The organism is Devosia sp. WQ 349K1, from assembly GCF_016595685.1.
Taxonomy (GTDB): domain Bacteria; phylum Pseudomonadota; class Alphaproteobacteria; order Rhizobiales; family Devosiaceae; genus Devosia.
In genome coordinates this window covers 57,672-114,957 of the sequence record NZ_JAENGO010000009.1, presented here as the reverse complement: position 1 = coordinate 114,957, position 57,286 = coordinate 57,672, and the positions used below count along the sequence as shown (strand labels likewise).

Here is a 57,286-nt window from a genome sequence, read left to right as displayed (position 1 = left end):
ATCGTTGTGCCAGCTCTTGCCATCAGCGGCGAGAGTTTCAAAGGCGATGATTTTAATACCATCGGCTGGTGTGATGCGAATGGCTGCGCGCTTGGTCACGCGGCTCAACGCGTCGGTATGCAGGGTCTCCTCACCGGCATCCCAGCGGAATTCACCAATTGCACCAAATGTGCCAATGCTCCACGTGTTGCGCGGATCAAGCAAGGCCTGTCGGACGACTTCTTTCACGTGTTCCCCCCAGTGGTCTTCGTGTCATTCGTGATGGATCGGTAAAAGACGCGCTCGTGATCACCCGCCAGATCAGGGTGAAGGATCGAGATCAGGTCTTTGATGACGAGGTCTGGGCGCAATGTGCCCATCTCATAAATCTGGACGCCCCCGTTGGGGCCTTTGAGTGCGTCTGGCATCCACACCTGACCCGCTTGTGCGGCGGGAAGGGCTGCAAGGCGTGGGTCATCAGCGGCGATGTCTGCAAGGCTCAGATAGTCGTTCGACGCATGGATCCAGAATTGTGCATCCAGAGCGGACACGATAAGCCGTTCAAAATCGTGGATTTGAAAGCTGCCCGCGTTGGTGTCAGTTTCGAAGACGTAACGCCCGCCTGCATCGACGATGGACGCGGCAACAAAGCTGGCGCCGCCTGCGGCAAAGAACGTGCCTTCAAAAGCGCTGCCACTGAGAACCCACGGCTTCTGCTCGTCGGTTAGATGGGCAACGCTGGCGACGGCAGTCGCGTACCCAGCGGTGATTTCGTCGTAAACCGCGTTGGCTTTGGCTTCTTCGTTATAAAGCGCGGCAACGAACTTGATCCATTCGGCCCGACCCAGTGGCGTTGTTTCTTGCCAATCAGAGTGATTGACCACCGAGATGCCGAGATTGCGCACTTGCGCCATTTCAGCCGAGCCGCTACCGGCGGCCAGCACCAGGTCTGGCTGAGCCGATGCAATACGCTCGACATCAACGGCTCCGCTTGACTCGAACTCGGTCACATCAGGCTTTGAGATCTGTGCGAGCACTTCGGGCAGGGAGACAAAGTCCTTGCGCGCTATGCCTGTGATCGTCTCCACCTGCCCAAGCGCCAGAAGGGAAGGATTTTGTGTGGTGCTGCCTGCGAAAACACTGCGGATTGGCACTTGGATGACAGCGTCGATCTGCTGCTCAAGCTTTGGAAGCGGAGCTCCGCAAAGATTGAGTAGATAGGTCTCAGGTTGTCCGCCCGGGAAAGGTTTTTTGACGGTGAGAAGCTTATAGCTATCGTGGTAACTGAGCGAAAAGTTCTTGGCGTTTGTGATCTTAGCCTTATGGGCGAAATAGTCCTCACCGGCGCTGTAAGACGTTAGGCAGCCATCACCATCGAACGGCGCGGCTAATGCGCTCGTGCACGCACAGACGGAAACAGCGGTAAGGATCGAGACGCGAGAGATCATGAGCCGGTGCGCTCCAAAATCTGAGCGACGCGTGCAGGCTGTTCAGTGAGGTTGAGGCCGCGAGCGCAGCATGCGAGCTCGCCAAAGCTTTGACCCAAATGGGCTTCGTCGTCGTAGCGCAGCGACCAACCGTGCGCGGTCACATTCACAATAATGAGGTTGGATGCATCGACGGGGGCAGGCGGGGGCAATAGGCCTTCCCGCTCCAGTACGGCTGCCGCCAACCCCACATTGTCTCCATCACCCGTCACGGTCGCATAGCCACGCAGGGTAGGGCGCACTGTGAAGCTGCGCTCTGCGGCGCAAAAGCTCATCGTTGGACCAGAAAAACAGCTCTCAAGATGGCCCGAGGCGATCAGATCTTCTGGCGCGCCATTGTGCAGCTGACCGTCCTTCTCAACGAGCCAAACGGTATCAGCGGTGCGAAGAGCAAGTTCGAGATCATGGCTGGAAAGGATAATCGCCACATTGGATGCGCGAGCGAGCGCACGGAGCATGCCGACCAGTTCAATGCGAGCCGTTACGTCAAGGAATGCTGTGGGCTCGTCGAGCAGCAGAAGGTCCGGTTGCTGCGCCAAAGCGCGCGCAATCATCACGCGCTGGCGCTCGCCGTCTGACATCTCCGAAACATCTCGGTCAGCGAGATGGCTGCCACCGACCGAAGCTAAGGCTTTGCGGGCTATAGCGCGGTCGTTGGCGCTCAACAGGCCTGCCCAGCCAGTGTATGGATACCGGCCAAGTTCGACGAGTTTTTCGGCGGTGATTGAACCAATGGACAAGCGATCGGTCAGTACCAAACCCAAATGTTTCGCCAAATCCATTTGCGACAGATGAGCGATATCGCGTCCGGCAATGTCTACTGAACCACCCGTGGGTTTCTGAGCCCGGGCCAACGTGCGCAGCAGTGTGGACTTGCCAGCCCCGTTCGTTCCCAGAAGGAAAACCAGTTCGCCGGGCATAATGGTGAGATTCAGATTGGCGAGAACGGTACGGGCACGTTTGCCAGTGACATAGCCAACGCTCAGGTCATGGGTCTGTAATGTCGGACGCATTAGCTCAGTACTCCACGGCGTGATTTCAGGATGACGAACAGAACGACTGGCGCCCCCACGAGGGCGGTCACAGCGTTGAGGGGGAGCGAGCCGAACTGTCCGGGGAAGAGCGAAACGATTTGTGCAAAAAGAGCGATCTGGGCGCCCAGGAGCACTGAAACGGGAACGAGAACCGCATGGTCAGACGTGCCGGTCAGGGCTCGCGCGAGATGCGGGACAGCGACCCCCAGAAATCCAATCGGGCCGCAGAATGCCGTCACTGCTCCGGCGAGCATTGAGGCTGATCCCATGGTGATGAGACGGGTGAAGCGGGTGTTGACGCCCATCGATCGCGCATAATTGTCGCCCAAGAGCATGGCGTTGAGCTGCTTGATCGAGGTTAGCGCAACAGCGATGCCCAAAAGGATGACAGGTGCGAATACTGGCAAGTCAGACCAGGTGACAGCGCTGAACGAGCCAAACCCCCATGCGGTCCAGCGCTGCAGTTGTTCGGGCGATGCACCAGCAACAAGCACGGTGACGAAAGCAGAGACGCCATAGCCGGTCATCAGACCAAAAATGAGAACGGTCGAAGGATTGGAAAGGCGAGCAGCAATGATAAGCGTTGGAATGAGTATCGCGAGCGCCCCGAGCGTTGCCGCAGTCACCAAGACCAGACCGCCACCGATGCCAAATCCGCCAGTCAGCAGACCCGCCATAGCGCTGCCGGAAGCCAAAACCACGAGGGCAACACCCAAGCTTGCGCCTGAGGTGATCCCCAAGACGAAAGGGTCGGCCAGTGGGTTGCGCAGTAGGGTCTGCATCTGAAGACCGGCTACGCCCAAAGCCGCTCCAGCGAGCAACGCAGTTAGGGCGCGGGGCAGGCGGATGGAGGTGATAACGCCAGCCGTGCTTGGCTTCTCTGTTGGCAAACCAAGAAGCGCTGCGGCGACGTCGGACAAGGCGATCGCAGTCGAGCCAATCGCAACCGCCACGCACAGCATGACGAGTAAGCTTAGGCTCAATGCGGCCAAGATCAGGCTATGACGATGGCGCGCAACAAATGCGCCCCAGGCGTTGCCTGATGGCCATCTGCTATCCGCAGATGTCTGGAACATTCCCTCTCCCTCCTGACACCATGTTCAGGATCTCCAGCGCTCGCGTCGGGCTTTGCCTCTTAAGCGTGTGGCGCTTGGTGATGGGATTACCGTGCACTGTCTGGCGCGTTCCGTGCCTGCACGTTTTGGATTTAAACTTGCCGATTTTTGCAGGTTTGTTTTGTGTAAATTCAACGCGCTAGGGGATACGAGTTTTTGCGGTGCGCTTGGGCATTAGAAAAGGAGGCGCAGGAGCCAACCCGCGCCTCCTAATTATGCTTTCAACTGGATTATGGTTTGAGCGCTTCGCCGAGAACCGCAAGGCGGGCCGCAAACGGATCTGCAACCGACCCAGTACTAGCCCCAAAGATCATGCCGTTCTTGCCGTCATTCCAGGTCTTCCACTCGGGAACCCCTTCGCCGTTTGGATTGCCGGTACGTGCAAAATTAGCCCAAGCAGTGCTCATCACAGTAGCAAGCGCGCGATCATCGGCATCTGGTTCACCTACGGTCGCCTTGGCTAGGTCAAGGTTGTCGAAAACATAAGCGATCTCTGCAGTGTGTGGCACGTTGAGTTCGCCATCACGGCCGCCTTGGCGCTGAGTGAAGTGGTAGACGTAGGTTTCGGCGTCTTGCCCGGAGCGAAGGTCTGCTACACGTGACACCAGCTGAGTCATCCATATGTCGGAAGCAATGATCTGGAACACTTCATGGTCCGGCGTGCCAGGCAGAAGGGCGCGGTAGCCATCCATTAGAGCGTCGATACGCTCGGCTGGAATGCGACCGGTGAAGTTGCCCTTAGCAAATGCTTCCTTCAAGCCATCAGCATCAACAGGCTTTGTTGGTGTGTTGTTGAAGAATGTCGACTCGGTAAAATTCGACCCGATAATGAGTGGTATCGACTTGCCTGCTGGATCGGCATCCGGCGCAAATGGACCGCGGGGGAGAGTCGAACCCTGTACTGGTCCCCAGTTTCCGCCTGCGACCAGCTTGGTCACATCCGCCGACTGCAATGATGCCAAATCAGTTACGCCGGCGGCTTCCAGAACGGTCGCTGTCGATGCTTGCGCAGCCTCAACTGTAATTGGTGCGGTAGCGATACCGCTTTGGGCGATAACCTTGGAGAAGAGGCCTTGGGCTGAAGGCATCGACATCAGCGTCGTTACCTTGCTGCCACCACCGGATTCGCCAAAGACTGTCACGTTGGACGGGTCGCCGCCGAGTTCTTCAATGTTGTCGCGCACCCATCTGAGCGCTTGTACGATATCGAGCATACCGGCGTTGCCGGAGTCTTTGTATGCGTCGCCAGCTACAGCAGATACGTCCATAAAACCGAGTGATGCCAGACGGTGGTTGAGCGTTACGACAACCACGTCTTGGTTGTCGACGAAGCGTGATGCCTCGTAGCGAATAGTGCCGCCCGAACCGCCGGTGAAACCGCCACCGTGCATCCACACCATGACGGGGCGCTTGCCGGAGTCGACACCTGGAGTCCAAACGTTCAAGAAGAGACAATCTTCGCTAGGTGCGTTGGGGTCGAGGTCAACGCCTTCCTCAGGCATCAAAATTGGTGCATACGGCAGCCCGTAGCACGTCGCGCCATAGTTTGAGGTGTCATAAATGCCGTCGATTGCTGGAACTGGCTGTGGTGGTAGAAAGCGGTTTGCGCCCCCGGCATCAGCCGCGTAGCGAATGCCCTTAAACACGGAGACGCCGTCAACATAGGTGCTGGCCTGACCGGCGATCTTGCCATTGCTGGTCTCTACGACGATTTGTTGAGCCAGTGTAGGAACGGCCAGCATTGCCAGCATGCTGCCGCCAAGCAGCAGCGAATTCAGTAAACGCATATTCTCCTCCAATGCGCATCGGTTCCATGAGGAACTTCCCGGCAAGCTTGTCCGGACTGCATCGATTTCACCTGCACGAAATTCGCAAAATGTCGGGATGTTTGTGTCTTGTTGGGGATCGCTAAAAATCCCAGCATGACCCTGGCGATCTATAAAAGAACCTACAAAAGTTGATCGTCACACATGAGAAGCAAACTTTGAGGAGAGCTTGCGTGAAGGTGCTGCCTATTCTTGTGGCGACTACATCTTTAGTCGTGGCTTCAATAAATTTTACTGTTTACGCGCAGGAGTTTGTTGAATTCCTGCCGTCGGCGGGTGAATCTGCAAATTGGACTGAAAGCAAAGCTAAGCTGCAGGCGTTTGGCGAGGAGTTTGATACTTCCGAGACGCTGTTTGCATTCCTGAAGGCCAAAGCCAACGGCGGCGTGCAGCTGACATGGGAAGATATGAAGAAGCCAGAATACGACTGGTCAGGTATCTTTACTCGCACCAAGGGCGGGTTGTCGTTCGATCCTGAGCTCCCTGCCAATGAAATTAGTGCCACACTTACGGACGAAGGTGCCGCAGCTCGTCAGGCTAAAATCGACCTGATGAACACCATTCACGGCGAATATGATCCAATCTCCGATTGTCGTGCGCCAGGGTTCCCGCGGTGGATCACCGAACCATTTCTGCACGAGTTCATCGTGACACCAGACACAACTTGGCTGGTCAACGAGATGGTCAACGACACTCGCCGCGTCTACACAGACGGTCGTGATCATACGGCTGAAGAAGACGCATACCCAACTTGGAACGGCGATACGATCGGCTTCTGGGATGACGATACGCTCGTGACCCACACGAAGTATCTGATGGAGGGTCAGTACCAGCGCGGTACGCAGCCAAACTATTCGGATCAAGTGCAGGTTGTAGAGCGCTGGCGGAAGGTCGATGGTGTCACCTTGCAGTCCGACGTCTGGGTGTTTGATCCGGTGAACCTTGCAGAGCCATGGTACACCCGTCAAAGCTGGACGGAACTCGCCAATGACGACCATCTGCTGCGTATTCGTTATTGGGACTGTCGCGAAAATCCAAACAACGTCGTCATCGAAACTGAAGACGGCAATAGCGACTTCCTCGCCTTCGACTTCATGAAGAGCGAATAGTTCCTAGCCTTTCGCTTATCGATTAACGTACGGAAATTCAAAATGAAAAAGCTTATTTTCGCGGGCGCTGCCTTGGCAGTGGCCTCTCTCATTGCGCCTGCTTACGCGCACCACTCTGCTGCCATGTTCGACCACGAGCAACTAGTCGAGCTCAAAGGCGTAGTGAAGGAATTTCAATACACCAACCCACACTCATGGCTGATCGTTGATGTCACCAATGACGACGGCACCGTTACTACATGGGGATTCGAGGCTGAGGGGCCCAGTACTTTGATGCGGGCTGGTATCCGCAAGAGCACGCTACAGCCCGGCACAGAATTGACTATACGTGGCAATCCAATGCGCGACGGCCGTCCGGGAGCCGCTTGGGTCGATGCTCAAATGACCAACGGTGAGAAAATCAATCCGCGGAACGGCTTTGCGGTCATTCCGGCCGGCAAAGAATAGGTTTTGGACTAGCCCCTCGCTTTGGTGAGGGGCTTTTTAGGCCACAAGGACAGCAAGTGCTTCAGTTCGCAACATGGCTGGGCGAAACAGCGATCAGCCGCTATATTCAACGCGAGTTTTGGGTCATTCCCACGATCCAATCTCTTCATATTCTGGCCATTGCGAGTTTGGTGTCCTCGCAATTGTTTATCAATTTGCGTTTGCTTGGCCGTGCCGGCGTCGATGCGCCCCTGAGTGCCATTGCGGATCGTTACTTGCCGTGGTTCTGGGGTGCCGCGCTTGTTCTGGCGCTGAGCGGCACATTGCTGATTGTTGGCGAACCAAAGCGTGAACTGCTTAGTGCGCCCTTCTGGATCAAGATGGCGCTGATCCCCCTCGGCCTTCTGGCCACTGTTTGGTTCGGGAAAGCGCTATTGCATCCTGATCTATCATCGCCAGCCAGCACGCTCAAAACGCGCTCCATTATTTATAGTTTGGCCACCACCGTCATCTGGATCTCCGTGATGACCGCTGGGCGGTTGATCGCCTACGTTTATTAGTCGGAGTGAGTTCGGTGGATATATCTGAGTTTCTCCTGTGGGTTGAAATGACCGCATTGGGCGAGTTCATGCAGACCTCAGCCTGGGCCTTTCCGGCCGCAGAAGTCGTTCATGTGATCGCGGTGGTTCTGGTTTATGGCGTCATAGCCGTTGTGGACCTGCGTCTGTTGGGCCTCGCCGGGACGTCGCGGCAATACACCAAGATTGCTCACGAGAGCCTGCATCTGGTGTGGATAGCGTTTGGATGTGCGGTACTGACAGGCCTGATGATGTTTGCCACGCAGCCGAGCAATTACTTCGAAAATCCCTGGTTCATCGCCAAGATGAGCGCGATCCTATTGGCAGGCGTGAACATGCTGGTTCTCGAGTTCGTTTTTGCGCGGTCGGCGAGCGAGTGGCATTTGACGGGTATTCCGCAGCCAGCTCGGATCAGTGGCGGGATATCGCTGACACTCTGGACCATTGTGGTGGTCGCGGGCCGTTGGATAGGTTTTACGATTTTTGGTGGCCCATCGTTTCTGTGATCATGACGCAGCGCCGCTTCGGCGGCCGGAGCCTGACTGAATATGAGATACTCCCCGTCAGACCGAATACACACAAATCCTCGCAGGCCCTATGCAGAACACGCGGTTCACAGCTGGGGTAAGATGAAGCTCAGCTCAAGCATGGGGGCAATCGTTGAGAGTGCGCCGGTACTAGCCAATCCGCTCATCGCACTGTTTGCTCAAGTTGGAGGAGAAGGGCTCTCTCTGGCGTCACCGAATGGTCTGGTCTCGTCGGAAATCGGGGTCTATGGTCCGGGCTCTGATCTACCATCGAGCAATGTTCAGCAGCGCGAAGCGCTTGTTCTCAGTCTCGATGTTGAGACACTCTGCGAGGTTGCCGAAGAGACGGTCGACGGCGGCATGTCCCGTCTCAGATTGCGGACCGGGGAGGGGCAAAGCGATCCGCCATTGGCTCTCCTCATAAGTGCCGTTCAAACCGCCATTTACAACAAAGCAGATGAAAACAGCGCCTTGCCGATGGCGCGGGCTATCGCTGCCCGTTTGATCCAATCTCATTCCACTGATCAGCAGTTGCGCTACACACGGTTTGAGCCCGAAGCATCGGTTTGTGCCGATCTTCGGCCTGCAATTCGGTACTTGCGGGATCACATAGACCGCAACGTAACTCTCGCGGAGTTGTCCGGAGTTGCCAATAAGAGTGTGTCCGCACTCTCGCGCTTGTTTGTGGCCGAAACAGGTAGTGCGCCGCACCAGTATCTTATCCAGCTTCGTCTAGCGAAGGCCAAGGCCCTCTTGCAGACAACCGATCTGCCGCTATTCGACATCGCGGACGCTTGTGGTTTCTCGCATGTTGAGCACTTGGCGCGGATTTTCAGGCGCCACACAGGATTCTCTCCTGGCGTCTATCGCGTCCGCCTACAAACTCGAGGCCTAGACTAAAGACTATGCTTGCGTAGCCAAGGGGTTGCGGTTCCCAAAGGATGTTCATCGAGCACGCTCTTACGCGTTCGTTTCGTGCAAACATTGGGCTAGCTCCGTGCAGGGCTAATCTCGATACTTCTGAGAATTTACCCTCGCAGCACCTCGTGGGCTGAACGGAGGAATATCCGAGCAAAACAGTGTCGGACCAAACTGCTGAACGCTCGTTCAGCCGTGCCGGTACCGTCTTGCCTGAATTCCTCAAATGAATTGTGCGGGTGGGAGACCGTGCGACTGCGGGACTTATGTCGCGCCAAAAAACAGCGGGGGATTGGGCGTGGCTGGCCATCCTTTCGAAATTATCAGGCCGAGGAGAGGATCTACCTATGAAGGTAACTAAAGTCTTGGGAGCCATGGCTCTTGGACTCATGGTTGCAGCAAGCGCTGCTTCCGTAAGTTATGCTCAGTCTACCAATCCACTTGCTGTTGAAGTCGTGAAGCCGCCAAAGGCATTCAAGACCGCAGAAGAGCACTTCAACTTCCTCAAGCGCCAGCATGACGGTGGCACCAAGCACACCTATGAATCTGTGCCGAAGTGGGAAGGTCTGTGGGAAGCCAGCTGGAACAGCGTAGCGCTTCGCGGTGGCGTGTCCCCGTTCTTTGAGGGCCCAATCCCGCCAGGTCTAGCTGCTGGTGGCGTCGTCAAGGAAGGCGTTCTGACCCCAGAATACGAAGCTGCATTCAAGCAGCGTCGTGAGGCCATGATCCCACATAACGAACAGGCCTATGACCGTCTCACCACGTGTGAAGCGATGGGCGTGCCGCGTTGGCTGCTTGAGCCGTACGTTCGCGAATGGGTGAACACCCCAAGCCAGTCTTGGTGGTTGAACGACTTGGCGAACGAAAACCGCCGCGTGTTCATCAATCAGGACCATGCCAACATCGATGGTAGCCACTCTCCAACTGGCGACAGTATCGGTTTCTGGGCTGACGATACTCTCGTCGTCTGGACCAACGACATGTGGCCAGCTGATTACTTCCGCGGTTATCCGGTGTTCTCCAACGAAATGGAAACCATCGAAATCTACCGCATGGTCACCGAAGAAAACGGCATGAAGCGCCTGGTTGCTCAGGTTTCCTTCTATGACCCGGTGAGCTTGGTGGAGCCGCTGCACGGTGCTTACACTTGGGTTCGCGCTAGTGTGCACGAAGATGCAGGTTACCGCATTCGCCACTGGGAGTGTGACCAGGCCATTCAGCGCAAAACCGAAGATAACCTGACCACCATCATTCTTCCTGGCGAAAGCGGCCTAACCTGGCACGAGATGCGTAACCCGGATCTTCCGGCTGACCTGTCAGGTCAGACTAAGACCCCAGGTGAGACCGACTTCACCGACTTCTTCAACGCAGCTGAATAAGAGCTACCGGAGAACATAATGAAAAAGACTATTCTTGCTGTTGCGCTTGCTGCAGTTGCTTCTGTTGGCGCGGTGTCGGCTTCGTTGGCGCACCACAGCTTCTCGATGTTCGATCCTGACCAGGAAATCGTCATCAAGGGTAAGGTTGCGCGCTGGGCATTCACCGCTCCGCACACCTTCATGATGATCGAAGATGAAAACGGCGACGTTTGGGCATTTGAAGGTGCGGCTCCGCCAAACTTCCTTACCCGTAATCCGCCGATGAAGGGCGACACCTTTGTGACCGGCCAGGAACTGACCGTGATCATGTGCCCACTGCGCGACGGTCGTAAGGGCGGCGCTGCAGGCCTGTTCATCGACGCTGAAGGCGTTGTCTACAACCCATCTGACGCTGGTTGCTTTGCTAACCGTCGTACAGCCGAATGGCCCGTTTGGCTTGAAAAGGGCTACAAGAACGCTGCTGAAGCGCTCGCTGCAGAACCAGCTAAGGCTGAATAAGCAGAACTAGTTCGGAGGCCGGGGTGACCCGGCCTTCATCCTGATAGGGCACAGGAGGCAGCCCAATGGTAGATATCCTATTAGAATTCGGTCAGTCGCCGTTTAGTCTGGCCATGGCAACATCCCCTTGGGTCGTGCCGACAATGCAATCGCTGCACATCCTTGCACTTGCTATTATTTTCACCTCGGTGCTGGTCATTGCGGGACGCATTCACGGCTTGGTCTGGGCCGATGTATCACTCAAGCAGACGGCAGCGCGTTTCTCACCTTGGGCACTGGGCGCGCTGGCTGTTCTGGTCTGCACCGGTATCATCCTTATCCTAGCGGAGCCTGTTCGAGAAATTCTCGCCCTCTCGTTCTGGATCAAGATGGCATTGCTGGCTGGTAGCATCGTGATTGCGATGCGCTTCATCAAGAAGATGAAGTCGGATGACAGTGAGATAACCCCTGCGATGCGCCGTATGGCCATCGTGACCATCGTTCTTCTGGTCGGCATCATCTTCTTGGGGCGTTTCATCGCCTACGACCCGCTGATCTGGGGTCAGCTGTCTCCAATCACCCACATTTAGGCCGGTGCATCATGGATATTACACAATTCCTATATGATTTGCAGAACTCTGGCCTCGCGAACTGGGTGAATACCGGCGGCGCGACATACCCCGTCGTGGAAAGCTTGCACGTTCTGGCAGTAGCTTTGGTTTTCGGTACGATCTTGATTGTTGACGTGCGCCTGTTGGGCTTTGCCTCGACCAATCGGCCTTACACCAAGGTTGCGCATGATCTGTTGCACCTGACTTGGGTCGGCTTTGTCGTTGCTGTCATCACCGGGTTCCTGCTGTTCCTGCCGAACGCGACCGGTATTTTTGCGAACGTCAACTTCCAGATCAAGATGCTGATGATCATGTTGGCCGGCGTGAACATGTTCATTCTCGAGCTGATCAGTGCCCGTGACGTTTCCGTATGGGATACGAACAATCCTCCTCCGAACAAGGCGCGCATTGCAGGTCTGCTCTCGCTTTGCTTCTGGACAGCGGTAATCGTGTTCGGCCGATTGATCGGCTTTACCGCAGTCGTCGATGACCCGTTCGCTGCGCTTCTCTAAAAACACTAACTCCACGAAAAAGCCCGGCAATTGCCGGGCTTTTTTTCGTTGTGAGGAGGGCGGGTTACTCTCCTGTCCAAGGAACGCCGCTCGGCGCGTTTGGCCTGCATATACGTTTGCCGCGGCGGGTTGGTTGGCCGCAATAAAGAAGGCCCCGGAGAATATCCGGGGCCTTCCGTTAGGTCCTGCGCGCTTACTGCAGGTTGTTCCTAGTGAGATAGTCCACCAGCGCTTCGAGTTGCGTGTCAGAAATGTGCGTCTGCCGGAAATGCGGCATGATGGAAACGCCATTACGTACGAGGTAACGGATATACTCTGGGTCGAGGTCCGTACGCTCCTCCAAAACGGCAGGCAAGCTGTCCCCGTGCAGTGCAGCGAGAGCGGTAGTGCCCGGCTTACCGGGACCTTCACCGTGGCAGTTCCAACAATGGTATTTGTAGATCTGCTCGCCATCCGTCATCGTCAAATGGTCTTGAAGGGGAATGAAGTTGGGTGCTGTGCCAACCCCGCTTTCCTGCGCCAACGATGCAGATGAAGCCGAGCCCAGAAGAGCAACAGCAGCTAAGACCTTAAACATGTTCATGATCATGACTTCCGCAGGTGTTTGGGCCAAATGCCGCCACGACCGGCCGCGATAATACCGTTGGGGTCGATGGCATCCTTGATGGTCTCGTTGAGCCGGAGTAGCGCATTGTCGTTGAAGTTATAGGCGCCAGCGATTTCATCGACGAAGGCTGGCGGAGCGCGATACTCGCCATAACCATGCTGTCGCGCGATCTCGATGATGCGAGAGAAGCCTTCACGGTTCTGGCGGGCAACTTCTGCATTGCCCTTAACCACGGGGAATCCGGTAATGAAGATGAACGTGTGATACATCCAAGTTGCAGGTGTGCTGAACGGGCCGAACATCGGCGGCATGCCTGCTTCCCGGAATGCCTTGGCCATCACTTCCTGCGCCTCGAGAACCCCTTCACCCGAGCGGGGGATCACAGCGGCAAACCACAAGTGACCGTCGCGGGGTGTTGGATTGGTCGCGGTACGAGCACCAATCGAGAAAATTTCGAGTTGCGGAATGCCCAGTGAGACACGGTGGTCTGCATTGTGCATCTGCTCGTCGGTCATCGGCATTTTGTAGAGTTCGCGGTCTTCAAAGACAGCGCCTGGAATAGCGGCGGCAATCTTTTCTTTCGCGTATTCCCAAGTGGCGAGTGTGGTCCGTTCCGGCCCATAGAACTGGAGCAACACGCCCCAATACATGTGACCGTGTTCCTGCGCCCAGGCGTCGATCGCATCGCCGTCCCATCCATCTGGAGCGTTCACGAGTGCCGAAAGCCCCTCGTCGCGCACAGCATTCATTGGGCTGCTGTAGCGTGGCATGCCGACGAGGCCTTGATCTTCAAGGTCGTTGACGATGCGTACAAGTGCGTTGATGTCTGCGCGGCGTGGAACTGTAACTTGACCGGAGCGATAGGTTTCCGGGCGTGGCATGAGATGGATGCCCATCTTGGTCACAATGCCAGCATTGCCTTGGGCAAAAAGGCTGTCCACTTGCGGGCCGAAGCCGTAGTGAAATTCGCCCCATGTTTTTGCGCCGGGTAGGGCGCCCATGCCGGTGCGGAGCAACTCGCCGTTTGCCAGAACAGCTTCCAGGCCGCTATGGGCGCGGAAGTGGTCACGGTAGTGGCCCCAAGTATAGCCAACGCCATGATCAAGTGCGTTGCCGACGATAGAACCCCAGCCTGGATCTGGGCAGTCGATCCACACGTCGAGATCATGTTCAACGATGTAGCGGTACAAATCAAAGTACGAGACGCCCGGCTCGACAATGGCGAAGTGGCGCACGTCATCGACTTCGATGATTTTGTTCATGCGCTTGAGGTCGACCACCACCGAATTATTCAGGATCGGTGCTGAGCCGCCATAGCCAAGGTTCATGCCGGTTGAGATCGGGTAGATCGGAATACGCAGCTCATTGGCGATGCGAACGATCTCTTGAACTTCTTCAACACTGGCAGGTGCCACTGCGGCCGACGCCATCAGCTCGCTGTCTTCGTCATACATTGGCGAATAAGCGTCGCGGTAGAGAACAACGTCCTCTTCCTCGGTAAAGACCCACTCAGCGCCAACAGCCGCCTTGAATTTCTCGATGGCGGTATTGAATTGTTCTTCTGTCACTCCAACGGGAAGTGCCATTTAGTAATCCTTCCTAGGAATTCAGATGTATTGGGCAGCGCCGGCTAAGGGGGCGATGATCCAGGCGTAGACGGGATCTTCCTCAGTTGCCGCTGTCAGGCCGGTGTTTTGGCTAAAGCGCGAGGAGCGAGGAACGTTGACGCCCGAGATGGAAAGGAATGATGTCGCGACATCTTCCGGCAGTCGGGCCGCATCAGCGCCGACAAGGCCGCAGCTGTCGGACATGCTGGATAATCCTTGAACGCGAATGCCACAGTCTGCACCGCGCTGGATGATTTCAGCCTGATAGACGAGGCGCATGCCATGTCGTTGGGCCAACTGGGTCAACATGAACATGGGTCCATGTTGGGTGACCCCGGCAATTGCCACAGGCTGCTTGCGCCAAACCGGATCGATTTCACGCGACCAGACATTGGTCCAGTTATCGACTACGCCTGAAGACGCTACGCCGTTGCGCGCTAACTCAGTCGAAAACCGACGACCGAAGTCGAGGTTTGCGTCATGAAAATATTTGCCAATTAGGGGGGCGCCGTCGGTCATCTCGAGACCAAACGCCTGCGGGAATAGTGCACTCAAGGCCGCCGCTCCCACAGCGCCTTTTATGACTGATCGTCTTGTTGCCAATTGATGTCCTCCTCAACAGTGTTGCGGATCTCGCCGCAACGCTAGAAGTCTTGTTGTTGAGGCTAAATCTCGTCCTGCACGAAAATTGGCTGTGTTCCCACGAAATGACTATTCTGCGGGCTTTCGATGGTAATTGGGTAAAACGCTCTTTGAGCGGAGAGTTGGGGGAGCGTAACTTCTGGTTTGGGTAACAAAGGCGCATGTCTGTCCGTCGTCAGATGCTTTGGCTCAGATTTGCACTTTGATTAGCGGACAGCGCTGCTCGTCGTTCGGTTGATATTATGCGGCGAGGCTGGTGTGCAGCAAGCGCCGATGTTGGATGGTTTTGCGTTTGAGCTTTTCTCGGTGCTTGATGATGGCAGTGGCCTTGCCAAAATAGGCGTCGGCGGGCGTCAGGTTGTCCAGGCTCTCGTTATAGCGCCGATGATTGTAGCGCTCGATGAAGGCCTCGATCTGGTTTTCAAGGTTTCCCGGATGAAGTGGTTTTCCAGGACGATGCGGTTCTTCAAGGTCTTAAGCCAGCGCTCGATCTTGCCCTGCGTCTGGGGATGCATCGGCGCGCCTCGGACATGATCCATGTCTGTTCGGCATCAGCACCTGTGTCTCAGAAATGGGTTTGCGATCTAAACTGTCATTTCTATCGGCATCGATTATTCATCAGCATATTGGTTTGATGATGGTGCGAAGAGGCGGTCGCGGGAGCCAGAGAGGTGGGTGCGCATCAACTGACGGGCACGCTCACTGTCACCCAGCGCAATAGCTTCGGTAATGGCGGTATGTTCGACAAAAACATGTGCAAGACCGTCGGACGTGCGGCGGAGTGAGAGACCGTGAAGGCGCATGCCGACGGCGATGTGCTCCTCAAGCGCTTGCATGGCTGTGACGAAATAGGGGTTCGACGAGGCCTGAGCGATTGAGAGGTGGAACATGAAATCGGCATCGGCACGGTGGGCTTGCCGATTGGTGGCGTCGCGCAGCAAATCGAGTGCGGTCTTGATCTTTGTCAGCGCTTCCGGAGTGCGGCGCTGGGCGGCAACGGCGGCGGCTTCAGGCTCAATAGTGAGGCGGAAATCATAGCAGTGTTGGAGATCGGAAAGGTTCTCCATTTGACCAAAGCCGAGAGGTTCGCGAATGCCTTGCTCGCGCACGAAACTGCCTGCGCCGCGGCGGGAATAGATCAGGCCTTGATCGCGCAGTTTTTGCAGCGCGTCGCGGACGACCGGGCGAGAGACCTGAAATTCGGCGGCTAGGGCGTGTTCGGTAGGGAGACGCTCGTCGACGGCATAGGCACCGGATTTGATCGATTTCTGGATACGGTCAAACACCGTTTCGGATAGGCTGCGGCGACCTGCTGGAGTGTCAGACATGGAACGAGCTAACTCCATAGGCGGAAGGTGAGAGAAGGCGGACGAGGGCGTCGGTATCGCCAAAACCGCCTGATTTGGAAACAACAGTCAAGCCGTCTGCGCGCGAGATGGGCAAGCCCGGTAGCGCTTCGCCTATGAGTTCGAGAGCGTGCAGACCAAGACCTTGCAATATGGTCTGTGCCGTTGCGCCGCCGGACAGCACGAGCAAGGCGTTCTGGTTGAGGGCGAGGCCGCCCAGGCTCGTGGCAAGAGCTGCGGCGACTTCCGGGCCAGTGGCGTGCACCGCGCCGGGCGTCGCTTGCAATATGGTGAGTGGCCGTTCGGCAGGCCCGCAGGGATGGGCCTCGCCATTTGGGGCGCCGATATAGGTGAGATCGGAGTAGGTGGAGCGGAGGTGCTCCACTTGCGCGAGGGTTATTGGGTCCGTGGAGCCGATGACCACATAAGCGGGGTGGAGTGGGTATTCTGGCGCGCGAGGGGCAGTTTTGCTCATGGTTTTGGCCAGAGCATTTGCGAGGCCGCGGGCGCCGATGAGGAGGTCATAGTCGTCCGTAAGGGCCGCTTCTATGTCCTCTTGGGAGGCTGTGTCGGGAATGGTGGCGCGGGTCGCATGAGAGCCAAGCACTTGCGCGATCGAAATTGGTGTTGCGACCCCGAAGCCGGTGACGCATCCATTCTCGACCACGCGACCGAAATCGGGAATGGCGGGGAGCAGCACACTACGAACGTGCGGAATTGCAGAAAGCTCGGCCTCGATATTGCCCTTGAGGCGTGAGTCCACCTTTTTGAAGAGTTTTATGCCGGCGGGGAGGGCTGCAATAACATCGGCGACGCGGGATTGTGCGCGCTCAGGCGAGATTTCGCGGCTGTCGGTTGAGATAGCGATCACACGTGGCTGGCTGGAGAGGGCTTGGTTGAAGCCCTCCATGTCCAAAGCAGCCCGGGTGGTGATGCCACGCATCGCGAAGGGCGCGGCAGCGTCGAGGGCACCGGTCAGGTCATCGGCGATGATGGCCAGCTCAAGCATTGGCTAAAACTGCGCGGCGTTGGGCTTGAACAGTCGGGTCAGGATCGAGATTGGCGGCGAGGAGTTTTTGGGTATAGGGCTGACGTGGCGCATCGAAAATTTGGGCGGTCGGACCGATTTCGACGATTTCGCCGGACTTCATGACAATGACCGTATCGGCAAAGTCGCGCACCACTCCGAGGTCGTGGGCGATGAAGAGGAACGAGATGCCAAGACGTTTGCGCAGATCGTCGAGTAGGGCGATCACTTGAGCCTGAATAGACACGTCGAGAGCCGAGACCGCCTCGTCGCAGATGATCAGTTCAGGTTCGAGCGCGAGCGCGCGGGCGATGGCAATGCGCTGGCGCTGGCCACCAGAGAACTGGTGGGGGTAGCGATCAATATGCTCGGCAGAGAGGCCGACCTGATCGAGCAGTTCGAGCACCCGGTCGCGGCGCGCTTGCTTATTGGGCATCAGCTTGTGGATGTCCCATCCCTCTGCAATCAGGTTGTAAACTGACATGCGCGGATTAAGCGATTGGGTGGGGTCCTGAAACACCATCTGGATTTCTCGGCGGACGGCGAGAAGATCGCGCGCGCTCAGGGTGATGAGGTCTTTGTTCTTCCAAAGGGCGCGGCCGCTGTCGGCTTGTTCGAGACGGAGGAGGGTGCGTGCCAAGGTGGACTTGCCCGAGCCGCTCTCTCCCACAACGGCCAAGCTCTGGCCGCGTGATAGGGTGAAGGAAACACCCTTGAGCGCGTGGAACTGACCGTAGGTTTTGCTAAGGTTGTCGACGCTCAAGAGCACAGGGGCCGCGCGATCAAGCAATTTGATGTCGCCCTTGCCCGGTGCAGCCCCAATGAGCTTTTGCGTATAGGCGTGCTTGGGCGTGTGGTAAACCTCATGCACTGTGCCGGTTTCGACGATCTCACCCTTGTTCATCACGACCACGCGGTCGGCGATTTCAGCGACCACGCCGAGATCGTGAGTGATCAGCACCAGCGCCATACCGGTTTCGGCTTGTAGCTCTTTGAGCAACGCGAGCACTTCGGCTTGAATGGTCACGTCGAGTGCCGTGGTGGGCTCATCGGCGATAAGAATATCGGGTTTGAGCATGAGTGCCATGGCGATCATCAGGCGCTGGCGTTGGCCGCCAGAGAACTGATGGGGGTATTTGCGCATGGCCTTTTCGGGTTCGGGCAGCCCGACGCGCGCAATCAGTTCAAGTGCACGCTTTCGTGCCATGTCGCGGGGACGTCCGTGCGCCGTCATCATCTCCACAATCTGCCACCCAACTGTATAGACCGGGTTGAGGTGGCCTAGAGGGTCCTGGAAGATCATGGCGAGCTTTTTGCCATTTAAGGCGCGATGCTCCTCGGCGCTGATCTTGAGAAGGTCTTTGCCCTCGTACATGATTTCGCCAGAGACGATTTCGGCGGGCGGAGTATCGAGCAGGTTCATTACCGCATTGGCGGAGACAGATTTGCCTGAGCCGCTCTCGCCCAAAATGGCAAGCGTTTCACCGCGCGAGACGGACCAACTGACATTCTTGACCGCATGGAATGTGCCGCGAGCGGTATGAAAGTCGACAGACAGGTTTTTAACGGTCAGCAGCGCTTCAGACATTCTTGGTCCTCCGGGCTTCCAGACGCCAGCGCTGGGCCGGGTCGAGCGCAACGCGCATCCAGTTCGAAAGTAGATTGAGCGAGAGAGCGGTGAGCACAATCATCAGGCCGGGCCAGAACGCGAGCCACCAGGCGGTGTTAAGATAGGGTCGGCCCTGGCTGACCATAAGGCCCCAAGTGATGTTGGGTGCCTGCACGCCTATGCCGAGGAAAGATAGAGAAGATTCAGCGAGCATCACGAAAGCGAAATCGAGCGTTGCAATAGTGACCAGTGTTGGAGCCACAACCGGCAAGATGTGCTTGAGAATGATGCGGGCGTGGTTCGCCCCCATAACGACAGCTGCCTGCACAAACATCCGCTCGCGTACTTCGAGCACCTCCGCTCTGGTGGTTCGCAAATAGATCGGGATGCGGGTGATGGCCAGCACGAGGATCATATTTGGGATCGAGGGGCCGAGCACATAGAGCACCACGACAGCGATGAGCAGCGAGGGGAAGGACATGATGACGTCAGCGAGACGCATGATGACTTGCGAGGTATTTTTACCCATGTAGCCAGCGACGAGGCCGAGGCCTGCGCCAACAGTTAGCGCAGCGGCTACGGTGCCCAAGGCGATGAAAAATGTGCTCTGCGCTGCCACAATGAGGCGTGCCAGCATCGGGCGCCCCAATGAGTCTCCGCCAAGGAAGAACACCCAGCCGCGCTCTAGGCTGAACGGCTCCAGATTACGCCCGCGCAAGTTCTGACGTGTTGCGACCTCGCCGAGGAGGGTAGGCCCAATAATCGCGGCGATCAGGATCAGCAGCAGGATGATAGCAGAAAAGAAAGCGAGCTTGTCGCGCCAGAGCATGGAGAGCAGCGAGGTGCCTTTGCTTTCTGGCGCGGAGTTTGGCTGTGCGGCGATATCGGCCATCGGAAGCTCCTAGTGACGGATACGCGGATCGAGCAAGCCATAGGCGATATCGATCAGGATATTCATGATGAAGATGGCGAGTGCGGTGATCATGATCGCGGCGAGAACCACGTTGAAATCGCGCTGCAAAATGCTGTCGATCATCAACTTTCCGATGCCAGGGAAGCCGAAAATGGTTTCGACGATAACCGCCCCGTTGAGCATGGCAGCCGCCTGGTCGCCGATGACGGTAATGACCGGCAGCATGCCGTTGCGAAGCGTGTGAACGAAGATCAGCGGCGTGTTCTTAACGCCCTTTGCGCGGGCCGTTTTTACGTAGGGAGCAGCCAGAGCAGAGAGCATTGAGCCGCGCACGACCTGCACGATCAGGCCGAAGGGGCGAATAAAGAGCACGGCAATGGGAAGAACCCAATGCCACGGCGTGCCGACGCCAGAGGTGGGGAGCCAACCCAGGCCCAGGGCAAAGATGACGATAGCTACAATCGCGATCCAGAAATCAGGTGCTGACGCGCCGATCAAAGAAACGATCGACACTAAGCGATCAAAGAAACCGCCAACGTTAAACGCCGCGAGAGAGCCAAGTACGATGGCCGCCACAACAGCTAGGGTCATGGTGATTAACGCTAGGGGCAGGGTCCAAGCATAGGCTTCCAGCACGATGTCGAGAGCAGGCCGCGCTTTGCGCAGGCTCTCGCCAAAATCGAGTTGGCTCAGATCAACGAGATAGAACCAGAACTGTTCGATCACAGGACGATGGAGGCCGTGCAGGCGTCGGAACTCTTCCTTCATCTGGTCTGTCGCATCGATGGGCAAGAACAGCACAGCGGGATCCCCGGTGAGCCGTGAGAGAAAGAAAACGAGCACCATCAGGACGAGCAGCGATAAAGTGCTCGCGATGGCGCGTTGCCCAATCAACTTGATCATACAGAGTGTCCCTTAGACGTCTCGGCGATGTCGGCGAACCGACACCGCCAGGGTTGTATCGCGCTTACTTGAAGCCGATTTCACTCAGCTGGAGCTGACCGTTGGTCGCAATGGTCGGGGTGAAGGCGAGGCGTTCGCTGACGCGGCTAAGACCAACCATGTGGAACAGCAGGACGTCGGCAACGGCTTCATCGTGGACATAGGCGAACACATCGGACCAGAGCGCGGAGCGTTCGTCGCCAGTGGCAGCGGAGGCCTTAGCGATCATATCGTCAAGCTTTGGATCGGCAACGCCCGACTGGGTGCCATCGCTCGCATACTTGAAGAACATCGAGAAGACTGGGTCGCCGCGGCTGTTGTCATGCTGCGCCATGATAAGGCGCGTGCCTTCGCTTTCTGGGTAGGGCTTGGAGTAGAACTGTTCGTGTTCTGCCACTTCAACCATGCGTACCGATGCATTAAAGCCTGCGTCGCCTAGCATCTGGGTGATCGCTTCAGCAACTTCCGTGACGTTCGGGAAATTCTCGGTGCGGGCGATGATTTCGATCGGCAGGCTGGTGTCGACGCCATCGGCCTTGGCTTCAGCCAACAGTTGCTTGGCGAGTTCTGGATCGTAGGCTGGCGGCTTGAGTGCTGCATTCCAGCCCAGAGTGGTGGGCGGGGTCATGGCAACAGCCAGTTCAGTGCCCTCAGGCAGAATGGTGCCGATGAACGCTTCACGGTCGATAGCGGCATTGAGTGCCTTACGAACGCGGATGTCGCTGGTCGGTGCATCCTGGCTGTCGATACGCAGGTAGACGGTTTCCGAATTCGGGTAAGCGAAATCGAGTGCCTTGTTATCAGCGGATTCGGCGGTGATCTGGGGAGCGATATCGGCTTCACCAGCGGCCACCATGCCGGCGCGAACGGTGGCTTCCGAGCGGAAGACGTAGGTCGCCTTGGTTACTTCAGGCTGCTCACCCCAATAATCGGCGCGGCGCTCAAGAATAATGTGCTGACCAGCGGTCCAATCGGTGAGGGCGTATGGGCCTGTACCAACAGGGTCACGGACGAATTCGATTGGTGTTTCTGATGGAACGATGGTGACGAGCGACATCAGTAGCGGCAGAATTGGCTGCGCAGGCTCCGCCTTCACATTGATCGTCTGGGCATCGATAATGTCGAAGGTGAGCGCGGTATCAGCGAAGTAGCGCTTGCTTTCACAGGTGATCTGGTCGCTGAAAACTCGATCGAACGAGTGCTTGACGTCGGCGGCGTCAAAGTCTGTGCCGTCAGAGAACTTCACGTTTGGACGCAGCTTAAACTGCCAAGTACCTTCGCCGAGATCTTCCCAGCTTTCGGCTAGGCGCCCTGTCAGGCCCTTGTCACCGCGCACGTCGAGTTCGGTCAGCGTTTCGCTGATGTTCTGCATCACTACGCGGCCAATGTTCGAACGGGTGGCCATGCAAGGCTCTACCAGATCGAGCTCTTCGCTCAGAACGACGGTGATGTCGGTGTTTGCCTGGGCCATTGCCGGGGCGATGGACGTGGACGCCAAAAGCGCGCCAACGAGAATCGGCTTCAAGTACATGTTTGCCTCCCTCCGCAGTTGTCGATTGGCGCATGGGCTGCTGCGGCAGCGCCTGGCCTATTTCCTCAAAGGGCTGGTTCGCCAGCTCTTGGCTTGTACTATCCGAAAACTCATAAATGTTGTCAATTGAAAAACCGATTGTTGCGACAAGGGTGATTTTGAAGTGATGCAAAATACTGAAAACATTTAGAAATTCGTGATATGACCAATATGTTGGATGCAAAAAGTTAGAATACAAACTTGACAACATGTGTTTGTGCGTTGAGTTTGATGGTAGATTTTATTCCTTGGGAGGGGACATGCTGCCGACCGAAATAGCAGTCCGAATGGATGGGGTTTTGCGGGAAGGTGAGAATGGCGCGTTTGAAGCGCTTCTGCCTTCGCCAATGGTGCAGAACCATGCAGCGTTTCTCGCGACTTTAGATGATGGTTCCCTTGCCTGCCTTTGGTTTGGCGGCACGTTGGAAGGGAAGTCTGATATCTCGATTTTTAGCGCGGTATTGGCGCTAGGAGACACGACTTGGGGGGCTTACTCGCAGCTGAGCAATGACCCAGACCGGTCTGAGCAAAACCCGGTTTTGTGGAAGAATGGCCATGGCGTGTGGCAGCTTTTGCACACGGCGCAGCCCGCCGGTAATCAGGACGAATGTCTGCTGCGGGCGCGAGAAATTGCATTTGACGGAGTGGCCCTAAGCGGCGCGGAGCCACGCGTGATTGGTCTGCCACTGGGGTGTTTTATTCGCGGACGATTTGTACGCCGCAAGGATGGCGCTTGGATGATGCCGATTTTCCGGTGCGTGTCGCGGCCGGGGCAGCGCTGGAACGGTAGCCATGATACGGCAGCAGTCGGCATTAGCCACGATGAAGGGGCAAGCTGGACGCTGCATGATGTGCCGGGATCGATCGGCTCCGTGCATATGACCATTGTGCCGCTCGATGGCGACCACATGGTGGCCTTTTATCGCCGTCGCCAATCGGACTTTGTGCATCGTTCGGAAAGTCTTGATGGCGGCATGACCTGGTCCGCGCCACAGCCGACCGATGTGCCGAACAATAACTCGTCCATCAACGTTATTCGACTTGCGGACGGACGCTTGGCGATGGTGTGTAATCCCACCTCGGCTGCGACCTCGGATGATCGTAGGGTTTCCCTCTATGACGAAATCGAAGCGGGTGATGATCGGCCAGACGCGAGTGGGGGATGTAACCCCATCTGGGGCGTTCCTCGTGCGCCGCTTACCCTTTGCGTTTCCGATGACACCGGCGTGACCTGGCCACTGCGTCGGGTTGTCGACAGCAGCTCAGGCGCTTGCCTTTCGAATAATTCGGAGGATGGGCGCAATCAGGAGCTGTCATATCCCTACATTCTGGAAGGCGCGGCTGGCGAATTGCATGTCGCTTACACCTACTTCCGGCGTGCGATCAAATACGTCCGTCTCCCCGTGGGATGGATCGACGGAGGTAAGTCGTGAGCCAAATCCTCGGCATCACCATGGGCGACCCGGCTGGCGTCGGCCCTGAAATCGCAGTCAAAGCCGTGGCGGAAATGGGCGCCAACGAACGTGCGCTCACCCGTATTTACGGCAATCGCGCCATTCTGGAAAAAGCCTGCGCCGTGACGGGCGTCTCGATTGATCTCGATGCGGTTGTGGTCAATCTCGACATCGAAGGCCCAGAGTTGGAGTGGGGCAAGCTCGACCCGCGCTGTGGCGATGCTGCTTTCCGCTTTATCGAAAAGGCTGTGCGTGATGCGCAGGCTGGCGACATCGGTTGCATAGTAACAGCGCCGATCAACAAGGAAGCTCTGAACCTCGCAGGGCATCACTATGACGGCCACACCGGCATGCTGGCAGCACTGACAGGGCAGAAGTCGGCGTTCATGCTCCTTGCATCTGAACGCCTCAAAGTGATCCATGTCTCTACCCACGTTTCGCTGAAAACAGCGATTGATCGGGCGACGCCAGACCGCATTCTGGCGACTATTCGTGCTGGCAATGAGCACCTTAAGCGCATGGGCTACGAAAATCCGCGCATCGCAGTGGCCGGGATCAATCCGCATTGCGGCGAGTCTGGTCTATTCGGCACAGAAGACGATGTGCAAGTGGTGCCTGCCGTGGCTATGGCCAAGGCGGAGGGCATCAGTGTGCAGGGACCGATTTCGGCCGATACAGTCTATCACCGTGCCTATACCGGCGCATTTGATCTGGTGATCGCGCAGTATCACGATCAGGGGCATATCCCGATCAAACTCGTGGCTTTCGACACGGCCGTGAACGTGTCGTTGGGCCTACCGATTGATCGGACCTCGGTGGACCACGGCACCGCTTTCGACATTGCCGGCACCGGCAAAGCCAACCACGTCAACATGAAGTCTGCGATTGCCTATGCGCGTCGCCTTGTTTCAGGAAAACCAGCATGAACCCCGCCACTGCACTTCCCGTTTCGGGTGTTTTTTGCGCTGCGGCGACGCCGGTTTTACAAGACGGAGCTCCCGACCAGTCGGCATTCAACACCCACGCTAAAGCACTCATTGAAGAAGGCTGCGATGGGGTCGCTCTGCTTGGCACGACTGGTGAAGCCAATTCGTTCAGTATCGGCCAGCGCATGAGGCTGCTCGAAGGCGTTATCGCCTCCGGCCTTGATGCCAAGCGCTTGCTACCCGGCACCTCCCAGACCAATGTTGCTGACAGCGTCACGCTCGTGCGCCATGCCGTGGATGCGGGCGTAAAGGCCTGTGTGGTGTTGCCTCCGTTTTACTACAAGGGCGTGAGCGACGAAGGTCTGTTCCGCTTTTACGCTGAGGTCATCGAAGGCGTTGGGAGCGATGATCTGCGGGTCATTCTCTATCACATTCCTCCCATCGCGCAGATCGGCATTTCGCTTGAGCTGACGGCACGTCTGCGCGAGGCATTCCCCGGCGTTATTGTTGGCGTCAAGGATAGCTCGGGCAAGCTAGAAAGCATGCAAGCCTTCGCCAGTGCCTTTGAGAATTTCTCAGTGCTGGCGGGTGCAGATCCATTCATGTTGCCGCTGCTGCGTTCAGGCGGAGCGGGATGCATCACCTCCAGCTCGAACCTGATTGGCGCGCATTTGCGTGTTGTATTCGACAATTGGTTCGACACTGCACAGGCAGATAAGGTTGAGGCGGCGCAGGCCCGGATAAACGCATGGCGCGACCTCTCGAACGCCTATGTGCAGTTGCCGACGATCAAGGCCATGTTGGCTCGCCGCCGCAACCATGCCGGTTGGACGCGTGTACGTCCGCCGCTGGTGGAGCTGACCGAAGCGGAGATCGCAACCGTCTGGGCGCAAATGGATCGTCTGGAGGCGGAAGACAATGGTTGACTTCGCTTTATCTTTGTCGCGCGCCATTACGCTGGTGCAGCCGGCGCGACTAGAAATTGGCGCGGGCACGGCGTCTCGCTTGGGTGAATGGGCGACGGGGCACAATCGCATCCTCGTCGTCGCGATGGGCCCAACTGTGGCATTCGTCGAGCGCCTCGGACTGAAGGGGGAGGTGAGCGTTTACACCGATCTTCCGCCTGAGCCAGATTTGCCAGCAGTGAATGCTGCCCTCGTAGCTGCTCGTGCATTCAAGCCTGACCTCGTGGTCGGGCTTGGTGGTGGTTCGGTGATGGACGTTGCCAAGCTTCTGGCGGCGCTGTGGGATAAGGATTTATCTATCCCCGATGTCGTCGGGGCAGGCAAAATTCCGGGTCGGTCGACGGCATTGGCGCAGATCCCCACCACATCGGGGACAGGGTCGGAAGCAGGCATTCGCGCCCTTGTCACCAATCCGGACACGCTAGCGAAGATGGCTGTCGAAAGCACGCATATGCTTGCCGACATTGCAATTCTTGACCCGGAACTGACGTATTCGGTGCCACCCGCCGTCACGGCGGCGACTGGCGTTGACGCAATGGCGCACTGCGTCGAGGCTTTCACCAATATCAAAGCTCATCCGTTGATTGACGGCTATGCGCGCCTTGGGATCGCACTGGTCGGGCGCTATTTGAAGCGTGCCGTTGCCGATGGCAGCGATACCGAAGCGCGTGCCGGGATGATGCTGGCCTCTTACTATGGCGGCATTTGCCTTGGCCCGGTGAACACCGCTGGTGGCCACGCACTGGCCTATCCTTTGGGAACGCGACTAAAGCTGCCGCATGGCTTGGCCAATGCGATCATCTTCCCGCATGTGCTGTCCTATAACGCCAAGGTATGCCCTGAGAAGACCCAAGAGATCGCCGATGCCCTTGGGTTCGACACAAGCACTGAAGCGACGCTGTTGCAGTCGAGCCTAGCCTACTGTCGTGAACTGGGCGTAGAGATGTCACTACGAGCCCACGGCGCTAGTGCCGATGAACTCGGCTTGTGGGCTGAAGAGGCTTTCGCCATCAAACGGCTGATCGACAATAACCCCCGCACATTCAGCCTAAGCGACATCGAAGCGATCTATCGCTCAGCGCTTTAAAGCGACGAAACCTCCCACAATCAACCACTACCTGATTGGTGGGAGGTCGTTCGCTTTACCCGAAACACCTAAGTGTTTTCGAGAGTGCGATGAGGCAAGCGCGCCTCGCAGGTTGTCGGAGCCGCCCGGTGCGCATTGGCAGTTTTTTGACATAGGGAACTCGTCCGCAACGTGGTCAGCAGACTACCTCTTGCGGAGTGCGATTTATCGGACATGCTCTCTTGCGCACTGGGTCGGATGCGTTACTGACGCGTCGAACTTCTCCGGGCAACCAGCCGGGGTGGCACAACAAAGTGCTCCGCCTCGACACGCCCCTTGATACGCTCGACAACAAGGCGTGCTGCTTGCAGGCCGAGGAGTTCCCCCGATTGGTCGATGCTCGAGAGACTGTTTTGAGCGAAGTCGCAGTACATGGTGTTGTCATAGCCGACGATGCCGACGTCCTCTGGGATCCGTAGACCCAGTTCGGTCGCCACACTGATGACCTCAAGGGCGATGAAATCGGTCCAGCAAAAAATTGCGTCGGCTCTGTTTGGCCCGAGTAACATTCGCCTGGTAGCGAGCTGCACGTCACGCATCACCTGTGAGCACGGGACGATGGAAATGTTTTTTCCCAGACCAGCCTCCATCATGCCGCGTCGGTAGCCCATTTCGCGTTCTGAAATGATGGTTGATGTGCCGGTCATCATGCTCAGCATAGCGATCCGCTTGTAACCGGCTGCCGCGAGATGTTTGACGGCTAAAAGCCCTCCCTGCTGATCAAAATTGTTGACGGTGTCGAAATGCTTGGCGTCAGGGTCGTGATGACCAATTGCCACCATAGGTTTTTTGCTGGCGATATAGTCCAAATTGGTTCGGCTTTCCGTAGAGCCGACCAGAATAATACCGTCCATCTGACGGTCTACCATCGACTCCACAACCGTCATTTCTAAGGCTTCGTCCGATTGGCTCAGGCCCATCATCACCCGGTATTGAGTGCGCTCTAGCGCATTGTTCATGCCGACCATGATGTCAGCAAAGAATGGATTGCGGAGGTCTGGCAGGACAACGCCCAGCGTATAAGTTTGCCCTCTCATCCCGCGTGCGGCAGCAAGCGGCCTGTACCCCAGCTTTTCCATCGACGCGCGGACTTTGGTGCGCAAGTTTTCTGAGACGCCATAAGCATCCCGAAGGACTTTTGAAACTGCAGCCACGGAGACGCCTGCGTCCGAAGCAACGTCTTTAATGGTCACACGAGCAGACGATGTGTCCTGTTTTGCCATTATCAGTCTGTCCTAACGCATTGGATGCCATGGAATAACTCGCGCGGCTCTAAGCAGCCCGGTGCCGCGTGACATTATCTATAATTGCATATTGCCAAACCTACAATTTCGTAGAACGATGCACGTAGAACATTCTACAAGATCGCTATAGCGACATGTTCTTAGGGAGGAAAAGGCGTGGACCACGCATCGAATTTGCATGCCCAGATTTCTGAGGCCGATCACCATATTTGGACCGCCGAAATGGTCCGGCCTGATTGTGACCAAGGTGTGGGTACAGGTGCGAGTTTCATCGCTAAGACATTTTCGGTTTCGGCAACTGGTGGCACGACGCTGTTGCGCATCAGTGCCTTGGGTCTTTACCGGGCCTTTATCAACGGGCAGCGCGTCGGCCAGGATCTCCTGACGCCAGGCTGGACGGTCTATGACAAGCGCTTGAGCTACCAAACTTACGATGTCACGGAATTGCTTATCCCGGGAGATAACCGGGTCGAGATCTGGTTGGGCGACGGCTGGTACCGCTCGCAGCTCATGTGGGGTGAGTACCCCATTATCAACACTTGGGGCGACAAGATCGCCGCGATCGCGGAGCTATCGCAGGACGGTGCGGTTATTCTCTCCACCGATGCTACGTGGGAAAGCGGTGAGCTGCCTGTCCTTAAGTCCGGAATATACTTTGGTGAGATTTTTGACGCGCGGGTAGCGCCCAAGGTGACCGCAGGGTCAAGCGCCTTGCCGTTCGATCCTGCGATCCTGGTTGCGCATGAGACGACCCCTGTCAGGGAAATGGAGCCCCTAGCAGTTGTCAGATCATGGATCGAGGCAGATGGTGCGACCGTCTACGATTTTGGTCAGAACGCCGGAGGCAACGTCGCGTTCACGGTTTCTGGTGAGGCCGGTGCTCGTATCCGCGTGGATCATGGCGAGGTGCTGGATCAGGACGGCCATTTTTATAACGGCAACTATCGCACTGCCGAAGCCCGTATCGAATATATTCTGGCAGGGTCTGGCGAGGAACATTATCGCCCATACTTCACCTTCCAAGGCTACCGCTATGCTCGCGTAACGATAGAAGGGGCGGCGAAGGTCCTCGACATCGTTTCCGTGCCGATGTCGTCGGTCACTGAGGTTAAGTCGAGCTTCACATCGGCCAATCCAATGGTGGACCGTCTCTTCCTCAACACGATTTGGTCTCAACGCGCGAATTTCATCGAAGTGCCGACAGACTGTCCGCAGCGGGACGAGCGCCTCGGTTGGACCGGTGACGCTCAGGTCTTTGCTGGCACCGCTTGCTATCTTGCAGATGCACAAGGTTTCTTCCGCAAGTGGATACGTGATCTTGTCGCTGATCAGCGCGCTGATGGCGCGATCCCACATGTGTGCCCAGATCCCACGCGTCAAAACGACGAGCATTATCCGGGCTTCTTCGGATCGACCGGGTGGGGCGATGCCATCTACCAAGTTCCGTGGCAGATGTATCTTCACTTCGGGGATACGGAGATTTTGGCTGAAACTCTCCCCGCGATGGTCAAGTGGGTGGATTTTGTTTGGTCAATCAGCGATGGCCCGATTGTCAGCCCACCACGAGAATGGGGCGCTCGGGGATTTAGTTTTGGCGATTGGCTGCAGCCCAAAGGGCCGAGTGCTAAGCCGCTTCCAACAATCGGCGATGACGCCGCCGCAACGATTTACCTCTATATTGCAGCAGCTCAGGTTTCTCAGATTGCTGACCTTGTCGGTGATCGTGCCATCGCTCAGCGGATGCGAAAGATAGCGGACGAGGTGAAGGCCGCTTTTGCGCTTGAGTTCATCACGCCCTCAGGCCGTCTCGCCTACGATGACCAAACATCCTACGCGCTGGCCATCGTTCATGACCTCATCCCAGAGGCGAAATACGAGGCGGCAAAACAGTATTTCCGTAACACCATATTGCGGAGCGAGCGTCGCATTGGAACCGGCTTCATTGGTACGCCGGCACTGCTACCCGCGTTAATCAAGATCGGCGAGTGGGCGCTGGCGCGCGACGTTTTCCTGCAGGAGGATGTGCCCGGCTGGCTTTATCAAGTGAAGATGGGGGCAACCACTATTTGGGAGCGGTGGGATGCTATCCAGCCCGATGGGTCGATCTACAACCCGCAGATGAACTCCTACAATCACTATGCCTATGGGTCCGTTTGCCAGTGGCTGCTGGAAGGCGTGGCCGGCTTCCGTCCAGACGCGCGAGAGCCTGGGTTTAAGACGATCGTTTTCGAGCCGCTCATCCTGCCCGAATTGTCACCTGTTCGCGCTCATCATGACAGTCCGTCTGGGCGCATCGCGGCCCAATGGGAAATCAACGGCACGAGCGTGCGATACGACATCGAAGTTCCTGAGGGGAGCCGGGGACTACTGGTGTTAGCGCACGACTATCACGACGTAATTTTGGACGGGCAGGGGATAGAGGCCAGGGAGGCTCCACTATCGTCAGGTCCGCACACCATCACTTTCACTTACGACCCGCCGTCGCGCGACGTGATTGCGGAGAAGCCAGTGAACGCCAACACGCCATAAGCGTGTCGGATCGAAAAAGGTCCAAAAAGGATCCTTGGGAGGAGGAAACCAAATGAAGACGAAACTTGGTGCCATGTTGGGAGCCAGCACGCTGGGAATGTTCCTGTTGGCGACGGCCGTTCAGGCGCAGCCTACCGGAACGCTCACTTTCCTAGTCGATAACGGTCCCCAGTCTCTGGCGGCTGCCGAAGCTTGGATTGAGGCCTTTACGGCAAAGAACCCCGGCGTAACCATCGATATGGAGGTTCGCCCGGGTGGCAGTGAAGGCGACAACATCGTCAAGACCCGCCTTGCAACGAGCGCTATGGCCGATGTGTTCTTCTACAACTCGGGCTCGCTATTCCAAGCGATTAACCCGACGCAAAACCTGATGCCGTTGACCAATGAGCCGTTCCAGGCTGGAGTTCAGGACAGTTTTAAGTCCGTAGTGTCGGCTGGTGGTGAGGTCTATGGCGCGCCATTCGCTCCCGCTATGGGCGGCGGCATTCTCTACAACAAGCCTATTTACGCTGAACTTGGCCTCGAAATCCCCAAGACTTGGGCTGAGTTCATGGCCAATAATGAGAAGATCAAGGCCGCTGGCAAAACAGCTGTGATCCAGACCTATGGTGATACCTGGTCGAGCCAGCTCTTCGTCCTCGCTGACTTCTTCAACGTCTTGGCCGCCGAGCCGGACTTTGCGGATAACTACACTGCGAACAAGGCGAAGTTTGCAACCAGTCCCGCAGCGACGCGTGGCTTTGAAAAGCTGCAGGAAGTTTACGAAGCTGGCTATCTCAACGCCGATTTTGGTGCCGCCACCTATACTGACGGTGTTCGCATGATCGCCACGGGCGAAGGCGCGCATTACCCAATGCTGACCTTTGCCATCGGTGCTATTGCGGAAACCGTTCCGGAACATATCAACGACGTTGGCTTCTTTGCGCAGCCCGGTGATAGCGCGGACAGCAATGGTCTGACTACCTGGATGCCGGATTCTATCTACATCTCGAAGAACGCCGCAAATCCTGAACTGGCTAAAGCGTTCCTTGCCTTCGTTGTGAGCCCAGAGGGCTGCTCGGTGCGCAATGATGCCATCGGCGCAACCGGCCCATACATGGTTGCTGGCTGTGAACTCCCCGCTGACGTGCCGCCTGCAGTCGCCGACATGTTGCCCTACTACCAAGAAGGTGGCCAGAACGCTCCGGCGCTCGAGTTCCTCTCGCCGGTCAAAGGTCCTGCGCTTGAGCAAATCACGGTTGAAGTGGGTTCGGGCATTCGCAATGCCGCCGATGGTGCCGCGCTCTACGACGAAGACGTCCGTAAGCAGGCGCTCCAGCTCGGCCTCGCTGGCTGGTAATCCATAGGTCTGTTCCGGGGGCGTCGCTCCCGGAACACTCTTCTGCTGAGGGTGGCATGGCTTTCGCTCAACCGTACACGCGCAAGCACAGAAAGCAGGCGGCTTATCCCGCATGGTTCCTGCTGCCTGCTGCTATTATCTATACGATCTTCTTTCTTGCCCCCACTTTTGCGTCGCTCTATTTCAGCCTGACACGTTGGACTTTGTTTGATGCCACCTTCATCGGCCTCGACAATTTCGCCCAGTTTTTTAGAGAGCCTTTTCTCGTTCAGGGGCTGGTCAACACGGTCGTCTATGCCGTCATTACCTCCGGCTTGAAGGTGGTCATCGGCATGCTTCTGGCAGTCCTGCTGACTAGCCAGATCGTGGCCCGTGGCTATCTCCGCTCTGTTGTCTTCTTCCCGGTGTTGGTGTCGACCGTCGGCGTTGGCATCACCTTTACTGTTCTCATGCACCCAACAACGGGCATGATAAATCAGGCCCTGGCCGTGTTTGGCGTTAAAGGCCCAGGTTGGCTTGTCGACCCTAAGCTTGCCCTGTTCTCCGTCGCACTCGTTGATGTCTGGAAAGGCGTGGGTCTTGCCACGGTCATTTTTATCGCAGGTCTCGTTGCCATTCCGCGCGACTACTATGAGGCCGCTCGGATCGATGGCGGCACGAAGCTGCAGAACTTCTTTTACGTGACTTTGCCGCTATCCCGTCCGGCCACAGTGACGGTCATTACCCTGAGCTTTATCAGCGGGTTGAGAACCTTCGACCTCATCTGGGCGATGACCAAAGGTGGTCCGGGCTTTGCCTCCGATACCATCGCCTCAGTCATTTACAAGCAATACCAAGCCGGTTTCTACGGCCTTTCGACGGCGGGCAATGTGGTCCTCTTTATCCTGATCGCCGTTCTGGTCGTGCCGCTCACCATGTTCCTCAATCGTAAGCAGGGACACGAATGAAATCGCGCGCCCCACTCATCGGCGGCATAGCCGCTATTGCTGCCACTTTCGTGGTTTTTGTCATCCCCTTTGTTTTCATCGTTCTGATGGCAATGAAGGATCGCAAACAATCCGCGCTGCGCGACTTCTCTTGGCCCAATGGCTTCCACTTGTTCGACAATGTCATGGAAGTGGTGAAAACGCGCAATTGGATGATGATCACCGCCTTCATCAATTCATCCATCATCACCGTGTTGAGCGTGACGCTCCTGGTCGTTTTCGCGGCTATGGTCGGTTACGTCTTGGCCCGGCGCAAATCGCGTTGGAATGGCCTCGTTGAGTTTCTCATTCTTGCTGGGCTGATGATCCCACCCGCAGTCGTCCCAACGATTTGGTTGCTGCAGGGGCTAAAACTCTTCGGCACTCTACACGGCATGATCCTGATTGAAGTGGCCTACAATCTGCCGTTTTCGATCATGCTCTATCGAGCCTTTGTTTCGACCATCCCGCGCGATCTGGATGAGGCTGCGATCATAGACGGCGCCCGCCCGTTAGACGTGTTCTTCCGGGTGATCCTGCCGCTGCTCTGGCCCGTTACCGTCACCAATATTGTGGTGCAGTCCGTTGGCATCTTCAACGACTTCACCAACCCGCTTTACTACCTGCCGGGCAATGGAAATGCGACGGTGCAGCTGACGCTCTACAATTTCCAAAGCCAGTTCAACACGGCTTTCAACCTGCTCTTCACGAATATTCTGCTGATCACCATTCCACCCCTTCTGGTCTTCTTGTTCTTCAATCGTCAGATCGTTGCCGGGATGACCGCAGGCGCCGTTAAAGGATAACGCCATGTCCAGTTTAAAACTCACACAACTGCGCAAAAGCTATGGTGGTCTTGAAGTTATCAAGGGCGTGGATTTGGACATTGAACATGGTGAGTTCGTCGTCTTCGTAGGGCCGTCCGGCTGCGGGAAATCTACGCTTCTGCGCATGATCGCGGGCCTAGAGGAAATCACCGGCGGCGAACTTGTCATTGGCGATCGTGTCGTCAACGACGTCGAACCACGCGACCGTGGTATCGCCATGGTATTCCAATCCTACGCGCTCTATCCGCACATGACGGTCTACAACAATGTCGGCTTTGGTCTGAAGCTCGCAGGTGTGCCGAAAGATATACGTGACAAGAAGATCCGTGAAACGGCCCGCATTCTGCAAATGGAGCATCTGCTCGATCGTAAGCCCAGCCAGCTATCAGGTGGTCAACGACAGCGCGTCGCCATAGGCCGGGCGATCGTGCGTCAGCCAGAAGTGTTTCTGTTCGATGAGCCTCTCAGCAATCTCGATGCTGCGCTGCGGGTCGACATGCGCATGGAGCTGGCTAAGTTGCACAAAGATCTCGGCGCTACAATGATTTACGTCACCCACGATCAGGTTGAGGCGATGACCTTGGCCGACAAAATCGTCGTTCTTGACGGGGGCGTTGTTCAGCAGGTTGGCTCACCAATCGAGCTATACAAAAAGCCAGCGAACCTCTTTGTAGCTGGCTTCATCGGGTCGCCAAAGATGAACTTCACACCTGTCACGGTTGAAAAAGTTGATGGGGCGAGTGTCACAGTGAGCGGGCAAGACATCGTTCGATTGACCGTTCGTCGCGAGACGGTTGGACTAAAGCCGGGCGACAAGCTCACCCTTGGAATTAGGCCACACGATTTGAAACAGGCGCAGTCGGGTGCGATTGTTGGTCGGATCGGGTTGGTGGAGCGGTTAGGCAATGAGACCGTGGTGAACTTAGAACTTCCCACCGGAAGTACATGGCTTGCCGTTCTAGACGGCGACCGGCCGCTACAGCGCGGCGAAAGCCTTGCTCTCGACGTGGATGCTGAAAGCGTACGGTTTTTCGATGATCAAGGATTGGGGCTCGACTAACCAGTTTACTCCCCAATCACGACCCCGAGGCCTGCTCTGGCTGTTTCCCTTATCAGTTGAAGCGTGATGTCCTATGTCTACCGAGGCGCAGATCGCGTTCACTTTGAAGCAGGTCGAGGACCATCGCCGGGCTGATGCCCTCGGAAAGGAAGTGCTCGCGCTAGTTCGAGTAAGAAAACTCAACCGGAAGCGGCTCGTTGCCAAGCTGAGCTTGGACACCGCCATCCGACCACTACGGCGCGCATATACCCGGAAAAGCGTCTGGCAGATGGCCCGCTATCGGGGGCACGTCTCGTCAAGTAAGACGACATCAACGGGATTTACAGGTCAGCTCCCATGCCCAGACGCCTCCGCCGTCCCTCACCCGTTTAGATATTCCCTGTTGCAATAGAGCAAGGTGCCCGGCCGGTTATTTTCTCGCACGGAAATGACGCGGCCAAATAGGATGCGGTGCGTTGCTTCGTCGACATAGCTTGCCAATTCGCATTCAAAGCTTACCGCCGCATTGGCCAAAATCGGCGCTCCACTCTGCCCACGGTGCCAGTCGCCAGTCGCGAACCTTTCGCTCATTGGCGTGCCGCCACCGAAACGACGCGAGAAATCTTCTTGTCCTGGCGATAGGGTGTTGACGCAAAATTGGCCGGCATTTTCGAACGCCTTGAAGCACGAACTCGCCCGGTTGATGCACACCAGCAGTGTTGCTGGCGTATCGCTGACGCTGCACACGGCCGAAGCGGTGAAGCCGTAGTCTTGTCCTTCAAACAGGGTGGTGACGACGTTCACGGCGGACCCCAGGCGTGCCATGCCGTTGCGGAACGTGGTTTTGTCGACGGTGGTGGAGCGAAGGTCTATCGTGCCCATGGCAGTCTCTTAGTCAAAAAGGGGCCAGCGATCGCCGCGCGGTTTTCGCGCCGCGTCGTGATGTTTGCAGAATTTTTGCGGGTCGATTTGGCAACCAGCGCGAAGATATCTGCGGCAAGGACGTGGCGGCGGCGGGCCGCCACGCGAAGGCTGAGCGCTTTAGGATGTAAGCTCTAAGCGCACGATGGCTGCGCCCGCACTGAGGGCGCTGAGCTTGCCGCGAGCGACGTCGCGCGACAGTGGCGCGAGGCCGCAATTGGTGCAGGGGTAAAGCTTGTCGGCGTCGACAAACTGCAAAGCCTTGCGAAGGGTGTCGGCGACTTGCTCAGGCGTTTCGATTGTGGTGCTTGCCACATCGATTGCGCCCACCATCACATCTTTGCCGCGCAAAAGTTCGATCAAATCCATCGGCACATGCGAGTTCTGGCACTCCAGCGAGACCATATCGATGTTTGACTTCTGCAGCTTTGGGAATACCTGCTCATACTGACGCCACTCTTGGCCCAGCGTCTTTTTCCAATCGGTATTGGCCTTAATGCCATAGCCATAGCAGATGTGAACGGCAGTCTTGCACTTGAGCCCTTTAATGGCGCGTTCGAGCGCGGCGACGCCCCATTCATTGACCTCATCAAAGAAGACATTGAACGCTGGCTCGTCGAACTGGATGATGTCCACGCCAGCCGCTTCCAACTCTCTTGCTTCCTCATTGAGGATTTTCGCAAACTCCCAGGCGAGTTTTTCGCGGCTCTTGTAGTGGGCGTCATAGAGCGTATCGATCATGGTCATCGGGCCGGGCAGGGCCCATTTGATCTTCTGCGTGGTTTGCTGGCGCAAGAATTTGGCGTCTTCCACGAACACAGGCTTGTCGCGGCTGACAGCGCTCACCACCGTGGGGACACTGGCGTCGTAGCGATTGCGTATGCGGACTGTTTCCCGCTTCTCAAAGTCAACGCCCGAAAGGTGTTCGATGAAAGTGGTGACGAAATGCTGGCGGGTCTGTTCGCCATCGCCAACAATGTCGAGGCCCGCAAGCTGCTGCTCGTGCAGCGACAACCGCAGAGCGTCTTGCTTGCCTTCCAAAAGGCCTGCGCCTTCCAGTTTCCAAGGCGACCAAAGGGTTTCTGGCTGCGCCAGCCACGAAGGTTTCGGCAAGCTGCCAGCTGTCGAGGTGGGGAGGAGTTTTGTCATGGGAATGTCTCGATTTTCTGGGGCTTAGCGATGTGCGTTTTCGCGCGCCCATTGGCTGAGGACGTGCTGGAAGGGCTCGATAAGCTGCTCTTTGGCAAACTTTCCTTGGTCAACGCCCAGCCGGCTGCGTTCTTCGCGGTCGTAGACCACTTGGGTCAGCGAATAATCCTGATGGTTCAAACTCGGCTGATAGCGCCGACCAGCGACTGAGTTGGCGTTGTAGATTTCCGGGCGATAGATGCGCTGGAAGGTCTCCATCGTGGCAATCGTGCTGGCCAGTTCGAGGTTGGAGTAATCGTTCGCCAGATCGCCGGTGAAGTAGAAGGCAAACGGCGCTGAACTGTTGGGTGGCATGAAGAAGCGCGGTTTGAGGCCGGTCTTGAGGAAATAGCTGTCGGTGAGCGAAAAGTCGTTTTGACGATATTCAACGCCAAGCACGGGATGCGCATTCCCGGTCTGCTCGTAGATTTTGCTGCTCGATGCGCTGATGCAAATCACGGGTGGTTTGCGGAAGTGCGTCTTGTAGACGTCTGAGTTCAGCAGGCTCTTGAAGAGATCGCCGTGCAGATCGCCAAAGTCGACGGGCACGCTCGTGCCTACGCCGCTCGCCTTATGCGCCGCCAACACCACGCTGAAATCATAGTCGCGCACATAGGACGAGAGGCTGTTGCCGGTCACGCCCGGGATAAGGGCATCGGTGAGCGTGTCGTGGATTTCAGTTTGGAGCATTTCGATCAGCGGAAACGCCGTCTTCGTGCTCTGGTCGGCTATGTTGAGATCGATGGAAATGATCTTGAGCCGGACAGCGTATCGGTCACCGCTCTCATTGTCCCAATGGATTAGGCTGTTGAAGCGGTTGTTGATCATGCTCAGCGCGTTGCGCAGATTTTGCTGGCGCGTTTCCCCGCGTGCCAGATTGGCGAAATTGGTCGTCAGGCGGGTGTTGTCGGCAGGAACATAGTTTTCGTCAAAATCAATGCTGCGAATTGAGAACTCTATGGTTTTGGTCATCGTCTTATCTGCCCCAAACTGTCTGTTGCGCTGGCTTTGCGAAAAGCCGTCCTGGGCCGTTACCGGTGCCGTCTCACGCCCGTGCCCACAGCGGGAACGGAAGCAAAGCTGCGCCACGGATGGCGGCGGTTAATTCTGTTTGGGACAGGTTTGCCCCAAGTGTGGGGGCAAGGCATCGCGAATGCATAGCAAGGCTGGCCGCGCAGCGACCTTTGCTACGGCACACTGGGACACCCCGCCCGTGAACGTTATCTCGCCACAGGCAGGTCTCCTGGCTCGTGGGTCAAAGCCTCCATCCGTCTTCCCAGGGATAACCCCAGTGACACTTTGGATGTCAGCTCGCCACTTACAGTTGCGGGGGCAGCATTGGCTTTCTCGTTGAAACGAGGCACCAACTTCCCTCTTAGCTTCAACGCGTTACAGCGAACGGCTGAAGAACCTAGGCCTGCGTACTATCGATCACATTCAACCGAACGTCAATCCATATAAAGATATCTTTATATCTTTAAGTTTTGATGCTGTGCGAAAGGTTCTTGAGCGAGGGCAGACGTTTCCGTCGTTGGACGGTGACGTCGTGCCGAGGTCTCACGCGTCCGCGCGGGTAATGCCGTGGCGCTTGAGCTTGTCGTAAAAGGTCTTTCGCGGAATACCGAGATCGGCCAAACAGGCAGCCACATCGCCTGCGTGCATCTTGAGGGTTTGGCGCAAAATCTCGGCCTCGGTTCGCGCCAAACGCTCGGGCAGGGGCAGCCGGGCGGCAGTTTCAGGTTGAGCCGGTTGATCTTCTTCTAGACCGAGCACAAACCGTTCAGCGAAATGGCCCAATTCGCGCACATTGCCCGGCCAGTCATGCATCATCAGGAAATCGTAGAGCACGCTATCGACCTCCGGGGCTTCAACCTTGAACCGCTTCGCCGCCCGATTGAGGAAGTGCGTAAAGAGCAGTGGGATGTCGTCTCTGCGTTCACGCAGTGGGGGGATGGAAACGCTCACCACATTAAGGCGATAGAACAGGTCTTCGCGGAACTCGCCGCGTCGCGAGGCCTCTGCCAAATCCACTTTCGACGCCGCAACGACGCGTAAATCCAAGTCGCGGATTTTATTGGTGCCAAGCGGGCTGATCCGGCGCACCTCTAAAACGCGCAGAAACTTCACTTGCGTCGCCAGTGGCATGCTTTCGAGTTCGTCGAGGAACAGCGTGCCGCCAGACGAGTGTTCGAGCCGGCCAATACGTTGCTTGGCAGCGCCGGTAAAAGCGCCGATCTCATGGCCAAAAAGCTCGCTCTCGATGACGCTCTCGGGCAGTGCGCCGCAGTTAATGGGCACGAATTCGTTGACCGATCTGCGGCTCCATTGATGCAGGGCGCTGGCCACGACTTCTTTGCCAGACCCGGTTTCGCCCAAAATCAGCACATCGACATCAGCATTAGCGATTTGCTTGAGCGTCCGACGCAAGCGTTCCATCACCGGCGTTTGCCCCAGCAGAGGCAGGCTATCCTCGGTCTCAATCAACGCTGTCTTGAGGCGACGATTTTCGAGTGTCAGGCGGCGTTTTTCGAGGGCATTTTCGACAGTGAGAATGAGTCTCTGCGGTGGCATGGGCTTGGCGATGAAATCGTAAGCCCCGGCCTGCACCGCGCGCACAGCCATATCGATGTCGCCATGCCCTGTGATGAGGATCACCGGCAGAGCGGCGTCGATAGCGCCAATTTGGGTGAACAGATCAAACCCGCTCATCTTCGGCATGCGAATGTCGCTGACCACCACACCCGCGAACTGGCTGTCGATCTGCTTGAGGGCGTCTTCCGCCGAGCCGAACTGCAAAACGTCAAAGCCAGCCAGCGTCAGGCTTTGCGCTGTTGCCGTGCGAAAATCGGCATCATCATCAATCAGGGCGATGGTTTTGGTCATGGGGTCGGTCTCGGAAAACGGAGCACAAAGCTCGCGCCGGATGCTGTGTTGGGGTCTAGAAGCAGGCTCGCGCCAAAGCTCTGTGCGAGGTCTTGGCTGATCACGAGCCCAAGTCCGAGCCCCTTCGCCTTGCTGGTCGAAAACGGGGTGAATATGCGTTCTGCCATGTCCGGCGAAACCCCAGGTCCGTTGTCCGTCACCCGCAGGTTTACGCTTCCGGGCTCACTCGAAAAGGCGATGAATATGGCTTTGTTCGCTCGCCCCTCAAGAGCCTCTAGGGCGTTCTGGATGAGGTTGACGATGATCTGTTCGACCCCGGTCTCATCTGCAAAAATCGGCACATCTGTCTGCGGCCGCGTGTAGTCGATCCGCACATTCTGATGCCGAATGTTCGCGCCCAATAGGCTCAGCGCCGCGTCCACGGCACTGCGCAGATCCATCATTACCGCGTTCCGTCCACCCTTCCGTGAAAAATCGCGAAGGTGTTCGGTGATCTTGGTAATGCGGTCCGTGAGGCGCGAAATCGCCCCAAAATTCTCCAGCGCTTCGGCATTGGCACTGCGCTGTAGAAAGACCTGCCCATTGTCCGCATAGGCGCGGATGGCACCCAATGGCTGGTTGATTTCATGCGCCACACCGGCCGCAATTTGCCCTAGTGATGCGAGGCGATTGGCTTGGGTAAGCTCATCTCTCAATCGAGCCGCGTTCAACTCGGCTGTGTCGCGTTCGTTGATCACTTCCACCAGAGCGTGGTTGGTCGCGGCCAAATCGGCTGTGCGCGTCTCGACGGCAAGCTCCAATGCGTGGTGCTGATCGGCCATGCGCCGCCCGACCCGGTCCGACCGTTGCAGTAAAGCCAAGGCCAGAGCGGCCAAAGCCGCCCCCGCGGCCAGGACCAGCAAGGCATTGGAGCGCGTGGTGGTGATCGCCGCCGCCCGCTCAGCTTCTACTGGAAAGAGTGCGGAGAGCTGCCAATCCGTTGTCGGGACCGCAATCTGCACCCGGGCAAACTGATGTGGCGTCTCGTGGGGTGGAATGAGGGCCTCAACGACATCCGTGCGCCCTTCATGAGACGCAATGGGCAGGGGCCGCAAAGGCGCAGAGAGATACTGCAAGCTTTGTCGCAATCCCGCGACTTCAGCCGCGCTCTTCGTCTCGGCGGCGTAAAACTGCCAATTCGGCACACTTGAGAGCAGCACGACGTCTCTGGCATCTGTCACGTAAGTGGCAGCATTCCCCGGCGCCCAGAGGGTCTCGAGCAATCTAAAGTCAATTTTGACAACGGCCACGCCCAGCGTGCCATCGGGTCCCTCAATGCGCTCGGACACATAAAGCCCGGGAACACGGCTGGTCGCTCCCATGGCGAAAAGCTGGCCCGTGCCGCCCGACATCGCATCGCGGAAATAGGCGCGATACTGGTAGTTGTTCCCGACAAAGCTCTCGTCAGTGTCGAAATTGCTCGCCGCAATGGTGTCGCCGGCGACATTGATCACATAGATCACACTCGCCCCAGCGCCTTCAGCGAGCGTTCTCAGCTTCTGGTTTAGCCCCGCGACGGCCAATGGCTGACCGTTATTGAGGGTAGCGATGACGTCGGCGTCCCGGGCCACCAGAAAGCGGACCGCGCGCTGTTTATCGAGTTCTGCGAGCAGCGCCGACACCTGCAATTGTGTGGTTGCGTCTCCACGCTCGAGCACCTCGGCGTCCGCTTCCGCCTCACCAACATAGGCGCCGACAGTCAGCGCCACCCCGCCTAGGGCCAGCAGCACAGCGCCCAAAAATGCCCATTGCAAAAGCGGGCCGCGGACTATGCGTTTGAGAGAAAAATCCATGCGCATCCTTGTGCGGATTTTCGCACAAACTGCAATTCACGATGTGTGGATTTACGCACAAACTCGCGTAATGTGGCAGTTCTTTGGAAGTTTTGTGACGGTTTATCAGAGAGATAGGGGTGAAGTCGGTAACTGGCACACTAGTTGCGAAAGGAGTGGGAGCACAACGAGCCGCGCAACTGCGGCCCCCCTACGGGAGTGAGACCATGATGCCCCATTCAATGGCAGACTCTTCTGCCCCAAAGATACCTCTCTACAAGCACCTCTATGTGCAGGTGATCTTCGCAATCGTTGTCGGTATTTTGCTCGGCCACTTCTGGCCGGCCATCGGCACAGAAATGAAGCCTCTCGGCGATGCCTTCATCAAGCTGGTGAAGATGATCATTGCGCCGGTGATCTTCCTCACCGTTGCCACAGGCATTGCTGGCATGAGCGATCTGAGCAAGGTTGGTAAGGTCGTTGGCAAGGCGATGATCTACTTCCTCACCTTCTCTACCCTGGCGCTGATCGTTGGCCTTATCGTTGCCAATTTGGTTCAGCCCGGCGCTGGCCTCAACATCGATCCAGCAACGCTCGATCAGGCTGCAGTGCAGGGCTATGCGGACAAGGCGCATGATAGCACCATCACAGGCTTCCTGATGGGCATCATCCCCGACACCATGGTCAGCGCCTTCGCTGACGGCAACATCCTGCAGGTTCTGTTCGTCGCCATCCTGTTCGGTGTGGCTCTCGCCGCCGTTGGCGAACGTGGCAAGCCGGTGCTGGACCTGTTCCAGACCCTGACTGCACCAATCTTCAAGATCGTTTCGATCCTGATGAAGGCCGCTCCAATCGGTGCCTTCGGCGCTATGGCCTTCACCATCGGTCGCTATGGCATTGGTTCCATTGCCAATCTGGCGCTGCTTGTCGGCACCTTCTACCTGACCTCTTTCCTCTTCGTCGTGGTCATCCTCGGCGCAGTGGCGAAGTACAATGGGTTCTCCATTTTCGCCCTCATCCGCTACATTAAGGACGAGCTTCTGCTCGTTCTCGGCACGTCTTCCTCCGAAGCTGCTCTCCCAACTCTGATGCAGAAGATGGAAGACGCTGGTGCGAAGAAGTCGGTTGTTGGTCTGGTGATCCCGACTGGCTACTCCTTCAACCTCGACGGCACCAATATCTACATGACCATGGCGGCGCTGTTCATCGCGCAGGCGACTGGCATTGAGCTCTCGCTTTGGGATCAGATCATCCTGCTGTTGGTGGCGATGTTGAGCTCGAAGGGCGCTGCAGGCATCACTGGCGCGGGCTTCATTACCCTGGCGGCAACCCTCTCGGTTATTCCATCCGTGCCAATCGCAGGCATGGCGCTGATCCTCGGCATCGACCGCTTCATGTCCGAATGCCGCGCACTGACCAACCTCACCGGCAATGCCGTTGCGTGTCTGGTCGTGGCCCGTTGGGAAGGCGAGCTGGACGTTGAGCAGATGAATAAGGCGCTGTCTGGTGAAGTTGTGGCAACACCACCCGCTTCCGAAAAGCCAGCTGCCTTGCAGCCAGCAGAATAAGCAAAATGGAAAAGGCGGCCCTTGAGGCCGCCTTTTCTTTTAACCGATGAAGTGTCTGGCCATCCCTGAGCGCTGTACCAATGCGGCGCTCAGTTTGGGACACTCAAAAGCCGGATGTTAGCTCAGTGGCACAAATGCCAAGCCGTTGTTGTTGTTGAGCGGAACAACCAGCTGATTGGCTTCAGCATCGTAGCACATGGAGGCTGCGCTCGGGATGCCGGTTGCGATCAGCTCAGCTTCAGCGCCTGGCACCATCTTCGAGATCCCGCCTTGCATGACGCTGCTCACATATTTGGTGCCGTCAGCCATGATAACGAGGCCATCGCTGCCTGGCTGCGCCGCTTTTTCCGTGTTGAGCAGTTCGCCATCGACGGAGAAGGTCAGAACAGCGTCATCACCCATATTGGCGATCACGATGTTTCCGTCATTGTCGATGCCGACGCCATTGGGCAGGGCCAGTGGCGCGCCTTCGAGGAATACGCTGGTTTCACCTTCTGGTGTAACCTTGAAAATGCGCTGTGGCGTACCCGCTGGGCCCATGCCGGTGTCTGACCCGTAGATCGTACCGTCACTGGCCACTTCAATGTCATTGAGCCAAGCGACACCAGCCACTGGCACTTCGCCGACGGGCGCGCCGGTCGCAATGTCAAACTTGCGGATCACGGCTGTGCGTGGATCGTCCTCGGCGGTGCCGCCATCGCTATCAGCGAGATAGAGAATGCCCTCATGGATGTCGCTGCCGAACGGCTCATTGAGAGTGAGGCCGTTGCGGTTGGCGCCGATCCAGCGCGGGGTGTGGACGGACCCGTCGTGATTGATGAGCGAGACGAAACCATCATTCGGGAAACGGTTCTGTGGCGCACCACGGTTCACCGCAATAACCAAATTCCTCGTCTCGTCATAGGAGCAGCTTTCTGCACTGACGATGGCGCCAAAGACCTTCACATTATCAGAGGCCGGAGTATGCGCGCCCTCCCTGTCCACTATGCCCACTGGCATGCCGGCAACGAAGGGAAGCTCCTCCGGCTTTGGCGCGGCGTCCTGAGCAAGGGCAATGGATGAGCTGGCTAATACAGCAGCGCAGCAGGTCAGGCTGAGTAATTTGAACATGAGGTCTCCGGGATTCTAGAAATGCTAATGAATTCGGAACGTCGAAATGACTTAAATTCTAGGGAAAACACGCCTCGCCACACAGGGTGGGAAGCGAAAATCCTCCTACAACCATCTGATGGTATTGGCATTCTCCATAGGTGTCTATGGGGAAGTCGCGTTGATTTGATGGATGCTCTGCCCCTCGCAGAAGCGCGGATATCTGGACTTTGTCAGCGTCACAGCGCGCCAAACGCCAGCAGTTTAGCTGTAGACAGCCTGTCTGTCGGTACACGAAAGTGCCGAAGAAATGCACATTCCGGAAGGCTCTGATATATTAGTAAAAGAGGGGTGCTGCGTTTTCCGCGCAACGCGCGAGGTCGCAATTCGGCCGCCGGGCGCGCACGCGGTCATCTGCGCGCTGTCTTGTGGCCAGCTTGCCGCATTTTTCTTTGGGAGCTAAGTCGTAGATCCTAAACGAAGCCTCGTTTAGCGGCGGAAGACAACGCCACCGAGCCAGCCAGTGAACAGAGCGAGGAATGCTGCGGCGAGACCGTAGAGGAGAGAGTGATTGCGTGCGCTATCCACCAGCATGCGCTCGAACCCTTCGGTGCGAACCGCAAATCGCGTGGTGGTTTCCGTTATGAGCTCGCCATTGGCGTAGAGATAGGCCTGCGCAATGTAGAGCCCGTTGGAGACGTGTGAGGGCAGGGAGATGCGCGCGGCAAAGCCGGTCCGGGAGAGAAACACCACGCCCATAGCGTTCTCGCTATAGGTGCCGCCCTTGGTTTTGATCCGCACAAACTCGCTGTTGAGCTCTTGTGGTCCCGACAGATGGGAGGCTTCCACGACGCGCAGCAGACTGAAGTCAGGCCGCTCGTTCAAACCTTCCGGCAGGATGACGTTGAGCGGTCGATTGGACAAAATGGCGTAATAGCTTGGGACGCCCTTATACATCGTCATGTCGGTGGTCAGCACCACCCCAAGCTCGCGCCCCTTCATGCTGACACGTTGGTCATGCGGTGGACCTTTGATCACCATCACGACGTCATAGCTGGTGTCAGCGGGAAGATTGTGCGCAGCCGGGTCGATCGCGCCGAAGAGGGTAAAACTCTGGCCTGCAAAATTGGAGTGGACGGCAACGACGGGGTCCGAATTGGCCAGAACCAGGCCCTGCGCTGCGACGGGTGCTGTGGCGGCAGCGATAATCAGCAGTGTGGCGGCGATGGTTTTTCGGAGGCGGGAGAACATCACAGTGTTTCTCCAAACCCAATGGTTGTGACGGTGAACGGGTCGGCTGGCATGGTGAACAGCGAAAAGCCGAAGCGCGTCGCAATCAGCAAAATCAGCAGAGCCAACAGCGCCCGCAATTGCTCACCCTTGATCGTCTGACCAGCGGAGGCGCCAAATTGCGCGCCAACCACGCTGCCCACCATCAGGCAGAAGGCGAGGAGAATATCGACCGACTGATTGGTCACGGCCTGCAGCACGCAGGTGACGAGCATGACCACGAGCAGATGGACGAGCGAGGTGCCAATGACCACATTGCCCGGAACGCGCAACAGGTAAACGAGGGCAGGGACGAGGATAAAGCCGCCGCCCAGTCCGAGCAGCGCGCCCAAAATGCCGACGCAAAAGCCGATGCCGATCACCGGAATGACGGAAATATAGAGCTTTGAGCGGGGGAATTGTGTGCGCAGCGGCAGGCGCTGCAACCAGGACGAACCCTGTGGCTTCGGCGTCGGCACATAGTCCTTGCGGCGCGCGCGGATGATCGCGCGAACGCTTTCAAACAGCATGGACGAGCCGACAAAACCAAGCAGCACCACATAGCTGATAGCAATGAAGAAATCGACCTGACCCCATTGGCGCAGCAGAGCCAGAACGCCGATAGCCGCAATCGATCCGCCGACGCCCCCGCCAACGAGATAGGCGGCAAGCTTGAAGTCTATCCCGCCTTTGCGGAAATAGGAAATTGCCCCGGACGTTGAGGAAGCGGCAACCTGCGCTGTAACCGAAGCAACGGCAACTGCGGCGGGCACGCCAGAAAACAGCAGCAGCGGCGTCATCAGGAAGCCGCCGCCAACACCAAACAGACCCGAAATGAAGCCGATCGCGGCACCGATACCGATCAGGAAAAACAGATCGACGGAGAGTTCAGCGATAGGCAGATAGATGGGCATTGCGCACCGGGGACGATATTAAAAACAGGCGCTTAAAGCGCCGAGGCTAACCACTCGAGAGCGATAAACATGCGAGGTGTGCTGGACATCACGTGCGGCTCGAAAATGCAAGGCGGAAGCCTGCATTTGATCCCGCACTATCCGGCGACATGGCCATACGTGCCGCAATCCGATAGCGGTAGCAATAGGAGATGTGACAAAGGAACGAACCTCCTTTGAGTACTTTCTCTTTGTGCTGTGCCGCACTGGCATTGCGAAGCTTGGCCGACTTGCTCAGAGAGCGAATTTTGAACGCGTCCTGCGTCCACTCCCAAACATTACCCGCCATGTTGTAGAGCCCCAAACTATTGGGTTCGAAGCTCTTTGCGGGCGCTGTCAGTAGATAGCCGTCGGTCAAACTATTGTGCCGCGGGAAGCTGCCCTGCCAGATATTGCAGTAAATATCGCTGTCGCTTGGTTCTGCATCGCCCCAGGGAAAACGCTGTGGATGTGCGCCACCTCGGGCTGCATGTTCCCACTCCGCCTCGGTGGGCAGTCGCCCACCCGCCCAACGGGCATAAGCGTTCGCATCATTCCACGAGACTTGCACGACAGGATGATCTTCCCGGTCCCGCAGATCCGACTGCGGCCCTTCTGGGTGGTTCCAGCGTGCCCCTTCAACAATCTTCCACCACGGCAGTTGATTGCCCACCGAGGCGGCGTGCGCAAGGTGTTCGCGGGAGCTGTCGAAAACAGGCGACCAGCCGATGCGCTCGGCCTCAGTGATATAGCCTGTGGCGGCGACAAATCGCTCAAACTCAGCGTTCGTCACCGTAGTGGCGCTGATCCCATATGGGGCGAGGGTAACACTTCTTTGCGGCCCCTCACCATCCTGCTCAATGGCCGGTGTGTTGGTGCCGACAAAACTCTTGCCGCCCGCAATCGCTACGACGCCGACCGAAACCTCGGCAGCAGAGACTGTGGTGGCAGTCGTCTGCTCCGGGAGGAGACTAGTGGCATTCGGCGATGGCGGGCGGCAACATTGGCTCATTTTATGGGCGACGGATCATCTTAGCTTTGGACGCGTATAGCGGCACTATCGTGTTCTGCGATATCGCCGATTTCCGTCATCTTGTGATCCAGCTTTTCCAGCATGGCTAGGAAAATCTCACGATACTTCGGATCATTGGCAAGATTGACCAGTTCTTTCGGGTCGCTCTGGCAGTCGAACAATTCCCATTCAGGTGGCTCATCGCCATTGAATGCACCGGGCTGGTCGAGCGCATCATTGTACCAATAGATCAGCTTGTAGCGATTATCGCGAATGCCGTAGTGCGCAAAGGCGTTGTGGTAATAGTCCTTGTGCATCCAATAGCGATGGTAGGCCAGATCCTGCCAGCTCGCATCGTCGGTCTTTTCCAAGATCGGACGCATGCTGACGCCCTGCATGAAGTTCGGGATCTGCACGCCAGCGTAATCAAGGAATGTCGGGGCAAAATCGACATTCGATGCGATGCGCTTGGTCACCGACTGTGGCGCAATACCCTCTGGGTAACGGATGACGAACGGCATCTGCAGCGACTCTTCATACATGAAGCGCTTATCAAACCAGCCATGTTCACCGAGGAAGAAGCCCTGGTCGGAGGTGTAGATGACCATGGTGTTTTCGGTCAGGCCATTGCTGTCGAGATAGTCGAGCAGGCGCCCAACATTGTCATCAATGCCCGCGACCGTGCGCAGATAGCGCTTGATGTAGCGCTGATACTTGAACACATCGAGTTCGCGCTTGGTCTTGAAGGTGAAATTGGTGCCAGTGTCCTTGCAGATCAGTACGAGGCCGGACACGTCTTCCAGATCGGGAACGTTGCGGCTGATTGCGCCGTTTTCGCTGCGAATAGCGCTGCCGACTTCGTCGCCGCCCTCAGGCTGTACCAGCCCCAAGTCTTCGTAGGTCATGTCCTGACGAACCCGCATACGCGCCAGTTCCGCCGCCGAAGCGCGGTTGGAATAGTCGTCGTCATAAGTTTCTGGGATCGGCAGATCTTCGGTGTAAAGCTCGCGATAGCGCGGATGCGGCACGAATGGGCGATGCGGCGCCTTGTGGTGACACATCACGAAGAACGGGCGCTCGCGGTCGCACTGCTCCATAAACGCGATTGTCTTGTCGGTGATGATGTCGCTGGCGTAGCCGGGCTCAACATGTGGCCCATTGCTGTCGATCATGACCGGGTCGAAATAGTCGCCCTGGCCCGGAAGAACCGACCATTGATCAAAGCCGGTGGGCTGGTGAGCCTTGCCTTCGCCGAGGTGCCACTTGCCGAACATGCCGGTCTGATAGCCCGACGCCTGCAGATAACGCGCCACATTCGGCAAGCGATTATCGAGGTCGGTGGTCAGCGTGGTGACGCCGTTCACGTGGTTATACGTGCCCGTGAGGATCGAGGCGCGGCTTGGTGTGCAAATAGAGTTGGTGACGTAGCAGTGGTCGAGACGCATGCCTTCTTGTGCCAGCCGATCAATATGGGGCGTGGCATTCAGGCCCGAGCCATAGCAAGAGATTGCGCTTGCAGCATGATCATCGGCCATGATGAACACGATATTGGGTCGAGTTGTCGTCATCAACTTAGTATCCAAAAAGAGAGACAGTCTGGGTCTCCGCTGCCGATGAAGGCAGCGAAGACCGTGTGGATTTCAGCCGATGGGCTTACTTGGCGTAGAAATCGCCGAGGTAGAATTCAGACGCTGGCTGAACGCTCTCAACCTTGCCGAAGGTCACATAGAGCTGCGCCATGGTGTCGAGCCAGGAATTGACCGAACCATTGATGGTCAGGCCAACCAGCTCTTCCGAGTTTGGCTGGGTCGCAAGCGAAGCTTCTGCCTGCAATGGCTCAACTGGAACGCCAAGGAAATCTGCGGTGATGGTGACGGACTCGTCGAGGTTGTCACGGCGGAAGTCGATGGCTTCCTTGATTACCGCGTTGACCTTGCGAATGGTGTCGCCGTCTTCAGCCATGGTGTTGGAGACGATGAACGAGCTTGGGAAAGCCACAGCCGGGAAGAAGTCGGCGTTGGACGACAGTTCCTTCAGCTCTGGAATACGCTGACGGATGATGTCAACGAATGGGTACCAGATGCCAGCTGCATCGACCTGACCGGAGGCAAATGCGGTCACGATGGTGCTTGGGTCCATCATGATCGGCTCGATGTCAGCAAGGGTCATGCCTGCTTCTTCAAGCGCGAGGCGCATCAGCATGTCGCCCGAAGTGCCTTCTGGGATAGCGACGCGCTTGCCGCGAAGGTCTTCCATCGACTCAATGCCTGGCTGGGCAATAACGCGGTCGGTCGAGCCGAGCGCGTTGATCGCGATAACCTTGGCCTGACCGGAAGCAGGAAGCCACAGAGCGCCTGGTCCGATGTAAGCAAAGTCAAGCGAACCAGCGCCAAGAGCCTGAACCTGGATCGGGCCGTTGGTGAAGACGCTCAGATCAGCCTTAAGACCATGCTTGGTCCACAGGTCCTGCTTGGTCGCAATTGCTGCAACACTGCTGCCGAAGTAGTCAGCGATATAGCCCATGCGGATTGGGGTCAGGTCCTGAGCCGAAACGGGCACGAGGCAAACGCCGGTCAGGGCAATCCCTGCCATCAACTTGATAAAGCTACGCTTTTTCATATCATCACTCTCCCTTGAGTTTTCTTATGAATGGCTTGGCTGCGAGTAAACAGCGTGCCAAACCTTATTGCGGATTTCCGCAAATTCTGGCGACAGACGCAGTTCGTCATTGCGCGGGTAGGGGAGATCAACATTGATGACCTCCTGCAGGCGGCCCGGACGGGCAGCCATGACGATTACGCGATTGGCGAGATAGACGGCCTCGTCAACGTCGTGGGTAATAAACATCACCGTGCGGCGTTCTTTAGACCAGGTGTCGAGCAATTGATCCTGCATACGGACGCGGGTCAGCGCATCGAGCGCACCGAAAGGCTCATCCATCAGCAGAACCTTTGGGTTCACCGCATAGGCACGAGCAATCGCGCAGCGCTGCTTCATGCCGCCCGAGAGCATTTTGGGCAGCGCATCGGCGAAGTCGCTGAGGCCCACGAGACCGATATAGTGGTCCGCAATGCGACGGCGCTCTGCCTTGTCGATGCCCTTGAGCTTGAGGCCAAACTCAACGTTCTCGCGAACGGTGAGCCATGGGAACAGCGCGTATTGCTGGAAGATCACACCACGGTCGGGGCCCGGACCGTTGACGGGTTCACCGTCAACGAGGCACTGGCCGCTCGTGACATCGAGCAGGCCGGCCACAATGTTCATGGCTGTGGACTTGCCGCAACCGGAAGGCCCTACAACGGTGATGAACTCGCCATCGTAAACATCGAGATTGAGATTTTGCAGCGCGGTGAAATTGCCCTTATCGGTGCCAAATTCACGGCCAACATTCTCAAAACGGATTTTGACGTCTTGCGTGTTCGACATGCTTAGATTCTTTCCTGCCAGACGGTCAGCTTGCGCTCGGTGAAGCTGACGACGCGATCCATGATCAGGCCCAGTACGCCGATAGAAATCAGCGATACGAAGATGACCGGCAGATCGTAGTAGAGCTGGCCCTGCTGCATGCGGAAGCCGAGGCCCGCCTGCGCTGCAATCAGTTCTGCGGCCACAACGGTTGCCCATGCGGAGCCGAGGCCAATACGGAAACCAACCAGAATGAACGGTGTCGATGCTGGGATAACCACGCGTGTGAAGATGACCCAGTCCGACGCACCCAGAACGCGGGCTGCGTTGATAAAGGTCTTATCGACGCTGATCACGCCCTGATACGCTGCAACAACCGACGACAGGAACGAGGCCAAGAAGATCACGAAGATCTTGGGCGTTTCGTCGATGCCCATGGTCACGATAGCGAGCGGAATGATCGCCAGTGGTGGGATCACGCGGAAGAACTGGATCCAAGGATCGATCAGACCACGCGCAACCTTATACCACCCCATCAAGAACCCGACGGGGATCGCAAGGAGTACGCCAAGGGCAAAGCCGGTGAGAACGCGTGTCAGCGACGCGCGCACGTCCACCCACCACTGGCCAGAGCTAAACGAGCGAATGAACCGTTCGAGTACTTCTACGGGGCCGGGCAAAGGGGTGGTGGTCAGCGACGTAGCAATCCACCAGAGAGCCAGACCACCAGAGATAGACAGCGTGGTCAGCATCACAGCTGATCTGTCCACGGTGAAGCCTGATTTACGCGCTGGAGGCGCAGCTTCGGTATCTCCCATTGAACTATCCTTCAAAGACATATTTCTCGAGCGCGACACAGGCAGCCCCAAGGGCGCCAGCATCGGGCACTAAGTGAGCACGTTCGATCCGAACGCCTTCAAACTGGCGCATCAGACGTGGGGTGAGATCAGACTTGAGCTGATCGATGAATTCTTGTGGTGCCTCGCCCAAATGGCCGCCGAGCAAAATCAGATCGGGGCCGAGCAGGGTGATGGATGTGGCAAGGGTCTGTACGAATTGCTCGTAGGGCAGGGCCCAAACCTCAGCATTGGCGCGTGCAGCCGCGATCAATCCCTCTTCGGGGACGTGATCGAGTTGTAGCGCCGACAACAGCGCCGGTTCAGAGAAGCGGGCTTCCAGACAGCCACGTGTGCCACACACACAGCTCAGGCCGTGCGGCTCGACCACCACATGACCGATTTCGATTGGGCCGGGCGAATTGGCTTCGCCATTACGGAAATGCACAAGGCCCGCGCCAAGACCGGATCGCATATAGATATGCAAAACCGAAGCATTGCCCGCCCCGGCGCCATAGATGGCTTCCGCCAAGGCAATGGCCGAAGCGTTGTGTTCGAGCACGACCGGCAAAGCCAGTCTCTGTTCGATACGGTCCGCGAAGGGCACTGCTTGCCCAGAGCGTTCGAGTTTCGAATAAAGATTTGAGCGCTTGGCCGCGTCGACCTTACCCGGAACGCCCACACCAACACCGGCTATTCTGGTGCGCGGGAGCTGGCTGTCTTCGATGAGCCTATTAGAAATTTTGCTCACCAAATCAATCATGTCGTCGACTGTCGTCTTCGTCTGATCGAAGTTGGCGCTGGCTGTCTGCTGCACGGTCAGGGCAGAGTCCACCAAAGCAACGCTAATGCGTCCATAGCCAATATTGGCGCCAATGACGTAAGCGCCACTGGGGTTGAACGCGAGCAGGGATGGGGGACGGCCCATTGGGCTAGGCGCTGTCGTGTCGGCTTCTAAAACCAGACCGCGGGAAATGGATGCGGCCGCCAGCTTGGTCAGCACCGATGCGGAGACACCGATACCCCTTGCCAGATCAGCACGTGACTGTGCACCGCCATCGCGCAGCATAGTCAGCAATTTCCCGGACGTGCTTTTCACAGCCCAATTCCCCCACAGATCGGAAATATCTTTCATACTTTCTTTCTACTGACAAGAAAGTATTTTCGTCGGGGTTGAGTGCGTGTTTTTGGGCGTTTTTAGCGCCACCTCTTTGGTGCGCATGGCTTTTTGGGTGAAGTCCTAGCCCCAAAGAAACTTGGGCGCTACGACATCACAGGAATGTCACAGCGCCCAAAATGACTCGGGTCAGCGCAGAATGCGCCGCTCAATCGGGGTCGTTTATGCGTTAGCGGGCGCGGATCGCGTCTTTCGTGCGCAGCCAGGGAAGCAGACCATCCAAGAATCGTGTGGCCGACGGCATAAAATGGCGGCCGTGATGCGAGAATGGATCAAGGCTCGTGATGATCATGCGCCCCTTGGTCGTCACATCGTCGATGTAAAGGATCGGCCGATTGTCAGGGCCAGTCGCCAACACTTCAGCGCCTTCTGGCACATTGTAGAAGCCGTGCAGATGCCAGGTGATCGCCTTGTGGTCGATGTATTGGAAGAGGCTGTGCTCAGGCTTGGCGATTTCTGTCCCGAGCGTTTCACCCGGCGTCAGCCACCACCAAAAATTGGTCGGGCAGGGGTCAAAGCTGACATTTGGCAGCCACTGCTCATTCTTGCTGCGGCCACTGGCGAACAGCGTCCCGCCACGCTCCAGAAAATCGAGTAGAACCTGCTGCTTGGCCAAGATGCGATGCACCGGCGTGTGGCATGGAATGATGAGCACATCATGCCCTTCTAGCGCTTCGGCGGAGAGCTCTTCCGGACGCAAGGCCAGATCAAAATACTCGCGAAAGCGCGGGCCTTCGAGGCATTCGAGCTGGAAGCAGGCACCGGAGTTTACAAACACAACGCCCATTACATCTCTCCCTTACACCAAGCCACGAGCTTGGGTGCCATTGCCTTGCGCGCATCGGGCTGGTTGCCCACCACCCAAAGGTCATTGCCGGAGTGGTTGAACACCACGCCCCCCTTTGGACGCTCCCAAATCCAGTCGACCGGAACCTGTCGCTCCCCAAAAACCTGAATGGCTTCAGCCCCTTCCGGCATAGGGTTGTGGCCGCGCCCATAAAAGCCCACCACGCCCTTATTGGACTCAAGCGCTTCCGTGGGCACGTCAGCAAAGATGGCGTGCTCGCGCAGGCGGAAGAGATTGAAGTCTGGACGCTTCGGCTTTTTCATCGGCACGAAAATCCCCGGACCATCGATAAAGGGCCGCAGCATATGGCACATGATGGCGATGCGGCCGCCACGATCCAGAAGCGCTTCTAGCGCAGGCTTGATTTCCATCAGGGCAATCTGATCGACCGCGAGCGGCAGGATCAGACCTTGGGCGTCGGCGAGATCATCCGCTGTAACATCGGATTGACGCAGCCAGCGCAGATCACCGGCCGCAACGCTTGGCTCAAAGCTGGAGGCAACGCCTCCGTCTCCATTGTGCAGGAGGACCACTGGCGCTTTGGTCATTGTGAAAGCTCTCGTAGAATTTGAGTGTATTTAGGCGCGATCAGAACGTCGCCATCGGCAGTGACGGATTTCGAAACCGGCACTGAGAACGTGTCTTCAAGCAACTGCTCGGTAAGGGTCGTGCTGACCGGACCGAACACCGGTCCGCGTGTTTTGGACAGCACCAAGACTTGCCCGCCGCAGACTAAGGCATGCTCTGGATCATGGGTGGTGACGATGACGGTATTGCCACGCTCGCGCAGGCGCTGGATTGCGGCGATCACCTGCATCTGATTGGCAATATCGAGATGCGACGTCGGCTCGTCGAGCACCACCACTTGCGATTGTTGGGCCAGCGCACGGGCAATACGCACCATCTGCCGCTGACCGCCCGAAAGTGATGGCAGTTCACGATCGGCGAGATCGGCCACGCCCATCACCTCGAGCACCGCTGAGGCGATCTCCTCGTCCTTCTTGCCCGGACGTTCAAACAGCCCCAGATGCGGTGCGCGCCCTGTCAGCACGGTTTCGCGCACAGTCAGCGCAAAGGTCATGTTCTCGCTCTGCGAAACTAGTGCAATGGCCTTGGCACGATCGCGAATGCTCATGTCTTTCAGCGGCTTGCCGAGCAGTGTCACAGTGCCACTGATGGGGTTGGAGAGCCCGGTGATGGCGCGCAGCAGCGTCGTTTTACCAACGCCATTGGGCCCGAGAATATTGAGAACGTCGCCTTTTGCGAGTTCGCAATTGAGGTCGCGGACCAGCACGTTCTTGCCATAGCCGGTGGCGACTTTGCTGAGGCCAAGGGCGGTCATGACCAACCCTTTCCGCTACGTGCAAGCAGGACAGCAAAGAACGGCGCGCCGACGAGGGCGGTGACGATGCCCAGCGGAATTTCCGCCATGACAAGGGTGCGGGCGAGCGTATCGACGATCAGCAAGAACGTCGCGCCCAGGGCCATGGACATCGGAATGAGTTTGACGTGGTCGGGGCCGACAATCATGCGCGCCAGATGCGGGGCCACCAGCCCAACCCAACCGACGATCCCGCAGGTCGAAACTGCGGCCGCACAGAGCAGAGTGCCAAGCGTGATGTGCAAAATGCGCTCGCGCTTGACGTTCACGCCGAGCAGCTGCGCCTGTTCATCGCCAGAGGTGAGCAAGTTCAGCCGCCAGCGCAGCAGATAGACCAGCACCATCGCCGGGATCGCCACCACGGCGATATTGATGAACGCATCCGTGCCAGCCGCGGAGAGCGAGCCGAGCAGCCAATATTCGATCACCGGCAGCTTGTTCTCGGTGTCGGCGGTATATTTCAGAAGGCCGAGGAGGGCGGTGAACACCGAGCTCGTAATCGTGCCGGAGAGGATCAACACCAGCGTGTTGGAATTCTTATAAAGCCGCGCCAAGAGCACAGCGGCAATCACTGCCAGCCCGCCAAAGGCAAAGGCATAAAGCTGAATGGTCAGCGTGCCGCCGCCCTGCAAAATCGCCACAGCCGCACCAAAACCGGCACCGGCGGAAACGCCGAGCAGGAAGGGGCTGACCAGCGGATTACGGAAGACGCCTTGGAAGCTCACGCCGCTCGACGCCAGACACGCGCCAACCAGCAAGGCCACGCCAATGCGCGGCAGGCGGATATTGAAAATGACCGTTTCTACGCGCGCATTCCAATCGACGGGAATGTCGATGAAGCGCGATAGGATCACTTTGATAACAGTAACAGGATGAATGCCGTAGCGGCCTGCATTCATGGCGAAAAGGCTCGCCGCGATCATGCAAACGCAGGTGATCGGCAAGGCGGCGCCGGACAAAGTCCGGCGCACAAGGCTGTCGCGATTAGTCACGCGCGTAACCGATGCGGTAGAAGGTCTGGTAGTAGTCCTGAACCATCGCTTCTAGGTCGAGATCGGCATAGAGTTCTGGATAGAACAGCGAGCCGAGATAGGCTTCGCCGAGGCCGAGGCTTTCCGGTGCCGGATGGCCATTCGGGCGCACAAATTCTGGCAGCAGGTAGACCTTGCCGTTCTTGACGGCGTCGATTTCGGCCCATTCGGCCTTGGTGGTGATCGCCTCATAGGCTTCCACCGAACGCTCTTCGACGATGATCACTTCCGGGTTCCACGCCAGGACCTGCTCAAGGGTCACGGTCGCATTGCCGTGCAACTCGCCAGCAACGTTAAAGCCACCCGCCTGTTCGATGATCAGGCCGGTATACTTGCCCGCGCCACGGGTGCTGGTTTCGGACGAGGCGAGATAGACGCGGGTGCGATCTTCTTCAGGGATGCCTGCAGTGCGTTCATCCGCAATCGCACGACCCTTTGCCATCGCCGCAACAAGCTTTTCGGCCTGTTCTTCCTTGCCGTAAATCTCACCGAGCAGTTCCACAGCCCCGGTCACACCAGCGGTGTAGGCGGCCTTCTCGTCTTCCAGCTCTGGGTCGGTCTTGCCATATTGGCTTTCCGGCAGGTCCGCGAAGGCGAGCGCGATGGTTGGGATATTGGCGTCTTCAAGCTGCTTGATTACGGCCGCATCCATAAAGTGCGGGATGATCACCAGATCTGGGTCCAGCTCCAGCAGGCTTTCCATGTTCACCGCGCGCAATTCGCCTGGCTTGGCGATGTCGATGAACTCGGGCGTGATCTTGCGGAAGCCGGGGCTCAGGCGCTTGTCCCAATCAACCAGAACGCCCGCCACCTGCGCTGTAGCATCCAGCTGTGCAACCACATCGAGCGCCTGATGGAAGAGAACGACCGACCGCTCAATCTTATCAGCGACAACAACTTCACGACCCATCTGATCGGTAAAGCTACGATCGGCGAAAGCCGGGGTGGAGATCAAAGCGATGGCAGTTGCGAGCGTAAGGGAGTGTGCGAAGGGGAGACGCATAATACAAACCTGATTTAGGAACTCAGATTTGCGTGCTCTAGTGCCATTCGCCGCCGAGTCCAAGCCCCAGTCTGGACGATTTAAGCCATTGGTTTTGAAATGATTGTTGATAACATGATGCAGTGGTTCATGTTTTCGGCCGACAGCGCCCCGCGCCGAGACCTTCTGACGCACAAACATCACGCAGCGTGGAAAAACCCCCGCGCCATAAAAATAGCCCCGCCGTTGGGCGAGGCTAAAAACCTTGTGGTGCGGTGCGAGCCGGTCGGCCCGCGAGC

At 57.2% G+C, this 57,286-nt stretch carries 53 protein-coding genes, 1 pseudogene and 1 riboswitch (1 of these 55 running past the window's edge); of the genes and pseudogenes, 19 read left to right on the top strand and 35 right to left on the bottom strand.

Going from position 1 to position 57,286, the window contains the following annotated elements; all coding sequences use genetic code 11:
- The 5 genes from JHL21_RS16930 to JHL21_RS16910 form a co-directional block, all read right to left on the bottom strand.
- Nucleotides 1-228: the start of a hypothetical protein gene (locus JHL21_RS16930; RefSeq protein ID WP_200214824.1), read on the bottom strand. It extends 750 nt beyond the left edge of the window; 228 of the gene's 978 nt are visible here — the first part of the coding sequence; it begins with the start codon at nt 226-228; its stop codon lies off the left edge, out of view.
- Nucleotides 225-1,427, bottom strand: a complete 1,203-nt coding sequence (locus tag JHL21_RS16925; protein ID WP_199532760.1) for an ABC transporter substrate-binding protein — start codon at nt 1,425-1,427, stop codon at nt 225-227. The genes JHL21_RS16930 and JHL21_RS16925 overlap by 4 nt, the downstream gene beginning before the upstream one ends.
- Nucleotides 1,424-2,479 carry an ABC transporter ATP-binding protein gene (locus JHL21_RS16920; RefSeq protein ID WP_200214823.1) on the bottom strand — a complete coding sequence of 352 codons (1,056 nt, stop codon included), beginning with the start codon at nt 2,477-2,479 and terminating at the stop codon, nt 1,424-1,426. Before JHL21_RS16920 ends, JHL21_RS16925 begins: the two co-directional genes overlap by 4 nt.
- A complete protein-coding gene (locus JHL21_RS16915; protein ID WP_200214821.1) occupies nt 2,479-3,576 on the bottom strand; it encodes an iron ABC transporter permease in 1,098 nt (365 codons plus the stop codon). The genes JHL21_RS16920 and JHL21_RS16915 overlap by 1 nt, the downstream gene beginning before the upstream one ends.
- A 269-nt stretch (nt 3,577-3,845) precedes the next feature.
- Nucleotides 3,846-5,402, bottom strand: a complete 1,557-nt coding sequence (locus tag JHL21_RS16910; RefSeq protein WP_182395291.1) for a carboxylesterase/lipase family protein — start codon at nt 5,400-5,402, stop codon at nt 3,846-3,848.
- Nucleotides 5,403-5,614: 212 nt separating this feature from the next.
- On the opposite strand from JHL21_RS16910, the gene JHL21_RS16905 reads away from it, so the two are divergent.
- The 9 genes from JHL21_RS16905 to JHL21_RS16865 all read left to right on the top strand — a co-directional run bounded on the left by JHL21_RS16905 (nt 5,615) and on the right by JHL21_RS16865 (nt 11,978).
- Nucleotides 5,615-6,550, top strand: coding sequence for a hypothetical protein (locus tag JHL21_RS16905; RefSeq protein ID WP_200214820.1), 936 nt, complete (start codon nt 5,615-5,617; stop codon nt 6,548-6,550).
- 42 nt (nt 6,551-6,592) lie between these two features.
- Nucleotides 6,593-6,997, top strand: a complete 405-nt coding sequence (locus JHL21_RS16900) for a DUF6152 family protein (protein ID WP_199532755.1) — start codon at nt 6,593-6,595, stop codon at nt 6,995-6,997.
- A gap of 56 nt (nt 6,998-7,053) precedes the next feature.
- A complete protein-coding gene (locus JHL21_RS16895) occupies nt 7,054-7,536 on the top strand; it encodes a DUF6644 family protein (RefSeq protein WP_200214819.1) in 483 nt (160 codons plus the stop codon).
- Nucleotides 7,537-7,550: 14 nt separating this feature from the next.
- On the top strand, nt 7,551-8,060 hold the full coding sequence (locus tag JHL21_RS16890; RefSeq protein ID WP_182395298.1) for a DUF6644 family protein: 510 nt from the start codon (nt 7,551-7,553) through the stop codon (nt 8,058-8,060).
- A gap of 123 nt (nt 8,061-8,183) precedes the next feature.
- The gene (locus JHL21_RS16885) at nt 8,184-8,981 is read left to right on the top strand and encodes a helix-turn-helix domain-containing protein (protein ID WP_182395300.1); all 798 of its coding nucleotides are present in this window, start codon (nt 8,184-8,186) and stop codon (nt 8,979-8,981) included.
- 365 nt (nt 8,982-9,346) lie between these two features.
- Entirely contained in the window at nt 9,347-10,378 is a 1,032-nt protein-coding gene (locus tag JHL21_RS16880) for a hypothetical protein (RefSeq protein ID WP_182395302.1), read from the top strand.
- Between the two features lie 18 nt (nt 10,379-10,396).
- A complete protein-coding gene (locus JHL21_RS16875; protein ID WP_182395304.1) occupies nt 10,397-10,876 on the top strand; it encodes a DUF6152 family protein in 480 nt (159 codons plus the stop codon).
- Between the two features lie 65 nt (nt 10,877-10,941).
- Nucleotides 10,942-11,445: a DUF6644 family protein gene (locus JHL21_RS16870; protein ID WP_199532753.1), complete on the top strand. Its 504-nt coding sequence runs from the start codon at nt 10,942-10,944 to the stop codon at nt 11,443-11,445.
- Between the two features lie 11 nt (nt 11,446-11,456).
- Nucleotides 11,457-11,978, top strand: a complete 522-nt coding sequence (locus JHL21_RS16865) for a DUF6644 family protein (protein ID WP_182395308.1) — start codon at nt 11,457-11,459, stop codon at nt 11,976-11,978.
- A gap of 193 nt (nt 11,979-12,171) precedes the next feature.
- Here JHL21_RS16865 and JHL21_RS16860 read toward each other — a convergent pair whose 3' ends face one another.
- The 10 genes and pseudogenes from JHL21_RS16860 to JHL21_RS16815 form a co-directional block, all read right to left on the bottom strand.
- Nucleotides 12,172-12,561, bottom strand: a complete 390-nt coding sequence (locus JHL21_RS16860; protein WP_199532751.1) for a cytochrome c — start codon at nt 12,559-12,561, stop codon at nt 12,172-12,174.
- 2 nt (nt 12,562-12,563) lie between these two features.
- Complete coding sequence (locus JHL21_RS16855) at nt 12,564-14,171, bottom strand: FAD-binding oxidoreductase (RefSeq protein WP_200214817.1); 1,608 nt, start codon at nt 14,169-14,171, stop codon at nt 12,564-12,566.
- 21 nt (nt 14,172-14,192) lie between these two features.
- Nucleotides 14,193-14,747 carry a hypothetical protein gene (locus tag JHL21_RS16850; RefSeq protein WP_200214816.1) on the bottom strand — a complete coding sequence of 185 codons (555 nt, stop codon included), beginning with the start codon at nt 14,745-14,747 and terminating at the stop codon, nt 14,193-14,195.
- 327 nt (nt 14,748-15,074) lie between these two features.
- Nucleotides 15,075-15,373: pseudogene (locus JHL21_RS16845) on the bottom strand (integrase core domain-containing protein); the annotation flags it as partial.
- A 72-nt stretch (nt 15,374-15,445) separates the two neighbouring features.
- Nucleotides 15,446-16,162: a FadR/GntR family transcriptional regulator gene (locus tag JHL21_RS16840; protein WP_200214814.1), complete on the bottom strand. Its 717-nt coding sequence runs from the start codon at nt 16,160-16,162 to the stop codon at nt 15,446-15,448.
- Complete coding sequence (locus tag JHL21_RS16835) at nt 16,155-17,189, bottom strand: four-carbon acid sugar kinase family protein (protein ID WP_200214813.1); 1,035 nt, start codon at nt 17,187-17,189, stop codon at nt 16,155-16,157. Before JHL21_RS16835 ends, JHL21_RS16840 begins: the two co-directional genes overlap by 8 nt.
- Nucleotides 17,182-18,795, bottom strand: a complete 1,614-nt coding sequence (locus tag JHL21_RS16830) for an ABC transporter ATP-binding protein (RefSeq protein ID WP_200214811.1) — start codon at nt 18,793-18,795, stop codon at nt 17,182-17,184. The genes JHL21_RS16835 and JHL21_RS16830 overlap by 8 nt, the downstream gene beginning before the upstream one ends.
- Entirely contained in the window at nt 18,788-19,708 is a 921-nt protein-coding gene (locus JHL21_RS16825) for an ABC transporter permease (RefSeq protein WP_199531542.1), read from the bottom strand. The genes JHL21_RS16830 and JHL21_RS16825 overlap by 8 nt, the downstream gene beginning before the upstream one ends.
- A gap of 9 nt (nt 19,709-19,717) precedes the next feature.
- Nucleotides 19,718-20,632 (bottom strand): ABC transporter permease, encoded by a 915-nt coding sequence (locus tag JHL21_RS16820; protein WP_200214809.1) that lies wholly within the window; start codon nt 20,630-20,632, stop codon nt 19,718-19,720.
- Nucleotides 20,633-20,696: 64 nt separating this feature from the next.
- Nucleotides 20,697-22,202: an ABC transporter substrate-binding protein gene (locus tag JHL21_RS16815; RefSeq protein ID WP_200214807.1), complete on the bottom strand. Its 1,506-nt coding sequence runs from the start codon at nt 22,200-22,202 to the stop codon at nt 20,697-20,699.
- 299 nt (nt 22,203-22,501) lie between these two features.
- On the opposite strand from JHL21_RS16815, the gene JHL21_RS16810 reads away from it, so the two are divergent.
- The 4 genes from JHL21_RS16810 to JHL21_RS16795 are packed head-to-tail and all read left to right on the top strand — an operon-like array spanning nt 22,502 to nt 26,673.
- The gene (locus tag JHL21_RS16810; protein WP_200214805.1) at nt 22,502-23,674 is read left to right on the top strand and encodes an exo-alpha-sialidase; all 1,173 of its coding nucleotides are present in this window, start codon (nt 22,502-22,504) and stop codon (nt 23,672-23,674) included.
- Nucleotides 23,671-24,621, top strand: coding sequence for a 4-hydroxythreonine-4-phosphate dehydrogenase PdxA (gene pdxA / locus JHL21_RS16805; RefSeq protein WP_200214803.1), 951 nt, complete (start codon nt 23,671-23,673; stop codon nt 24,619-24,621). The genes JHL21_RS16810 and pdxA overlap by 4 nt, the downstream gene beginning before the upstream one ends.
- Entirely contained in the window at nt 24,618-25,547 is a 930-nt protein-coding gene (locus JHL21_RS16800) for a dihydrodipicolinate synthase family protein (protein WP_200214801.1), read from the top strand. Before pdxA ends, JHL21_RS16800 begins: the two co-directional genes overlap by 4 nt.
- Nucleotides 25,540-26,673 (top strand): iron-containing alcohol dehydrogenase, encoded by a 1,134-nt coding sequence (locus JHL21_RS16795; RefSeq protein ID WP_200214799.1) that lies wholly within the window; start codon nt 25,540-25,542, stop codon nt 26,671-26,673. The genes JHL21_RS16800 and JHL21_RS16795 overlap by 8 nt, the downstream gene beginning before the upstream one ends.
- A gap of 242 nt (nt 26,674-26,915) precedes the next feature.
- Here the strand turns inward: JHL21_RS16795 and JHL21_RS16790 are convergent, their stop codons facing one another.
- A complete protein-coding gene (locus JHL21_RS16790) occupies nt 26,916-27,935 on the bottom strand; it encodes a LacI family DNA-binding transcriptional regulator (RefSeq protein ID WP_200214797.1) in 1,020 nt (339 codons plus the stop codon).
- A gap of 243 nt (nt 27,936-28,178) precedes the next feature.
- On the opposite strand from JHL21_RS16790, the gene JHL21_RS16785 reads away from it, so the two are divergent.
- The 5 genes from JHL21_RS16785 (at nt 28,179) to JHL21_RS16765 (ending at nt 34,676) form a co-directional block, all read left to right on the top strand.
- On the top strand, nt 28,179-30,485 hold the full coding sequence (locus JHL21_RS16785) for an alpha-L-rhamnosidase (RefSeq protein ID WP_200214859.1): 2,307 nt from the start codon (nt 28,179-28,181) through the stop codon (nt 30,483-30,485).
- 97 nt (nt 30,486-30,582) lie between these two features.
- Nucleotides 30,583-31,824, top strand: a complete 1,242-nt coding sequence (locus JHL21_RS16780) for an extracellular solute-binding protein (RefSeq protein WP_248306068.1) — start codon at nt 30,583-30,585, stop codon at nt 31,822-31,824.
- A 56-nt stretch (nt 31,825-31,880) separates the two neighbouring features.
- Complete coding sequence (locus JHL21_RS16775; RefSeq protein WP_200214795.1) at nt 31,881-32,771, top strand: carbohydrate ABC transporter permease; 891 nt, start codon at nt 31,881-31,883, stop codon at nt 32,769-32,771.
- Nucleotides 32,768-33,595, top strand: a complete 828-nt coding sequence (locus tag JHL21_RS16770; RefSeq protein WP_200214793.1) for a carbohydrate ABC transporter permease — start codon at nt 32,768-32,770, stop codon at nt 33,593-33,595. The genes JHL21_RS16775 and JHL21_RS16770 overlap by 4 nt, the downstream gene beginning before the upstream one ends.
- A 4-nt stretch (nt 33,596-33,599) precedes the next feature.
- The gene (locus tag JHL21_RS16765; RefSeq protein WP_200214791.1) at nt 33,600-34,676 is read left to right on the top strand and encodes an ABC transporter ATP-binding protein; all 1,077 of its coding nucleotides are present in this window, start codon (nt 33,600-33,602) and stop codon (nt 34,674-34,676) included.
- 360 nt (nt 34,677-35,036) lie between these two features.
- Here the strand turns inward: JHL21_RS16765 and JHL21_RS16760 are convergent, their stop codons facing one another.
- The 5 genes from JHL21_RS16760 to JHL21_RS16740 form a co-directional block, all read right to left on the bottom strand.
- Complete coding sequence (locus tag JHL21_RS16760) at nt 35,037-35,537, bottom strand: flavin reductase (RefSeq protein WP_200214789.1); 501 nt, start codon at nt 35,535-35,537, stop codon at nt 35,037-35,039.
- A gap of 159 nt (nt 35,538-35,696) precedes the next feature.
- Nucleotides 35,697-36,725: a methionine synthase gene (locus JHL21_RS16755; protein WP_200214788.1), complete on the bottom strand. Its 1,029-nt coding sequence runs from the start codon at nt 36,723-36,725 to the stop codon at nt 35,697-35,699.
- A gap of 24 nt (nt 36,726-36,749) precedes the next feature.
- Entirely contained in the window at nt 36,750-37,736 is a 987-nt protein-coding gene (locus JHL21_RS16750; protein ID WP_200214786.1) for a putative oxygenase MesX, read from the bottom strand.
- Nucleotides 37,737-37,979: 243 nt separating this feature from the next.
- Nucleotides 37,980-38,194: riboswitch (cobalamin riboswitch) on the bottom strand.
- Between the two features lie 127 nt (nt 38,195-38,321).
- The gene (locus tag JHL21_RS16745; RefSeq protein WP_200214784.1) at nt 38,322-39,647 is read right to left on the bottom strand and encodes a sigma-54 dependent transcriptional regulator; all 1,326 of its coding nucleotides are present in this window, start codon (nt 39,645-39,647) and stop codon (nt 38,322-38,324) included.
- On the bottom strand, nt 39,644-41,479 hold the full coding sequence (locus tag JHL21_RS16740) for an ATP-binding protein (RefSeq protein ID WP_200214783.1): 1,836 nt from the start codon (nt 41,477-41,479) through the stop codon (nt 39,644-39,646). Before JHL21_RS16740 ends, JHL21_RS16745 begins: the two co-directional genes overlap by 4 nt.
- Before the next feature lie 206 nt (nt 41,480-41,685).
- On the opposite strand from JHL21_RS16740, the gene JHL21_RS16735 reads away from it, so the two are divergent.
- Nucleotides 41,686-43,026: a dicarboxylate/amino acid:cation symporter gene (locus JHL21_RS16735; protein ID WP_302052419.1), complete on the top strand. Its 1,341-nt coding sequence runs from the start codon at nt 41,686-41,688 to the stop codon at nt 43,024-43,026.
- Nucleotides 43,027-43,143: 117 nt separating this feature from the next.
- Here JHL21_RS16735 and JHL21_RS16730 read toward each other — a convergent pair whose 3' ends face one another.
- The 14 genes from JHL21_RS16730 to JHL21_RS16665 form a co-directional block, all read right to left on the bottom strand.
- Entirely contained in the window at nt 43,144-44,136 is a 993-nt protein-coding gene (locus tag JHL21_RS16730; RefSeq protein ID WP_200214781.1) for an SMP-30/gluconolactonase/LRE family protein, read from the bottom strand.
- Nucleotides 44,137-44,604: 468 nt separating this feature from the next.
- Complete coding sequence (locus tag JHL21_RS16725; RefSeq protein WP_200214780.1) at nt 44,605-45,366, bottom strand: TIGR02186 family protein; 762 nt, start codon at nt 45,364-45,366, stop codon at nt 44,605-44,607.
- Nucleotides 45,366-46,298 (bottom strand): sulfite exporter TauE/SafE family protein, encoded by a 933-nt coding sequence (locus JHL21_RS16720; protein ID WP_200214778.1) that lies wholly within the window; start codon nt 46,296-46,298, stop codon nt 45,366-45,368. The genes JHL21_RS16725 and JHL21_RS16720 overlap by 1 nt, the downstream gene beginning before the upstream one ends.
- A gap of 88 nt (nt 46,299-46,386) precedes the next feature.
- Nucleotides 46,387-47,328 (bottom strand): formylglycine-generating enzyme family protein, encoded by a 942-nt coding sequence (locus JHL21_RS16715; protein WP_200214777.1) that lies wholly within the window; start codon nt 47,326-47,328, stop codon nt 46,387-46,389.
- Nucleotides 47,329-47,348: 20 nt separating this feature from the next.
- Nucleotides 47,349-48,896 (bottom strand): sulfatase, encoded by a 1,548-nt coding sequence (locus tag JHL21_RS16710; protein ID WP_200214775.1) that lies wholly within the window; start codon nt 48,894-48,896, stop codon nt 47,349-47,351.
- A gap of 85 nt (nt 48,897-48,981) precedes the next feature.
- Nucleotides 48,982-49,947: an aliphatic sulfonate ABC transporter substrate-binding protein gene (locus JHL21_RS16705; protein WP_200214773.1), complete on the bottom strand. Its 966-nt coding sequence runs from the start codon at nt 49,945-49,947 to the stop codon at nt 48,982-48,984.
- Nucleotides 49,948-49,971: 24 nt separating this feature from the next.
- The gene (locus tag JHL21_RS16700) at nt 49,972-50,754 is read right to left on the bottom strand and encodes an ABC transporter ATP-binding protein (RefSeq protein ID WP_169196262.1); all 783 of its coding nucleotides are present in this window, start codon (nt 50,752-50,754) and stop codon (nt 49,972-49,974) included.
- Nucleotides 50,755-50,756: 2 nt separating this feature from the next.
- Nucleotides 50,757-51,485: an ABC transporter permease gene (locus JHL21_RS16695; protein ID WP_182395948.1), complete on the bottom strand. Its 729-nt coding sequence runs from the start codon at nt 51,483-51,485 to the stop codon at nt 50,757-50,759.
- Between the two features lie 70 nt (nt 51,486-51,555).
- The gene (locus JHL21_RS16690) at nt 51,556-52,704 is read right to left on the bottom strand and encodes an ROK family protein (protein ID WP_200214771.1); all 1,149 of its coding nucleotides are present in this window, start codon (nt 52,702-52,704) and stop codon (nt 51,556-51,558) included.
- A 211-nt stretch (nt 52,705-52,915) separates the two neighbouring features.
- Entirely contained in the window at nt 52,916-53,533 is a 618-nt protein-coding gene (locus tag JHL21_RS16685; RefSeq protein WP_200214769.1) for a hypothetical protein, read from the bottom strand.
- Nucleotides 53,533-54,141 carry a hypothetical protein gene (locus JHL21_RS16680; protein ID WP_200214767.1) on the bottom strand — a complete coding sequence of 203 codons (609 nt, stop codon included), beginning with the start codon at nt 54,139-54,141 and terminating at the stop codon, nt 53,533-53,535. Before JHL21_RS16680 ends, JHL21_RS16685 begins: the two co-directional genes overlap by 1 nt.
- Nucleotides 54,138-54,935, bottom strand: a complete 798-nt coding sequence (locus JHL21_RS16675; protein ID WP_200214766.1) for an ABC transporter ATP-binding protein — start codon at nt 54,933-54,935, stop codon at nt 54,138-54,140. The genes JHL21_RS16680 and JHL21_RS16675 overlap by 4 nt, the downstream gene beginning before the upstream one ends.
- On the bottom strand, nt 54,932-55,966 hold the full coding sequence (locus JHL21_RS16670; RefSeq protein WP_200214764.1) for an iron ABC transporter permease: 1,035 nt from the start codon (nt 55,964-55,966) through the stop codon (nt 54,932-54,934). Before JHL21_RS16670 ends, JHL21_RS16675 begins: the two co-directional genes overlap by 4 nt.
- Complete coding sequence (locus JHL21_RS16665) at nt 55,959-57,008, bottom strand: ABC transporter substrate-binding protein (RefSeq protein WP_200214762.1); 1,050 nt, start codon at nt 57,006-57,008, stop codon at nt 55,959-55,961. The genes JHL21_RS16670 and JHL21_RS16665 overlap by 8 nt, the downstream gene beginning before the upstream one ends.
- Nucleotides 57,009-57,286: the final 278 nt, after the last annotated feature.

Excerpts from the sequence above, each read along its gene's own strand:
- JHL21_RS16925 (WP_199532760.1), bottom strand. The coding sequence starts at position 1,427 with ATGATCTCTCGCGTCTCGATCCTTACCGCTGTTTCCGTCTGTGCGTGC.
- JHL21_RS16920 (WP_200214823.1), bottom strand. The coding sequence starts at position 2,479 with ATGCGTCCGACATTACAGACCCATGACCTGAGCGTTGGCTATGTCACT.
- JHL21_RS16915 (WP_200214821.1), bottom strand. The coding sequence starts at position 3,576 with ATGTTCCAGACATCTGCGGATAGCAGATGGCCATCAGGCAACGCCTGG.
- JHL21_RS16910 (WP_182395291.1), bottom strand. The coding sequence starts at position 5,402 with ATGCGTTTACTGAATTCGCTGCTGCTTGGCGGCAGCATGCTGGCAATG.
- JHL21_RS16900 (WP_199532755.1), top strand. The coding sequence starts at position 6,593 with ATGAAAAAGCTTATTTTCGCGGGCGCTGCCTTGGCAGTGGCCTCTCTC.
- JHL21_RS16885 (WP_182395300.1), top strand. The coding sequence starts at position 8,184 with ATGAAGCTCAGCTCAAGCATGGGGGCAATCGTTGAGAGTGCGCCGGTA.
- JHL21_RS16880 (WP_182395302.1), top strand. The coding sequence starts at position 9,347 with ATGAAGGTAACTAAAGTCTTGGGAGCCATGGCTCTTGGACTCATGGTT.
- JHL21_RS16875 (WP_182395304.1), top strand. The coding sequence starts at position 10,397 with ATGAAAAAGACTATTCTTGCTGTTGCGCTTGCTGCAGTTGCTTCTGTT.
- JHL21_RS16870 (WP_199532753.1), top strand. The coding sequence starts at position 10,942 with ATGGTAGATATCCTATTAGAATTCGGTCAGTCGCCGTTTAGTCTGGCC.
- JHL21_RS16865 (WP_182395308.1), top strand. The coding sequence starts at position 11,457 with ATGGATATTACACAATTCCTATATGATTTGCAGAACTCTGGCCTCGCG.
- JHL21_RS16860 (WP_199532751.1), bottom strand. The coding sequence starts at position 12,561 with ATGAACATGTTTAAGGTCTTAGCTGCTGTTGCTCTTCTGGGCTCGGCT.
- JHL21_RS16855 (WP_200214817.1), bottom strand. The coding sequence starts at position 14,171 with ATGGCACTTCCCGTTGGAGTGACAGAAGAACAATTCAATACCGCCATC.
- JHL21_RS16840 (WP_200214814.1), bottom strand. The coding sequence starts at position 16,162 with ATGTCTGACACTCCAGCAGGTCGCCGCAGCCTATCCGAAACGGTGTTT.
- JHL21_RS16835 (WP_200214813.1), bottom strand. The coding sequence starts at position 17,189 with ATGCTTGAGCTGGCCATCATCGCCGATGACCTGACCGGTGCCCTCGAC.
- JHL21_RS16830 (WP_200214811.1), bottom strand. The coding sequence starts at position 18,795 with ATGTCTGAAGCGCTGCTGACCGTTAAAAACCTGTCTGTCGACTTTCAT.
- JHL21_RS16825 (WP_199531542.1), bottom strand. The coding sequence starts at position 19,708 with ATGGCCGATATCGCCGCACAGCCAAACTCCGCGCCAGAAAGCAAAGGC.
- JHL21_RS16820 (WP_200214809.1), bottom strand. The coding sequence starts at position 20,632 with ATGATCAAGTTGATTGGGCAACGCGCCATCGCGAGCACTTTATCGCTG.
- JHL21_RS16815 (WP_200214807.1), bottom strand. The coding sequence starts at position 22,202 with ATGTACTTGAAGCCGATTCTCGTTGGCGCGCTTTTGGCGTCCACGTCC.
- JHL21_RS16810 (WP_200214805.1), top strand. The coding sequence starts at position 22,502 with ATGCTGCCGACCGAAATAGCAGTCCGAATGGATGGGGTTTTGCGGGAA.
- JHL21_RS16800 (WP_200214801.1), top strand. The coding sequence starts at position 24,618 with ATGAACCCCGCCACTGCACTTCCCGTTTCGGGTGTTTTTTGCGCTGCG.
- JHL21_RS16795 (WP_200214799.1), top strand. The coding sequence starts at position 25,540 with ATGGTTGACTTCGCTTTATCTTTGTCGCGCGCCATTACGCTGGTGCAG.
- JHL21_RS16790 (WP_200214797.1), bottom strand. The coding sequence starts at position 27,935 with ATGGCAAAACAGGACACATCGTCTGCTCGTGTGACCATTAAAGACGTT.
- JHL21_RS16785 (WP_200214859.1), top strand. The coding sequence starts at position 28,179 with ATGGTCCGGCCTGATTGTGACCAAGGTGTGGGTACAGGTGCGAGTTTC.
- JHL21_RS16780 (WP_248306068.1), top strand. The coding sequence starts at position 30,583 with ATGTTCCTGTTGGCGACGGCCGTTCAGGCGCAGCCTACCGGAACGCTC.
- JHL21_RS16775 (WP_200214795.1), top strand. The coding sequence starts at position 31,881 with ATGGCTTTCGCTCAACCGTACACGCGCAAGCACAGAAAGCAGGCGGCT.
- JHL21_RS16770 (WP_200214793.1), top strand. The coding sequence starts at position 32,768 with ATGAAATCGCGCGCCCCACTCATCGGCGGCATAGCCGCTATTGCTGCC.
- JHL21_RS16765 (WP_200214791.1), top strand. The coding sequence starts at position 33,600 with ATGTCCAGTTTAAAACTCACACAACTGCGCAAAAGCTATGGTGGTCTT.
- JHL21_RS16760 (WP_200214789.1), bottom strand. The coding sequence starts at position 35,537 with ATGGGCACGATAGACCTTCGCTCCACCACCGTCGACAAAACCACGTTC.
- JHL21_RS16755 (WP_200214788.1), bottom strand. The coding sequence starts at position 36,725 with ATGACAAAACTCCTCCCCACCTCGACAGCTGGCAGCTTGCCGAAACCT.
- JHL21_RS16750 (WP_200214786.1), bottom strand. The coding sequence starts at position 37,736 with ATGACCAAAACCATAGAGTTCTCAATTCGCAGCATTGATTTTGACGAA.
- JHL21_RS16745 (WP_200214784.1), bottom strand. The coding sequence starts at position 39,647 with ATGACCAAAACCATCGCCCTGATTGATGATGATGCCGATTTTCGCACG.
- JHL21_RS16740 (WP_200214783.1), bottom strand. The coding sequence starts at position 41,479 with ATGGATTTTTCTCTCAAACGCATAGTCCGCGGCCCGCTTTTGCAATGG.
- JHL21_RS16735 (WP_302052419.1), top strand. The coding sequence starts at position 41,686 with ATGATGCCCCATTCAATGGCAGACTCTTCTGCCCCAAAGATACCTCTC.
- JHL21_RS16730 (WP_200214781.1), bottom strand. The coding sequence starts at position 44,136 with ATGTTCAAATTACTCAGCCTGACCTGCTGCGCTGCTGTATTAGCCAGC.
- JHL21_RS16725 (WP_200214780.1), bottom strand. The coding sequence starts at position 45,366 with ATGTTCTCCCGCCTCCGAAAAACCATCGCCGCCACACTGCTGATTATC.
- JHL21_RS16720 (WP_200214778.1), bottom strand. The coding sequence starts at position 46,298 with ATGCCCATCTATCTGCCTATCGCTGAACTCTCCGTCGATCTGTTTTTC.
- JHL21_RS16715 (WP_200214777.1), bottom strand. The coding sequence starts at position 47,328 with ATGAGCCAATGTTGCCGCCCGCCATCGCCGAATGCCACTAGTCTCCTC.
- JHL21_RS16710 (WP_200214775.1), bottom strand. The coding sequence starts at position 48,896 with ATGACGACAACTCGACCCAATATCGTGTTCATCATGGCCGATGATCAT.
- JHL21_RS16705 (WP_200214773.1), bottom strand. The coding sequence starts at position 49,947 with ATGAAAAAGCGTAGCTTTATCAAGTTGATGGCAGGGATTGCCCTGACC.
- JHL21_RS16700 (WP_169196262.1), bottom strand. The coding sequence starts at position 50,754 with ATGTCGAACACGCAAGACGTCAAAATCCGTTTTGAGAATGTTGGCCGT.
- JHL21_RS16695 (WP_182395948.1), bottom strand. The coding sequence starts at position 51,485 with ATGCTGACCACGCTGTCTATCTCTGGTGGTCTGGCTCTCTGGTGGATT.
- JHL21_RS16690 (WP_200214771.1), bottom strand. The coding sequence starts at position 52,704 with ATGAAAGATATTTCCGATCTGTGGGGGAATTGGGCTGTGAAAAGCACG.
- JHL21_RS16685 (WP_200214769.1), bottom strand. The coding sequence starts at position 53,533 with ATGGGCGTTGTGTTTGTAAACTCCGGTGCCTGCTTCCAGCTCGAATGC.
- JHL21_RS16680 (WP_200214767.1), bottom strand. The coding sequence starts at position 54,141 with ATGACCAAAGCGCCAGTGGTCCTCCTGCACAATGGAGACGGAGGCGTT.
- JHL21_RS16675 (WP_200214766.1), bottom strand. The coding sequence starts at position 54,935 with ATGACCGCCCTTGGCCTCAGCAAAGTCGCCACCGGCTATGGCAAGAAC.
- JHL21_RS16665 (WP_200214762.1), bottom strand. The coding sequence starts at position 57,008 with ATGCGTCTCCCCTTCGCACACTCCCTTACGCTCGCAACTGCCATCGCT.